The sequence below is a fragment of the Streptosporangium sp. NPDC005286 genome (assembly GCF_040607515.1).
In the GTDB taxonomy this organism is placed as follows: Bacteria; Actinomycetota; Actinomycetes; order Streptosporangiales; family Streptosporangiaceae; genus Streptosporangium.
In genome coordinates, this window is record NZ_JBEXGU010000022.1 from 1 (window position 1) to 55862 (window position 55862).

General features: G+C 70.3%; 52 protein-coding genes and 1 pseudogene (1 of these 53 running past the window's edge). 27 read left to right on the top strand and 26 right to left on the bottom strand.

Annotated elements, in window-relative coordinates:
- Positions 1-62 precede the first annotated feature (62 nt).
- Positions 63-416 carry an iron-sulfur cluster assembly accessory protein gene (locus ABZU75_RS11185; RefSeq protein ID WP_030910261.1) on the bottom strand — a complete coding sequence of 118 codons (354 nt, stop codon included), beginning with the start codon at positions 414-416 and terminating at the stop codon, positions 63-65.
- Positions 417-626: 210 nt separating this feature from the next.
- Between ABZU75_RS11185 and nadA the strand changes: the two genes are divergently transcribed.
- A complete protein-coding gene (nadA, locus tag ABZU75_RS11190; RefSeq protein WP_355552065.1) occupies positions 627-1781 on the top strand; it encodes a quinolinate synthase NadA in 1155 nt (384 codons plus the stop codon).
- 104 nt (positions 1782-1885) lie between these two features.
- Here nadA and ABZU75_RS11195 read toward each other — a convergent pair whose 3' ends face one another.
- The 7 genes from ABZU75_RS11195 to ABZU75_RS11225 all read right to left on the bottom strand — a co-directional run bounded on the left by ABZU75_RS11195 (position 1886) and on the right by ABZU75_RS11225 (position 8772).
- Positions 1886-2599, bottom strand: coding sequence for an SIMPL domain-containing protein (locus tag ABZU75_RS11195; RefSeq protein WP_355552068.1), 714 nt, complete (start codon positions 2597-2599; stop codon positions 1886-1888).
- Positions 2600-2699: 100 nt separating this feature from the next.
- Positions 2700-3452, bottom strand: coding sequence for a maleylpyruvate isomerase family mycothiol-dependent enzyme (locus ABZU75_RS11200; RefSeq protein WP_350927836.1), 753 nt, complete (start codon positions 3450-3452; stop codon positions 2700-2702).
- A 1-nt stretch (position 3453) separates the two neighbouring features.
- Positions 3454-5919, bottom strand: coding sequence for a serine/threonine-protein kinase (locus tag ABZU75_RS11205; RefSeq protein ID WP_355552072.1), 2466 nt, complete (start codon positions 5917-5919; stop codon positions 3454-3456).
- A gap of 212 nt (positions 5920-6131) precedes the next feature.
- Positions 6132-6707 (bottom strand): hypothetical protein, encoded by a 576-nt coding sequence (locus ABZU75_RS11210; protein WP_350927840.1) that lies wholly within the window; start codon positions 6705-6707, stop codon positions 6132-6134.
- A 62-nt stretch (positions 6708-6769) separates the two neighbouring features.
- Positions 6770-7672, bottom strand: a complete 903-nt coding sequence (gene htpX, locus ABZU75_RS11215) for a zinc metalloprotease HtpX (protein WP_350955256.1) — start codon at positions 7670-7672, stop codon at positions 6770-6772.
- Between the two features lie 9 nt (positions 7673-7681).
- A complete protein-coding gene (locus tag ABZU75_RS11220; protein WP_343982922.1) occupies positions 7682-7960 on the bottom strand; it encodes a hypothetical protein in 279 nt (92 codons plus the stop codon).
- The gene (locus ABZU75_RS11225) at positions 7957-8772 is read right to left on the bottom strand and encodes a PspA/IM30 family protein (RefSeq protein ID WP_355552077.1); all 816 of its coding nucleotides are present in this window, start codon (positions 8770-8772) and stop codon (positions 7957-7959) included. The genes ABZU75_RS11220 and ABZU75_RS11225 overlap by 4 nt, the downstream gene beginning before the upstream one ends.
- Positions 8773-8919: 147 nt before the next feature.
- Between ABZU75_RS11225 and ABZU75_RS11230 the strand changes: the two genes are divergently transcribed.
- Positions 8920-9528 carry a DUF3043 domain-containing protein gene (locus tag ABZU75_RS11230; RefSeq protein WP_350955260.1) on the top strand — a complete coding sequence of 203 codons (609 nt, stop codon included), beginning with the start codon at positions 8920-8922 and terminating at the stop codon, positions 9526-9528.
- A 162-nt stretch (positions 9529-9690) separates the two neighbouring features.
- Here ABZU75_RS11230 and ABZU75_RS11235 read toward each other — a convergent pair whose 3' ends face one another.
- Positions 9691-10974 (bottom strand): SMI1/KNR4 family protein, encoded by a 1284-nt coding sequence (locus ABZU75_RS11235; RefSeq protein ID WP_355552082.1) that lies wholly within the window; start codon positions 10972-10974, stop codon positions 9691-9693.
- 44 nt (positions 10975-11018) lie between these two features.
- Here ABZU75_RS11235 and ABZU75_RS11240 point away from each other — a divergent pair, with 44 nt between their 5' ends.
- Positions 11019-12017 carry an aldo/keto reductase family protein gene (locus ABZU75_RS11240; protein ID WP_355552085.1) on the top strand — a complete coding sequence of 333 codons (999 nt, stop codon included), beginning with the start codon at positions 11019-11021 and terminating at the stop codon, positions 12015-12017.
- A 165-nt stretch (positions 12018-12182) separates the two neighbouring features.
- On the opposite strand, the gene ABZU75_RS11245 is transcribed toward ABZU75_RS11240, so the two are convergent.
- Positions 12183-12389, bottom strand: a complete 207-nt coding sequence (locus ABZU75_RS11245; RefSeq protein ID WP_030910294.1) for a hypothetical protein — start codon at positions 12387-12389, stop codon at positions 12183-12185.
- 209 nt (positions 12390-12598) lie between these two features.
- Between ABZU75_RS11245 and ABZU75_RS11250 the strand changes: the two genes are divergently transcribed.
- The gene (locus tag ABZU75_RS11250; protein WP_355552089.1) at positions 12599-13630 is read left to right on the top strand and encodes a bifunctional adenosylcobinamide kinase/adenosylcobinamide-phosphate guanylyltransferase; all 1032 of its coding nucleotides are present in this window, start codon (positions 12599-12601) and stop codon (positions 13628-13630) included.
- Positions 13631-13879: 249 nt separating this feature from the next.
- Positions 13880-14833, top strand: a complete 954-nt coding sequence (locus ABZU75_RS11255) for an adenosylcobinamide-GDP ribazoletransferase (protein WP_355552092.1) — start codon at positions 13880-13882, stop codon at positions 14831-14833.
- A 156-nt stretch (positions 14834-14989) separates the two neighbouring features.
- On the opposite strand, the gene ABZU75_RS11260 is transcribed toward ABZU75_RS11255, so the two are convergent.
- The 3 genes from ABZU75_RS11260 to ABZU75_RS11270 all read right to left on the bottom strand — a co-directional run bounded on the left by ABZU75_RS11260 (position 14990) and on the right by ABZU75_RS11270 (position 17339).
- The gene (locus tag ABZU75_RS11260) at positions 14990-15886 is read right to left on the bottom strand and encodes a CPBP family intramembrane glutamic endopeptidase (RefSeq protein WP_355552095.1); all 897 of its coding nucleotides are present in this window, start codon (positions 15884-15886) and stop codon (positions 14990-14992) included.
- An 89-nt stretch (positions 15887-15975) separates the two neighbouring features.
- A complete protein-coding gene (locus ABZU75_RS11265) occupies positions 15976-17013 on the bottom strand; it encodes a DUF1648 domain-containing protein (protein ID WP_355552098.1) in 1038 nt (345 codons plus the stop codon).
- The gene (locus tag ABZU75_RS11270) at positions 17010-17339 is read right to left on the bottom strand and encodes a GntR family transcriptional regulator (protein WP_355552101.1); all 330 of its coding nucleotides are present in this window, start codon (positions 17337-17339) and stop codon (positions 17010-17012) included. Before ABZU75_RS11270 ends, ABZU75_RS11265 begins: the two co-directional genes overlap by 4 nt.
- Positions 17340-17447: 108 nt before the next feature.
- On the opposite strand from ABZU75_RS11270, the gene ABZU75_RS11275 reads away from it, so the two are divergent.
- The 9 genes from ABZU75_RS11275 to ABZU75_RS11315 all read left to right on the top strand — a co-directional run bounded on the left by ABZU75_RS11275 (position 17448) and on the right by ABZU75_RS11315 (position 27584).
- Positions 17448-18992, top strand: a complete 1545-nt coding sequence (locus tag ABZU75_RS11275; protein WP_355552104.1) for a leucyl aminopeptidase — start codon at positions 17448-17450, stop codon at positions 18990-18992.
- A 197-nt stretch (positions 18993-19189) separates the two neighbouring features.
- A complete protein-coding gene (lpdA, locus tag ABZU75_RS11280; RefSeq protein WP_355552107.1) occupies positions 19190-20569 on the top strand; it encodes a dihydrolipoyl dehydrogenase in 1380 nt (459 codons plus the stop codon).
- A gap of 36 nt (positions 20570-20605) precedes the next feature.
- Positions 20606-22054 (top strand): 2-oxoglutarate dehydrogenase, E2 component, dihydrolipoamide succinyltransferase, encoded by a 1449-nt coding sequence (gene sucB / locus ABZU75_RS11285; protein WP_355552110.1) that lies wholly within the window; start codon positions 20606-20608, stop codon positions 22052-22054.
- Between the two features lie 410 nt (positions 22055-22464).
- The gene (locus ABZU75_RS11290; RefSeq protein ID WP_355552113.1) at positions 22465-23361 is read left to right on the top strand and encodes a TIGR01777 family oxidoreductase; all 897 of its coding nucleotides are present in this window, start codon (positions 22465-22467) and stop codon (positions 23359-23361) included.
- A gap of 38 nt (positions 23362-23399) precedes the next feature.
- Positions 23400-24137 carry a peptidase E gene (locus ABZU75_RS11295; protein ID WP_355552116.1) on the top strand — a complete coding sequence of 246 codons (738 nt, stop codon included), beginning with the start codon at positions 23400-23402 and terminating at the stop codon, positions 24135-24137.
- A gap of 28 nt (positions 24138-24165) precedes the next feature.
- A complete protein-coding gene (lipB, locus tag ABZU75_RS11300; RefSeq protein WP_350927876.1) occupies positions 24166-24843 on the top strand; it encodes a lipoyl(octanoyl) transferase LipB in 678 nt (225 codons plus the stop codon).
- 118 nt (positions 24844-24961) lie between these two features.
- A complete protein-coding gene (gene lipA, locus ABZU75_RS11305; protein WP_355552120.1) occupies positions 24962-25891 on the top strand; it encodes a lipoyl synthase in 930 nt (309 codons plus the stop codon).
- 218 nt (positions 25892-26109) lie between these two features.
- The gene (locus ABZU75_RS11310; RefSeq protein ID WP_355552123.1) at positions 26110-26790 is read left to right on the top strand and encodes a DUF4191 domain-containing protein; all 681 of its coding nucleotides are present in this window, start codon (positions 26110-26112) and stop codon (positions 26788-26790) included.
- Entirely contained in the window at positions 26790-27584 is a 795-nt protein-coding gene (locus ABZU75_RS11315; RefSeq protein ID WP_350927882.1) for a class I SAM-dependent methyltransferase, read from the top strand. Before ABZU75_RS11310 ends, ABZU75_RS11315 begins: the two co-directional genes overlap by 1 nt.
- A 153-nt stretch (positions 27585-27737) precedes the next feature.
- Here ABZU75_RS11315 and ABZU75_RS11320 read toward each other — a convergent pair whose 3' ends face one another.
- The 4 genes from ABZU75_RS11320 to ABZU75_RS11335 all read right to left on the bottom strand — a co-directional run bounded on the left by ABZU75_RS11320 (position 27738) and on the right by ABZU75_RS11335 (position 30858).
- Positions 27738-28859, bottom strand: a complete 1122-nt coding sequence (locus tag ABZU75_RS11320) for a serine hydrolase domain-containing protein (protein WP_355552126.1) — start codon at positions 28857-28859, stop codon at positions 27738-27740.
- Positions 28860-28960: 101 nt separating this feature from the next.
- Positions 28961-29263: a hypothetical protein gene (locus ABZU75_RS11325; protein ID WP_355552128.1), complete on the bottom strand. Its 303-nt coding sequence runs from the start codon at positions 29261-29263 to the stop codon at positions 28961-28963.
- Positions 29260-30297, bottom strand: coding sequence for an RNA polymerase subunit sigma-70 (locus ABZU75_RS11330; protein WP_355552130.1), 1038 nt, complete (start codon positions 30295-30297; stop codon positions 29260-29262). Before ABZU75_RS11330 ends, ABZU75_RS11325 begins: the two co-directional genes overlap by 4 nt.
- Before the next feature lie 99 nt (positions 30298-30396).
- Positions 30397-30858, bottom strand: a complete 462-nt coding sequence (locus ABZU75_RS11335) for an RDD family protein (protein WP_355552133.1) — start codon at positions 30856-30858, stop codon at positions 30397-30399.
- A gap of 123 nt (positions 30859-30981) precedes the next feature.
- On the opposite strand from ABZU75_RS11335, the gene ABZU75_RS11340 reads away from it, so the two are divergent.
- The 3 genes from ABZU75_RS11340 (at position 30982) to ABZU75_RS11350 (ending at position 33931) form a co-directional block, all read left to right on the top strand.
- Positions 30982-31998, top strand: coding sequence for a hypothetical protein (locus ABZU75_RS11340; RefSeq protein WP_355552136.1), 1017 nt, complete (start codon positions 30982-30984; stop codon positions 31996-31998).
- 170 nt (positions 31999-32168) lie between these two features.
- Positions 32169-33593: a type I glutamate--ammonia ligase gene (gene glnA / locus ABZU75_RS11345; RefSeq protein ID WP_350927894.1), complete on the top strand. Its 1425-nt coding sequence runs from the start codon at positions 32169-32171 to the stop codon at positions 33591-33593.
- A gap of 194 nt (positions 33594-33787) precedes the next feature.
- Positions 33788-33931 carry a hypothetical protein gene (locus tag ABZU75_RS11350; RefSeq protein WP_355552140.1) on the top strand — a complete coding sequence of 48 codons (144 nt, stop codon included), beginning with the start codon at positions 33788-33790 and terminating at the stop codon, positions 33929-33931.
- An 18-nt stretch (positions 33932-33949) separates the two neighbouring features.
- Here the strand turns inward: ABZU75_RS11350 and ABZU75_RS11355 are convergent, their stop codons facing one another.
- Together ABZU75_RS11355 and ABZU75_RS11360 are read right to left on the bottom strand one after the other, a co-directional pair.
- Entirely contained in the window at positions 33950-34504 is a 555-nt protein-coding gene (locus ABZU75_RS11355) for a peroxidase-related enzyme (RefSeq protein ID WP_355552143.1), read from the bottom strand.
- Between the two features lie 90 nt (positions 34505-34594).
- On the bottom strand, positions 34595-34789 hold the full coding sequence (locus ABZU75_RS11360; RefSeq protein ID WP_355552146.1) for a hypothetical protein: 195 nt from the start codon (positions 34787-34789) through the stop codon (positions 34595-34597).
- Positions 34790-35011: 222 nt separating this feature from the next.
- On the opposite strand from ABZU75_RS11360, the gene ABZU75_RS11365 reads away from it, so the two are divergent.
- On the top strand, positions 35012-35911 hold the full coding sequence (locus tag ABZU75_RS11365) for a maleylpyruvate isomerase N-terminal domain-containing protein (protein WP_355552149.1): 900 nt from the start codon (positions 35012-35014) through the stop codon (positions 35909-35911).
- Between the two features lie 99 nt (positions 35912-36010).
- Here ABZU75_RS11365 and ABZU75_RS11370 read toward each other — a convergent pair.
- Positions 36011-36139: pseudogene (locus tag ABZU75_RS11370) on the bottom strand (DUF397 domain-containing protein); the annotation flags it as partial.
- Between the two features lie 245 nt (positions 36140-36384).
- Positions 36385-36603, bottom strand: a complete 219-nt coding sequence (locus ABZU75_RS11375) for a hypothetical protein (protein ID WP_355552152.1) — start codon at positions 36601-36603, stop codon at positions 36385-36387.
- Positions 36604-37189: 586 nt separating this feature from the next.
- Between ABZU75_RS11375 and ABZU75_RS11380 the strand changes: the two genes are divergently transcribed.
- The 7 genes from ABZU75_RS11380 (at position 37190) to ABZU75_RS11410 (ending at position 46766) form a co-directional block, all read left to right on the top strand.
- Positions 37190-38476, top strand: coding sequence for a cellulose binding domain-containing protein (locus ABZU75_RS11380; RefSeq protein WP_355552155.1), 1287 nt, complete (start codon positions 37190-37192; stop codon positions 38474-38476).
- Positions 38477-38879: 403 nt separating this feature from the next.
- Positions 38880-39890, top strand: a complete 1011-nt coding sequence (locus ABZU75_RS11385) for a ketoacyl-ACP synthase III family protein (protein WP_355552158.1) — start codon at positions 38880-38882, stop codon at positions 39888-39890.
- Positions 39887-40138: an acyl carrier protein gene (locus ABZU75_RS11390; protein ID WP_355552161.1), complete on the top strand. Its 252-nt coding sequence runs from the start codon at positions 39887-39889 to the stop codon at positions 40136-40138. Before ABZU75_RS11385 ends, ABZU75_RS11390 begins: the two co-directional genes overlap by 4 nt.
- A 19-nt stretch (positions 40139-40157) precedes the next feature.
- Complete coding sequence (locus ABZU75_RS11395) at positions 40158-41201, top strand: ketoacyl-ACP synthase III family protein (protein ID WP_355552164.1); 1044 nt, start codon at positions 40158-40160, stop codon at positions 41199-41201.
- Positions 41202-41249: 48 nt separating this feature from the next.
- Entirely contained in the window at positions 41250-45029 is a 3780-nt protein-coding gene (locus ABZU75_RS11400; protein WP_355552167.1) for a beta-ketoacyl synthase N-terminal-like domain-containing protein, read from the top strand.
- Positions 45030-45211: 182 nt separating this feature from the next.
- A complete protein-coding gene (locus ABZU75_RS11405; protein ID WP_355552170.1) occupies positions 45212-45823 on the top strand; it encodes an NlpC/P60 family protein in 612 nt (203 codons plus the stop codon).
- A gap of 106 nt (positions 45824-45929) precedes the next feature.
- The gene (locus ABZU75_RS11410) at positions 45930-46766 is read left to right on the top strand and encodes an LLM class flavin-dependent oxidoreductase (RefSeq protein ID WP_355552173.1); all 837 of its coding nucleotides are present in this window, start codon (positions 45930-45932) and stop codon (positions 46764-46766) included.
- Positions 46767-46806: 40 nt separating this feature from the next.
- On the opposite strand, the gene ABZU75_RS11415 is transcribed toward ABZU75_RS11410, so the two are convergent.
- The 3 genes from ABZU75_RS11415 to ABZU75_RS11425 form a co-directional block, all read right to left on the bottom strand.
- Positions 46807-48033, bottom strand: coding sequence for a hypothetical protein (locus tag ABZU75_RS11415; RefSeq protein WP_355552176.1), 1227 nt, complete (start codon positions 48031-48033; stop codon positions 46807-46809).
- 173 nt (positions 48034-48206) lie between these two features.
- The gene (locus ABZU75_RS11420; protein WP_355552247.1) at positions 48207-51188 is read right to left on the bottom strand and encodes a bifunctional [glutamine synthetase] adenylyltransferase/[glutamine synthetase]-adenylyl-L-tyrosine phosphorylase; all 2982 of its coding nucleotides are present in this window, start codon (positions 51186-51188) and stop codon (positions 48207-48209) included.
- Positions 51189-51395: 207 nt separating this feature from the next.
- Positions 51396-52097, bottom strand: coding sequence for a type 1 glutamine amidotransferase (locus ABZU75_RS11425; protein ID WP_355552179.1), 702 nt, complete (start codon positions 52095-52097; stop codon positions 51396-51398).
- Between the two features lie 185 nt (positions 52098-52282).
- Here ABZU75_RS11425 and ABZU75_RS11430 point away from each other — a divergent pair, with 185 nt between their 5' ends.
- The gene (locus ABZU75_RS11430) at positions 52283-53146 is read left to right on the top strand and encodes an alpha/beta hydrolase (RefSeq protein WP_355552182.1); all 864 of its coding nucleotides are present in this window, start codon (positions 52283-52285) and stop codon (positions 53144-53146) included.
- A gap of 118 nt (positions 53147-53264) precedes the next feature.
- Here the strand turns inward: ABZU75_RS11430 and ABZU75_RS11435 are convergent, their stop codons facing one another.
- Entirely contained in the window at positions 53265-53990 is a 726-nt protein-coding gene (locus ABZU75_RS11435; RefSeq protein WP_355552185.1) for a hypothetical protein, read from the bottom strand.
- 282 nt (positions 53991-54272) lie between these two features.
- Positions 54273-55634: a glutamine synthetase family protein gene (locus tag ABZU75_RS11440; RefSeq protein ID WP_355552188.1), complete on the bottom strand. Its 1362-nt coding sequence runs from the start codon at positions 55632-55634 to the stop codon at positions 54273-54275.
- 183 nt (positions 55635-55817) lie between these two features.
- Here ABZU75_RS11440 and ABZU75_RS11445 point away from each other — a divergent pair, with 183 nt between their 5' ends.
- Positions 55818-55862 carry the 5' portion of a terpene synthase family protein gene (locus tag ABZU75_RS11445; protein ID WP_355552191.1) on the top strand. Its footprint extends 801 nt past the window's final position, so the window shows 45 of its 846 coding nt (coding positions 1-45); its start codon is at positions 55818-55820; its stop codon lies beyond the right edge, outside the window.

Genomic DNA, 55862 nt, shown 5'->3' on the forward strand with positions numbered 1-55862 from the left:
CGAACGCCACGGGTTCGTGCGCCTTCGGTGTCTCGTCCGGTCTCGTCCGGTCGAGCGAGTTCCTAGTTGAACGAGTCTCCGCAGGCGCACGAACCCGTGGCGTTCGGGTTGTCGATCGTGAAGCCCTGCTTCTCGATCGTGTCGACGAAGTCGACGGTGGCACCCACGAGGTAGGGCGCGCTCATCCGGTCGGTGACCACGCTCACACCGTCGAAGTCGGAGACGACGTCACCGTCCATCGAACGGTCGTCGAAGAAGAGCTGGTAGCGCAGGCCGGAACAGCCACCGGGCTGCACGGCCACGCGCAGCTGGAGGCCCTCCTCGCCCTGCTGCTCCAGCAGGCTCTTGACCTTCGCGGCGGCCGCGGAACTGAGGATCAGGCCCTGCGCCGTGGTCTCGCTGCTCTCAACCGACATGTGGTGACTCCCGCGTCTGCGTCGGCCGCTCCCCGGGAACGGCTGTCTGTTTCTGACGTCCTTCTTAGACGCTACCAACACCCGTCCCCCCTTACACATTCCTGGGACGACGCACACCTCCTCCTTCGGACAAAACTCCCTCCCACGGAATAAAGCCCCAACAGCGTGTGTCATCATTAGTCGTCACTTCGACGATAAGGGGGTGTGGCCATGACGACCACCGAGATCGGGCTTCCGCTCTTCGTCCTGGGCAGGGGCGTGGACCCGCACAGCGAGCGCGGTGTCGACTGTCCCGGCGAGTTGCCGGCCGCGTCCGACCCGGCGCTGGTGGAACGCGCCAGGAAGGCGAAGGCGGCGCTCGGCGACAGGGTCTTCGTACTGGGCCACCACTACCAGCGTGACGAGGTCATCCAGTTCGCCGACGTGACCGGCGACTCGTTCAAGCTCGCCAAGGAGGCCGCGGCCCGGCCCGACGCCGAGTACATCGTCTTCTGCGGCGTGCACTTCATGGCCGAGTCCGCCGACATCCTCACCTCCGACTCCCAGAAGGTGGTGCTGCCCGACCTCGCCGCCGGGTGCTCGATGGCCGACATGGCCACCTTCGACCAGGTCGAGGAGTGCTGGGAGGTGCTGGAGGACGCCGGGATCGCCGGTCGCACCGTGCCCGTCACCTACATGAACTCCAGCGCCGACATCAAGGCCTTCTGCGGACGCAACGGCGGCACCGTCTGCACCTCCTCCAACGCCAGGCGCGCCCTGGAGTGGGCCTTCTCCCGCGGGGAGAAGGTGCTCTTCCTTCCCGACCAGCACCTGGGCCGCAACACCGCGGTGCTGGAGATGGGCCTGTCGCCGGGCGACTGCGTCGTCTACAACCCGCACCGGCCGAACGGCGGCCTGACCGCCGAGCAGCTCGCGGGCGCCAAGATGATCCTGTGGAAGGGGCACTGCTCGGTACACGGCCGTTTCAGCGCCGAGTGCGTGGACGACGTCCGCGCGCGCATCCCCGGCGTCAACGTGCTGGTCCACCCCGAGTGCAGGCACGAGGTCGTCACCAAGGCCGATCATGTCGGTTCGACCGAGTACATCATCAAGAAGCTCGAGGCGGCTCCCGCCGGGTCCTCCTGGGCGGTGGGCACCGAGCTGAACCTGGTCAAGCGGCTCGGCGCCATGTTCCCCGACAAGGACGTGACGTTCCTGGACCGGACCGTCTGCTACTGCTCGACGATGAACCGGATCGACCTGCCGCACCTGGTGTGGGCGCTGGAGTCGCTCGCCGCCGGCCAGGTCGTCAACCAGATCACCGTGGACGACGACACCGCCCACTGGGCTCGGGTCGCCCTGGACAGGATGCTGGCGCTGCCCTGACCACGAGGTGGACGGGCCCCGGTGGGTGGTGACCCGCCGGGGCCCGTCGCGTGCCGGGAACCTGTCGCGTACCCGGGATCGGGGGAGCACCGCGTGAGCGGGGCCTAATCCAGCTCGTAGACCACCCTGACGCTGACCGACACGTCCTGGCGGCCGGGGCTGATCGACGCCTTGTCCGCGATCGCGCCGGCGGCGAAGAACGGCCGCGGCGGGGTGACGTTCTCCTCGCTGATCTCCAGCGCACGGCCGAGCCTGCGTCCCGCGAGCCTGGCGTACTGCGCGGCGCGGGTCTTGGCGTCCCTGAAGGCGGCCTCGCGCGCCAGCCTGAGCGGCGCGCGGTTGTCGGAGACCTCGAAGGAGACGCTGTCCAGCCGGACCGCCTCGCCGACCGCGACCGCCGCGTCGATCACGTCGTCCGCGGTTTCCAGGTCCCGCACCACCGCCTCGACCCCCTGCGCGGCCCGGTAGCCGGAGATCGTGGGGTAGTCCTTGTACTGGGGGCCCAGGGACAGCTCGTTGGTCCGCAGGTCCTTGGCCGCGATACCGGCCGCCAGCAACGCCTTCGTCAGCGCGGCGGCGGCGACGCGGGCGGCGGTGAACGCCTCTCCCGCGGTGGAACGGACCACCTCGACACCGGCGTCCAGCTTCATGACGTCGGGGGTGACCGACAGACGTCCCTCGCCCACGATCGTGATCTGTGGCCGATCGTCCTCCCGCACCGTCGCCGTGGAGGGTGCGGAGTCCGCGAGCGCCGTGCCACCGAACAGGCCCACGGAGACGAGTGTGACCGAGACCACTGCCTGAGACATCTTGATCATAGGGGCATGGCACCACGGGGCGGCGGCCTCGGTGGCGAGCCCTCCTGGGGATCTGCCGTGTCTTGGCCCAATCCCGGGACGGGTATTTATCTTCCGCCGGTCAGATCCGGGCGAGCTCCCGCCACCAGCCCAGCAGCCCCGCGTCGCCCTCGACGGCGTAGTCGTCGACGCTGCGCCGCCCCCATACGACCTGGAGCAGGTCCGCCGACGTGGCCGCGCGCACGGTCACGCTCCCCGGCTGCAGGGACCGCCGGTGGTGGAAGCGGTCGGGGTCGAGGGTGATCACCCACCCGGCTCCGGTGTCGGCCTGCAGGGAGATCGTCTCGCCCCCGCCCCTCAGCTCGGCCACCCCCGGATTCCACAGCGCGTACGGCAGGACATCGAGGAACTCCTCGACCCCGTCGGCCGCCACGTCCTCGTCGACCGAGACCGGAACGCCCAGCGCGAGCTCGGCGTCCATCCGGTGCACCAGGGTCTCGTGGAGCATGCGCCTGGACCAGAACCGCACCCGCTGCTCCCCGCCCCAGGCCCACATCGGCGCCTGCGGATCCTGCGACAGCAGCGCCTCGGACAGCAAGGTGGCCCCCGCACCGAGCCAGGCGGGGTAACCACTCGCGTCGGCCGGCAGGCCCATGTCCATCCCGCGGCGGTCGTAGCGCCGCTCGGCCAGGTCGGCGACCATGGTGGCCACCCACCGGTGTATGCCACCGGTGTGGGTGACGAGCCTGGCCAGGTCCCAGCCAGGACAGGTCAGCACGGGAACGGACATGTCGCGCTTCCTCAGGACATCGGCCATCCGGGCGACCTCCGCGGTGGCCGCCGAGACATGCTCGGCGTGGGTCCATTCCCTCATATCAGCCCTCCCGGGTGAAACGCATGAACTGCTTCTCGTACTCCTTGGCATTGGTGGTGGTGGCCAGCACCCGCTGCGACCGCCCCTCGAAGTCGAACACCACGGCCTCGTAGCCGGAACCCTTGCGCCGCCAGCCCGCGATGTGCTCGTCGTCGTACCAGCCGATGAGCCGCTCGGTCTCGAACGGGATCCGGACCTTCGCCGGGGCGTCGGAGTCGGTGGACCAGATGCAGATCTCCTTCTCGCTCTCCTTGCAGTACGTGAGCAGTGACGATCCCGACGGGGAGATGTCGTCGCCCTCGACGGTGATCGGGGTGCCCACGTCCAGCAGGGTCTGCAGCACGGTGCCCTGCAGGTCGTAGAAGCGGATGCGCTGGGTCTTGCCGGTGAGCGCCCAGGTGCCGACGGCGCGGCCGTCACCCCGCCAGAAGTAGCTCCACTTGCCCGCGTCCTTCTCCTTCACCCGGACGATCCTGGCCTTCTTCGTGGCGACATCGATGATCGCGAAGCCGTACTCCTTGCTGGTGTTGTCCACGGCCTCGTACAGCGTCACCAGGCCACGTTTGCCGTCCGGCGACCACTGCGGCAGCGTCGGGTAGACCGGCGCCTTGGTGATCCTGATCTTGCTCGCCGCGCCGGTGCGCTGGTCGATGACCGACACGATCGAGTAGTTCTGCGCGTCGTAGATCCGGTCGGTACCCAGCGCCTGGGTGCCCGCGGCGTTGAGCGTGTAATGGAAGTACTTGTCGTTCTTGGCGAACCGGTTGGTCCCGTACTTCCTGACGTAGAGGGTCTTCTCCCAGTCGAGGCTGTAGGAACTCAGCTTGATCGGGTCCTCGGGGCTCTCATGGAGCGTGATCGAACTACCGGGCAGCTTGATCCTGCTGGTCGCCTGCGGCACCGTCGACGCGTTGGGGGGCGGGGTCGCGTCGGAGGTGGGGGGGCTCGTCTCCTTCGTACCGCCGGTCTGCGGGCTGCCGCTCTGGGTGACGCCCGCCTGGGGGTCGCCCGGCGTCTCGGTGCTGCCGCCGCGCACCGCCAGCACGACGCCCCCGGCCACGAGGGCGGTGGCCAGCAGGCCGCCCACGACCGCGAACCACACCCCGCGCCCGCTCCTGGCGGGAGCGGGCTGTCCCGGATATCCAGGTGATCCGGGGTTCTGGTGCGGGGCGCCGTCATGGGAGGGATGGGGCACGGGACCGCCGTAGGGCTGTGGACCCGGAGGCCCCTGATATCCCTGCTGCGGGTATCCCGGCCCCTGCTGCGGATACTGGGCGTAGCCGTGGGGCTCGGACGGCTGCGTGTAGCCGTGGGACTCGAACGGCTGCGTGTAGCCGTGGGACGCGGACGGCTGGGTGTGGCCACGGGGTTCGGAGTGCTGGAGGTAGCCCCCCGGGCCACCCTGCGGGCCCTGCGCGGGGTATCCCCCTCCGGGACCCCCGTGCTGGGGATACGGCTGCGGCTCCGGGTGATGGGGATAGCCCTGCTGCGCGCGGTCGTCGCCTCCCGGATGCCGCTGCACGTACGCGGTGGGGGCGGGCTCGCTCCCGGCGGGGTAGCCGCCGGGGCCGGGGCCGGTCCGCTGCGCCGCGGCCGCCGAGCCCTCGGCGAGGATGCCGCGGGGCGCGGTGGGCGGTGCGGCGCCGGTCGGCCCGCCCGCGTGGCCGAGCAGCCGCAGCAGCGCCTCGCCCGCCGTGGGCCGCTGGGTGGCGTCCTTGGACAGGCACTGCCCGACCAGGTCGCGCAGCGCCGGATCGGTGATCGCCCCCAGATCGGGTTCCAGGTTCATGATCCGGTTGAAGATCGCAGGCAGGCTGTCCGTACCGAACGGCGGCTGCCCGGTGGCCGCGAAGACCATCGTGCAGCCCCAGGCGAACATGTCGGCGGGTGAGCCCGCGTTCTCCCCCGCCAGCTGCTCGGGGGTCATGTAGGAGGGGGTGCCGATCGCCATCGCGGTCAGCGTGGAGGTGCGGTCGAGCGCCTTGGCGATACCGAAGTCGATCACTCGGGGGCCGTCGGGGGCCAGCAGCACGTTGGAGGGCTTGAAATCGCGATGGACGATTCCCGCCTGGTGGATCGCGACGAGCGCGGTGACCGTGCCGATCGCCAGGCGGTGCAGGGCCGCGCCGTGCCGGGGGCCCTCGGTGGCCAGGACCGCGTCGAGCGTCGGGCCGTCGATGTACTCGCTGACGATGTACGGGCGATGCTGGTCGACCCCGGTGTCGATCACTGCGGCGGTGCAGAAGGGAGCGACCCGCTGGGTCGTGCTGACCTCACGGACGAAACGCTCCATCGCCTCCTCGTCCTGCGCGAGGTCGGCACGGAGCAGCTTGACCGCGACACGGGCACCGGTCGGGGAGACTCCCAGGTAGACCGTTCCCTGGCCACCCTCGCCGAGCCGGGCGGTAAGCCGGTACTCCCGCACGTGCTCGGGATCCCCGGGCCGCAAGGACGCGAGGTCCGCCATGGTCACCCCCTTCTTCCGTGATGAACTTCCGGACCCATTGTGGGGGCAAAGGGTCACAGGACGTGCATCAAACCGCAAGTCGGACGGACCCCAATAGCGCGTTCCAGACGGCCTTCGGAATCCCCGGAAAGGGCGGAATGCCTTGCCGAGAGCCGGAGACGATCTTGGGGAGGAACGGGCCGGACAGGGCCCCGCCCGGCCGGCAGAACGGCTCAGAGGCCGGGCGCGCCCCAGAGGGGGAACCAGCGGCCGAGATCCGGCTCGATCTCCAGCTCACCGCCGATCGCACCGCGTACCTGTAGCTCCAGCGCGTTGTCCCGGCGCCCCGCCTGTCCGGGCAGCGGGGCGAACGGGTAGAAGGTGCCCTGCTTGTAGAGGTAGACCATGGCGAGCCCGCGGCCGTCGGGGGTGGCGAAGGAGACCAGTGAGCAGAGCAGTGAGGGGCCGAAACCCGCCGCCTCAAGGGAGGAGTTGACCGCGTGCAGGTCGGTGACCAGATCGCCGAGCAGGTCGGGCGTGCGGCGGACCAGCAGCCATGTGTAGCCGTAGGAGTCCTTCGACACCTCCACCGGAGGGCCGCCTCCGGCGTCCAGCAGCTGGGTGATGTCACGCTCGAGCGCGGCGAACGCCCCGCCCTCGGCCGAGCGGAAGCAGACCGCCCCCAGCCCGGTCGGCGCCAGATCGGTGGCCGCCTGCAGGGTCACCGCGGCCGAGGGCAGCGCGAACAGCGCGTCCAGGTCGGCCTTGGCCGGTTTACCTCGGCCCAGCAGAGCATCCCACCAGCGCATCCGGTCTCTTCCCCTTCACCGCTTCCACGGAGCGGCGCTCCCGCCGCCCACCGGTAGTCCTGTCACCCGCCCTGCCCGAGCTGGGCGGAGATCCTGCCGAGCTGGTCAAGGCGCTGCTCCAGCGGCGGGTGGGTCGCCAGCAGCGCGCTCAGGCTCGCCTTGCCGGACAGAGCCGGCGCGAAGAAGAAGGCGTTGAACGGCTCAGCCTCGCGCAGGTCCCTCGTCGGGATGCGCGCCATCTCGCCACTGATCTTGACGAGGGCGCTGGACAGGGCCGACGGGCGCTGGGTGAGCAGCGCTCCCGCGCGGTCGGCGGCCAGCTCCCGGTAGCGCGACAGGGCCCGGGTGAGCAGGAAACTGACCGCGTACACCAGGACCGAGACGAGCATGATGATCAGGCCGATCGGCAGTCCGCCCCGGTCGTCGCGCCCGCGTCCCAGGCCGCTGTAGAGCGCGACCCTGGTCATGAGCCCGGCGACTATGCCGAGGAAGGACGCGATCGTCATGACCGCGACGTCCCGGTGCGCCACGTGGGACATCTCATGGGCCAGCACGCCCTCCAGCTCACCGGCGTCGAGCCGGCGCAGCAACCCCGTGGTCACGCAGACCACGGAGTTCTTCTGGTTGCGGCCGGTGGCGAACGCGTTCGGAACATCCGAATCGGCGATCGCCACCCGCGGCTTGGGCATGTCGGCCAGAGCGCACAACCGGTCGATCATGCCGTGCAGCTCCGGCGCCTCCTGCGGGGACACGACACGTCCGTGCATCGCGAACAGCGCGATGCGGTCGGACATGAAGTACTGCACGAGGAGCATGACGCCGGCGATGAGCAGTACCGCGACCGCACGAACGCCCAAAGCGATCAGTACGGCCACGAAGACGACATAGAGCAATCCGAGCAGGAACATGGTGATCACCATGCGCCTGGTCAGGCCCCGGTCCGGGGCGAACCGGGTTTGTACCATATGCCCAGGCTATCCGGGAATCAGGCCCTCGTTGCCGAGCATCTCCCGAACTTCTTCCATGGAAGCGTCAGCCGGGGGCAAAATCAGCTCCGAGGACTCCAGGCTGTCGTCGGGCAGCGCCTTGCCGACATGGCGGACCTTGTCCAGCAGGGCGTGCAACCGGGTACGGAAGACCTCTTCCTCGCCCGCCTCGATGGCGGCCTCCAGCTCGGCGTCCAGGGTGTTGAGCACGTCGAGATCGGCGGGGGCGATGTCGATCTGCCCCTCCCCCATGATGCGGACGATCACAGGCCCTCCCCAGGCTGGCGCAGCTGCTGCGTCTGGTTGGACTGCGGGTGTTGCTGCGGCTGCTGCTGCTGCTGGGCGGGACCGGGCGTGATCGCGCCCTGTGGCCCGGTGCCCTGGCCGAGCTCGGCCTTCATCCGGGCGATCTCCAGCTCCACGTCGTGGCCGCCGCCCATGCGGTCGAGCTCGGCCTGGATGTCGTCGCCACGCTGCCCGCTGAAGTCGTCGAGCGCGCCGCTGGCCAGCAGCTCGTCGATGGCACCCGCGCGGGCCTGCATGGAGGCCGTCTTGTCCTCGGCACGCTGGATCGCCAGGCCGACGTCGCCCATCTCCTCGGAGATGCCGGAGAAGGCCTCGTTGATCCGCGTCTGCGCCTCGGCCGCGGTGTAGGTCGCCTTGATCGTCTCCTTCCTGGTGCGGAAGGAGTCGACCTTGGCCTGCAGCCGGTGGGAGGCCGTGGTGAGCTTCTCCTCCTCGGCCTGCAGGTTGTCGTGCTGCACGCGAAGGTCCGCGATCTGGGTCTGCAGGCTGCCGCGGCGGGTCAGCGCCTCGCGGGCCAGGTCCTCGCGACCGACCCCGAGCGCCTTGCGGCCCTGCTCCTCAAGCTTGCGCGCCTGCGCCTCGATCTGGTTGATCTGAAGCTCCACGCGCTTGCGCGAGGTGGCGACATCCGCCACGCCCCGGCGTACCTTCTGCAACAACTCCAGCTGGCGCTGATATGAGTAGTCCAGGGTTTCGCGAGGATCTTCCATCTTGTCCAACGCGTTGTTCGCCTTGGACCTGAAGATCAGCGAAAGTCTCTTCATCACGCTCATGCGCGTCGGCCGTCCCCTTCTTCAAGTGCGCTTCGGGTCACCCCAAGTGATTCCAGCCCCCCGAAAAGCACCGGAGCCACCATAGGGTTCACCCTACGCATAACGCGCGGGGGCGTCACTAAGTTGCACTCCCGGTAGGCTGACGTTGTGTTCCGACGTACCCAGACCACCGCGGACGACTCCCCCGCCTCCGCTAACGATCCTAAGCCTGCGGGCAAGGGGCGTCCCACACCCAAGCGACGGGACGCCGAAGGCCGTCGCCGGCAGCCGGTGAACGCCCCCAACAACCGTAAAGAGGCCTACAAGCAGCTCCGCGAGCGCCAGGCGAACGACCGCGCCAAGGCGCGCGAGGGGATGCTACGCGGCGACGAACGCTACTACCCCGCCCGCGACAAGGGGCCTGTCAGGAAGTTCGCGCGCGACTGGGTCGACTCCCGCCGCGTCGTGAGCCAGTACTTCCTGCCGTTCTCCCTGCTGATCCTGCTGCTCACCTGGATCCCCTTCCCGACCGACGTCCGCGGTTACGTCTACGTCGCGGTGATCACGATCGGCTGGCCGATCATGATGGTCGGCGTGCTGCTCACCTCGATCTGGGTGTCCTGGAAGGTGAAGAAGCTCGCCGCCGAGAAGTTCCCCGGCGAGAGCCTCAAGGGTGTCGGCTTCTACGCCGCCATGCGCGCGCTGCAGATCCGCAAGCTGCGCTTCCCCCCGCCCACCGTCCTGCCCGGCGGCAGGCCGGTCCCGCCGAAGAAGTAGTTCGCGGCACACCGGCTTTCGAACCCCGTTCCTCCCCCGGAGGGACGGGGTTCTTCGTGTCCCGCCCCGGCGGCAAGAAGTCCCTGCCCGGCTCGCGGGCGAGAGCGACACTCATGCCTTCCCTCCCGAAGCCGGGATCGGCGACGCCCCGGCCTGCCGTGATCACGACTCGACGACGTCCCAGTCCAGCTCGCCGTCGGTCACCGCCGGCTTCCAGTGGCCGACGGATCCGCCGGTCTCCAGGGCGTTCGCGGTCGCCTTCAGCAGACCGTAGTACGAGCGGATCCGGATGCCGCCGGGGGTGAAGCTCATCTGGCCCTCGTGATCGGTACGCCCGACGTCGCGCGCCACGGAGTCGATCACCAGGTGGTCGCCGCTTCCGTTGGCGCCGAACGGGATCATCCGCCCGTCCCACCATTCCGCCCGCGAGCCGATGCCGGTCGCGCCGATGTCCTCCCCGTCCGTCCCGCAGAGCCGTCGCCAGGTGTCGCGGATCCCGCGAACCCCCTGGTTGCGGTTACCGATGAAGCCGAACGGCCAGGTGTCGCCCACGACGCGGGCCCCGTCGTGCCGTAGCAGGGAGGCACGCAGGTCGTCGGGGAAACGCAGGCCCATCTGCGCCTCGGCGACGGCGATCGTACGGGCCCTGGCGGGCCTGCCCAGCGTGCGAAGGCTCTCGGGGGCGTTGGCCGCCAGCCACCTCTCGATGCGGCGCCACTGGTGGTTCACCGCCCTGGTCACCCCGGGGTCGATCGCCCGCACCCTCGGGACCCTCACCTGCGGCCGGCAGTCCGCGTCGGGAACCGCCGCGGGGGACTCGGCCGGCGGCGGGGCGGGGTCGGCCGCGACGGAGTCCGGAACGACCACGACGTCGACCAGGCACGGACCGGTGGCCCGGATCATCGGCCCCTCCTCCGCCGAGTAGCGGATCTCCGGCTCCAGCGCCTGCCCCGTCCTCGGCCCGCATCCGTCCTTCGCATCCGGCGGGCTCCACAGGGCGATTCCCTCGACGGTCCGCGTCCCCTCCGAGAAGACCGCGTTCTCCAGGACCTGGGTGCCGAAGGCGAGCAGGCACAGCCCGACCCCGACGGCGCCCCAGCGGACCAGGCGGCTCCGGACGGCCCCGTCCAGTGGCTCGCGCGGCGGCCGGGGCGCGAACGTCTGCTCAACAGCGGACCGGAAGGCGGAAGGGGGGCCGGGGGCGTACCGCCTGAGGTCCTCCTCGGTGGGGACGCCGAGGAGCGGCGCGGGAGGCCAGCGCGGCGCGTGCCCGGTTCCGGAGGCCGTCTCCTTTGCCGGTGAGCCGATCGCCCCCTTGACCGGGGAGTCGCCCCGGGGGCCGTCCTCCGGTCTCCGCCCCCGGCGGACGACCACCACGACGACCGCCGCCAGCGCCCCGGCGGCCAGCGCCAGCCATACCCTCCGCGAAGTGATCAACCGCAACACGCCCGGCAGGGTATCCCGAATCGGGCACCTACTAATGTCAGAGCATGGAATTCCGCCACCTTGGCCGGAGCGGTCTCATGGTCAGTGAGATCAGCTACGGCAACTGGATCACCCACGGTTCCCAGGTAGAGGAGGACGCCGCCAAGCAGTGCGTACGGGCGGCGCTCGACGAGGGGATCACCACCTTCGACACCGCCGACGTGTACGCGGGCACCAAGGCGGAGGAGGTTCTCGGCCGCGCCCTCGCGGGCGTCCGCCGCGAGTCTCTGGAGATCTTCACCAAGGTCTACTGGCCGACCGGTCAGGGCCCCAACGACCGCGGCCTGTCGCGCAAGCACATCACCGAGTCCCTGCACGGCTCGCTACGCCGTCTGCAGACCGACTACGTCGACCTTTACCAGGCACACCGCTTCGACTACGAGACGCCGCTTGAGGAGACCCTCAAGACCTTCGACGACCTCGTACGCCAGGGCAAGGTCCTCTACATCGGCGTCAGCGAGTGGACCGCCGAGCAGATCGGCCGGGCCCTGAAGATCGCCGACGAGATGGGCTTCGACCGCCTGGTCTCCAACCAGCCCCAGTACTCCATGCTGTGGCGGGTCATCGAGGCAGAGGTCGTGCCGCTGAGCGAGAAGGAGGGCGTCGGCCAGATCGTCTTCTCTCCCATCGCCCAGGGCGTGCTCACCGGCAAGTACCTGCCGGGGCAGCCGCCCCCCGCCGGCTCCCGGGCCACCGACCCCACCGGGGGCAACTTCATCTCCCGGATGCTCAACGACGACGTGCTCACCCGCGTCCAGCGACTGGAGCCGATCGCCGCCGATCTCGGGCTGAGCATGGCCCAGCTCGCGGTGGCCTGGGTGTTGCAGAACCCGAACGTGTCCTCGGCCATCGTCGGCGCCAGCAGGCCCGAGCAGGTCCGCGACAACGTCAGGGCCTCCGGGGTGAGGCTGGACGCCGAGGTGCTCAAGAAGATCGACGACGTCCTCGGCCCGGTCGTCGAGCGCGACCCCGCCAAGACCGTCAGCCCCGAGCGGCGCCCCTAGAGCCTGATCCCGGTCACCACCGGACGGGGAGATCCCCTCGCCCCTTTTCACCGAGGGGCGAGGGACCGGTGCACCACTCGCCGTTCCTCAGTGATCGCCGGTTCACGCCCACCCCTCCGCCGGACGGCCCGCTCGGTGATCCAGCGGGCCCGACGGGCTCTTCCCTCACTCCGGGCGCAGGGACATTCCCTCATACTCGATCTTCTCGTCCTCAAGCAGGGTGACCTTCTCGACCCCCGCCTCCAGCAGCTCACGCCAGTTCTCACCGAGCCACGACTCGGCATCGGCCTGGCTCGGGAACGTGTCGGACGGCGCGACACCCTCGACTACCTCGCCGCCATTCGCGTTTTCATAACGCCAGCGCCACGTCATGCCATAGCTCCTTCTCACGGATCCTGCCAGTGCCGTTCGGCGGCTCAGCGAACCCTACCTCTCCAGGACGCCCCCGAGCGTGGAGGCAGGATCATGGTCTCGCGCCCCGTCGCCCGGCTGTTCCCGGGCTCCCCGTACGCTGCGGAGGTCATCCGCTTCCGCCGGAAGGTGGAGGCTCGCAACTCCTTGAACCCGATGGGAGGCCGGGTGTGAAGGTCCTGATCTCCGGTACCGCGGCTGCGGCGGGCTGGCCGGCCTCGGGCTGCGGGTGCGCCTCCTGCACCCGGGTCGCCCCCGGCCGCCGCCCCACGTCCGTGCTGCTCGGCGACTCCGTGCGGCTGCCGCCCACCGGCCCGCTCCCGCCCGGCTACCGCGCCTCGCCCGGTCCGGACGGCCTCACCGTCACCACCCCCGGCGGCCGGCGCGTCCTTTACGCCCCCACCTCTCCCCCGTACGAGGAGCGAGAGCCCGCCGGTCCGGGAGAGGCGCTGGACCTGGTGCTGCTGGACGTGCTCGACCGGCCGGAACGGCTGGGGGACCTGCGCCGGCGGGGCCTGGTCGGCGAGCGAACGCACGTGCTGGCCGTCGACCTCGACCACCGGGTACCGACGGAGGCGGAGTTGGCCCGGCGGGCAGACCTGTGGGGGGTGCGCGCCGTACCGGATGGCACGGTCCTCGACATCGGCGAGCCCCCGCCACCTCCGGCTTCCCCGCCCCGAAGGACCCTGTTGCTCGGCGGGAGCCGGTCGGGCAAGTCCGTGGAGGCCGAACTGCGGCTGGCGGCCGAACCCGAGGTCCGCTATGTCGCGACCGGGCCGTCCGGCGACGGCGATCCCGAGTGGCTGCGCCGGGTCCGGGCACACCGTGACCGCAGGCCCGCCCACTGGGAGACCACCGAGACCACGGACCTGGCCGGACTGCTGCGGTCCACCGGGACCCCGCTGCTGATCGACGGACTCGGCACCTGGGTCGCCTCCGTCTTCGACGAGTGCGACGCCTGGTCGGGCGGGGACGACCTGGACGCGGTCACGGCCCGGTGCGACGAGCTGGTGGCGGCCTGGCGGCAGACCCGGGCCCGGGTCGTGGCGGTCTCCGACGAGGTCGGCCTCGGCGTGGTGCCCGCCACCGCCAGCGGCCGGATGTTCCGTGACGTCCTCGGCCGCCTGAACCAGCGCCTCGCCGCGGAGTCCGAGGACGTCACCCTCGTCGTCGCCGGCCGTCTCCTTCCCCTTCCCTCCTGAGCCTCCGTTCGACGAGGGAATCCGGGGCCGGCTTCGGCCCCGCTTCTCCCCCTGAGCCCGCGTTCCATGAAAGAACCCCGAGAATCCGGATCGAGGAACACCACCGCCGCTTCTCCCCCTGAGCCCGCGTTCCATGAAAGAACCCCAAGGGTCCGGATCGAGGAACACCACCGACTCCCACTCCGCCTGGCCCTCACCATCTGGGAGTGCCCCGGGCATCCGGGCGGAGGAGGGCTATGATCTGCGGTCATGCCCGCGCCCCCGCCTCCCGACAGGTCGTCGACGTTCGCCGACGGGGTGCGTCTCGCGATCGGCACGCTGAGTGTGTTCCCGGTCCGGCCCGGGGTGGTCGACCGCCGGGCGGGGGGTGTCGCGATGGCGATGGCCCCGCTGGTGGGGGCGGCGCTCGGGGCCGTCGCGGGGCTGGTGCTGGCGCTGGCGCTCTGGCTGGGTATGACGCCGCTTCCGGCATCGGTGCTGGCCGTGGCGGTCCTCGCACTGCTCACCCGAGGGCTGCACCTGGACGGGCTTGCCGATCTCGCCGACGGGCTGGGCAGCGGGAAGCCCGCCGAACGGGCACTGGAGATCATGAAACGGTCCGACATCGGCCCGTTCGGGGTGGTGACCCTGGTCTGCACCCTGCTACTCCAGGTGGCGGCCCTGTCGGAACTCACCTACACGGGGCTGGGCCCGATCGTCCTGGTCACCGCCTGCGCGGCCGGGCGGCTGGCCCTCACCTGGGCCTGCCGAGCGGGTGTCCCCCCGGCCCGCCCCGACGGGCTCGGCGCGATGGTCGCGGGCACCGTGCGACGGAGCGTCGCGGTGGGCATGACCGTGCTGGTGCTCGCGGGGTCGGCCGCGCTGCTCTTCCTGCGTGACGCCGGCGCCCTCGATGCCCGGTCGCCCTCTTCTCCGCTCCTCGGCCCCTATCAGGACAACCACGGGCTCACCTCGGGAATCGACTCGCTCTCCGGCTCCGGGGGAACCGCACTGGCCGGCCTCAGCGACCTTGTTCCCGGACTGGGGAGCCCCTCCACCTCCTGGGGGCTCCCGGCGGCCGTACTCCTCGGGTTGCTGGCGGCCTGGGTGGTGCGGCGCAGAGCGGTGCGCCGGCTCGGCGGCATCACCGGGGATGTGCTGGGAGCCCTGGTCGAGATCACCACCGTCACGGCACTGCTGGTGAGCACGGTACTCGTGAGCTGACCTTCCGGCCTCGTCCGGCCGTGCCAGATCCTGCTGACCTGCCTGATCCGGCGGACCCGACGGGTTTGACCAGAGCAGCCGGATTCGGTGAATCGGGCGGACCTGACAGCGGAGACTCATCGGTGAGGGCACCAGGAGCATTCCTCTCCTCAGATCTCAGCCGGTGGTCTGGGGCTGTGGCTCGATCGGCCAGCGTTTGATCACCAGCGCGAAGACCGCGGCCAGCAGCGCCGAGCCGACCAGCCCGGTGATCCCCGCGACGGCCAGGTTGGGCGGATCGGCCGCGTTACCGACGAGCAGGGTCAGACCTGCGGAGGCGTTCAGGGAGCCGTGCCCGACGACCGCGGGCCAGACGCTCCCTGAGTAGAGACGGAGCCAGCCGAGCAGCGCCCCGAAGACCACGCAGAACACGATGAACATCGGTGCCGCCCACGCACCCAGCTCGGGGTAGTTGTATCCGCGCAGGGTGAGCGGGAAATGCCAGACTCCCCAGATCAGCCCGGAGACCAGGAGCGCCCGCCAGGTGCCGAGCGTCATCAGACGGGGCAGCAGCCAGCCCCGCCACCCCCACTCCTCTCCGAATGCCGCGATCGAGTTGATCAGCGGAGCGACCAGGAGGATCAACACGACCTGTACGGCCGCCAGGACCCCTGGCTCCACCGGGAGCGATCGGCCCGAAGAGGCCGCCGCCAGGCTCTCGCGGAACAGGCTGAGCCCCCACAGGTCGACGGAGAGCAGGCCGAGGGCGGCGCTGAGCGCGATCGCGACGACTACCAGCAGAGGGGTCCCGAACCAGGCCAGCGCGACGAACGCGAGCGTGCGCCCGCGACGCTCCCCCGTCCACAGGCCGGTCCGCCCGGCCCACTCACGCCAGGTGGTGGCGGGTTCTCCAAGCCGCCTGCCCCAAAGCCGGACGGCGAGGACGCCCAGCGTCGGGGTGAACATCATCGCCACCCCGATCGCCGTGAACATGGGCGCACCGATCTGCGCGCCCGTCAGCCAGAGGGGAAGGGCGAACAGCCAGGACAGGCCGAACGTGACGAGCAGAAACAACCACAGATCAGTGGATCGGCGGGGCATGAGACCAACTTCCAATGCTCGGTTTCGGGGGATTCGAGGGATAAGGTCCGCGAAGGTGGAGATCAACGGACTCCGGGACCGGTGGACGCCCTGGCCACGAGGGTGTTCAGCAAGGCGGCGCCATTCTCGGCGTCGTCGATCGAGACGGCGAAGCGACCGCCGGAGACGTAGCCCACCACAAGGCACTCCCCACCGCGGAGCATGACCGTCACAGCCCCCGGCACGCCCCGAATGCCCCACCCTCCGACATTGGACGGGAACAGTTCCTCCGACCAGGCCCGCTCCACTTTCGCGATCGGGATGCGCTTGCGGGGCAGGCGGAGCGGTCCGTAGAAGAGCACGACGCCCTCCTCGGTGACCTGCACCCGCACCGAGCTGAAGGTCACGCCCACCAGGCCCACCAGGCCCGTGATCGTCGCGGGGGTCCAGAGCGTGCCGTCGCCGCCGAGCAGGGCGAACACCGCGAGCCCCATCCCCGCGGCCAGGAAGGAGCCGCCGAGCGCGACGAGCAGGCCGTTACGTAGAGAGGAGACCCATACCGCGCGCCGGCCGGGGCCGAGCGGGACCCGGCGCGGAGGAGTCGCTTTCGGCTCCGGGATATCGTCGGGCCCCGGACGGGCCGCCAGCACACCGAGCCAGCCGCCCAGCAGCAGCGCCGCGACCACGAGCGGCGCGCTCCACCCCAGGTGACCTGCCTGTCCCCAGTCGGGGGCGTCGAGGTTGGCCGACAGCGTGATCGCCTGCAACGCCAGGAAGAACGGGCCGATGCCGCCCAGCACGGCACCGAGCGCCATGCGGCTCGCCCTGCGCCTGAGCATCCCGGCGTTGGCGAGCGCGAAGGCACAGCAGACCCCCGAGATCAGCACCCACAGGCCGGCCTGGAACAGCACCGAGGCGGTGAACGGCATCGAGCCGTCGGGGACGCCGGACGGGCCCCAGTGCGTGGCGATCGGATCGGGCAGCCGGTCTCGCAGCGTCAGCGGCGCGGCGATCAGGACGGCGGCCACCAGCACGGACCAGCCGGCCGCCGCGGAAAGGAATCGAGCTCGCAGGCCCACGTCGGTCGCTCCTTCGAAGAACCGGGCTCCAGACCCGGTCATGACAGTTCCCTGATGAGCTCGATGACGTCGTCATGGCGGTAGCCGTACTGGACCGCCTCGGCGAGCAGGGAGCGCAGCTTCTCCTCGATGACACTGCGCGGGTTGGGGCGGCTGAGCACGCTCACGCCGCGGCCTCGACGGAACTCCAGCACCCCCTCGTCACGCAGATCCCGCAGGGCACGCAGCACCGTGTTGGCGTTGATGCCCAGCGCGGCGGCCAGATCGCGCGCCGGCGGGAGCCGGTCTCCCCGGGCGTAGGACCCCTCGGCGACGGCACGCCTGATCGCCTCGGCGACCTGCTCGTGCAGTGGCCGAGGATCGTTCATATCCAGGGTGAGCAACATAGTGCTAGCGACATTAGCACCATCCCTCTCGATGGTGCCACTCCCGATAGCACCATCGGACGACGCGATTCGTAGGACGAACCCTCGTTTATGAGTACTGCGCAAGCCCGACTAGCATCGGCTTGTGTGACCACTGTGCGGCTGACCCCAACTGACAATGCTGTCTCGTTCGATACCGACGCACTGGTCGTCGGCGTCCATACCGGACCGGACGGCCTGCTCCCCGCTCCCGGGACCGACGGCCTCGATCAGGCTCTCGGCGGCAGGCTCACCGCCACGCTCGGCAGTGTGGGCGCCAAGGGGAAGCCCGGCGAGATCTCCAAGATCCCCACTTTCGGCGCGCTGACCGCACCCCTGCTGGTCGTCGTCGGCCTGGGCGACGTCCCCGAGAACGGCTACGACGCCGAGGCCCTGCGCCGTGCCGCGGGCACCGCGGTCCGCGCCCTGGCCGGCACCGGCCGGGTGGCGCTGGCCCTGCCCACCGCGAGCGCCGAGCACGCCGGCGCCGTCGCCCTGGGCGGCCTGCTCGGCGCGTACTCCTTCACCAGGTACCGGACCGCCGACGAGCCGAGCGCCCCGGTGGCCGAGCTGGCCGTGCTGACCGACGCCGAGGGCGCCGAGGCCGCGGTCGGGCGCGCCGGCACGCTGGCCGAGTCGGTCTCGCTCGTCCGTGACCTGGTCAACACCCCGCCTTCCGACCTGTGGCCCGCGCGCTTCGCCGAGATCGCCGAGCAGGTGGGCGGCGAGGCCGGCCTGTCGGTCGAGGTCCTGGACGAGAAGGCGCTCAAGGAGGGCGGCTACGGCGGCATCGTCGCCGTCGGCCAGGGATCGGCGAACCCGCCCCGCCTGGTACGCCTCGCCTACAGCCACCCCGAGGCCGAAAAGAAGCTCGCCTACGTCGGCAAGGGCATCACCTTCGACTCGGGCGGCCTGTCGCTCAAGCCGTCGGCCGCGATGGAATGGATGAAGTCAGACATGGGCGGCGCGGGCGCCGTCCTCGGCGCGATGCTCGCGATCGCGAGGCTGGGCCTGAAGGTCAACGCGGTCGGCTACCTCTGCCTGGCCGAGAACATGCCGAGCGGCACCGCGCAGCGCCCCTCCGACGTGTTCACCAGCTTCGCGGGCAAGACGGTCGAGGTGCTCGACACCGACGCCGAAGGCCGCCTGGTCCTGATCGACGGCATCGCCCGCGCCGGTCAGGACGACCCCGACGTGATCGTCGACGTCGCCACGCTCACCGGCGCGCAGATCGTCGCGCTGGGCTGGCGGACGGCGGGCGTCATGGCCAACGACGACGACCTCCGGGCCGAGATCGTCGCGACGGCGGGCGCGCAGGGCGAGGCCGCGTGGCCCATGCCCCTGCCCGACGAGCTCCGCAAGGGGCTCGACTCGCCCGTGGCCGACATCGCCAACCTGCACCCCGAGCGTTTCGGCGGGATGCTCACGGCGGCGATCTTCCTGCGGGAATTCGTGCCGGACGGTGTCCGTTGGGCACACATTGACATGGCCGGTCCCGCCTTCAACAAGGGAGAGCCGCACGGCTACACGCCGAAGGGCGGTACCGGGGCGGTCACCCGGACGCTCGTCGGCCTGGCCGAGCGCTACGCGACCGGGTCCGCCCAGGCGTCGGCGTAGCCGCGCATGCGGGTCACAAGCAACACAGACAGATGAAAAGATGCGGTTGTCGGTGCCGGGCCAAGGGCGGGCACCGACTGGGCGCCGAGCCGGGTCAGGCGGCGGCGTGGATGCGATCGAGGATCCGCGCGGCCGGCCAGGGCACGGAAGGGGCGCGACCGTGAACACGGTATTCCAATCCGACAAGGAGCTTTCCTGTGGCTGATGGCAGCGGCCCCTACGACATCGTCGTCCTGGGTGGCGGTAGCGGCGGGTATGCCTGCGCTCTGCGGGCGGCCGAGCTGGGCAAGACGGTCGCGCTGATCGAGAGAGACAAGATCGGCGGCACCTGCCTGCACCGGGGGTGCATTCCCACCAAGGCGCTTCTGCACTCCGCGGAGGTCGCCGACGAGACGCGGGAAAGCGCGACCTACGGCGTCAAGGCCCGTTTCGAGGGCATCGACGTGCCCGCGGTCCACGCGTTCAAGGACAAGATCGTCAATCGCGCCTGGAAGGGCGTGCAGGGCCTTCTCAAGAGCAAGGGCATCACGATCATCGAGGGTGAGGGCCGTCTCGCGGGCCCGAACCGGGTGTCCGTGGGCTCCGAGATCTACGAGGGCCGCAACATCGTGCTGGCGACCGGCTCCGCGCCCAGGTCCCTTCCCGGCCTGGAGATCGACGGCGAGCGTGTCATCACCAGCGAGCACGCGCTCAAGCTCGACCGGGTGCCCACCTCCGTGGTCGTCCTGGGCGGCGGCGTCATCGGCGTGGAGTTCGCCAGCGTCTGGCGCTCCTTCGGCGCCGAGGTGACGATCGTCGAGGCCCTGCCGCACCTGCTGCCGCTGGAGGAGGAGTCGAGCTCCAAGCTGCTCGAGCGCTCCTTCCGCCGCCGCGGCATCAAGCAGGAGCTGGGCGTCTTCTTCGAGGGCGTCAAGACCACCGACACCGGCGTGGTCGTCAGCCTGGCCAACGGCAAGACCCTGGACGCCGAGCTGCTGCTCGTCGCGGTCGGCCGCGGCGCGGTCTCCGCGGGCATGGGCTTCGAGGAGGCGGGTGTCGCCATCGAGCGCGGCACCGTCACCGTGAACGAGTTCTGCCAGACCAGCGTGCCCGGCGTGTACGCGGTCGGCGACCTCATCCCGACCCTGCAGCTCGCCCACGCGGGCTTCGCCGAGGGCATCCTGGTGGCCGAGCACATCGCGGGGCTGAACCCCGTGCCGATCGACTACGACGGCGTGCCGCGGATCACCTACTCCGATCCCGAGGTCGCCTCGGTGGGCATCACCTCCGCCCAGGCCAGGGAGCGCGGTCACGAGATCGTCGAGTTCACCTACGACCTCGCGGGCAACCCCAAGAGCCAGATCCTGCAGACGCAGGGCGCTGTCAAGATCATCTCGGCGAAGGACGGCCCGGTGCTCGGCGTGCACATGGTCGGCCGTCGCATCGGCGAGCTCGTGACCGAGGGGCAGCTGATCTACAACTGGGAGGCCCTGCCCTCCGAGGTCGCCCAGCTCATCCACGCCCACCCGACCCAGTCCGAGGCCGTCGGCGAGGCGATGCTGGCGCTGGCCGGCAAGCCGCTCCACGTCCACAACTAACGTAAGCCCTCACTCGGAACGCGAGAGAAGACACCAATGCCGAAGTCCGTACAGATGCCCCAGCTCGGTGAGAGCGTCACGGAGGGCACCGTCACCCGTTGGCTGAAGAAGGAGGGCGAGCGCGTCGAGGCCGACGAGCCGCTTCTCGAAGTCTCCACCGACAAGGTCGACACCGAGATCCCGTCTCCGGCCGCGGGCATCCTCACGAAGATCGTGGTGGCCGAGGACGAGACAGTCGAGGTCGGCGCCGAGCTCGCCGTCATCGACGAGAACGGCACCGAGGGCGCCGCCCCGGCGCAGGAGGCGGCCCCCGAGCCGGAGCCCGAGCCCGAGCCGGTCCCCCAGCAGCAGGCACAGCCGGTCTCCTCGATCCCGCAGCCCGCCCCGCAGGCCCCCGCCCCGGCGCAGGCCCCCGTTCCCGCCCCGGCCCCGGCACCGGCACCGGCCCTCCAGGTCGTCCAGACCTCCCCGGCCGCGCCGCCGTCCCCGATCGCGACGGCACCGGCCGCCGAGCCCGCCGGTGAGAGCCCGTACGTCACCCCGCTGGTGCGCAAGCTCGCCAGCGAGCACGGCGTCGACCTCGACTCGCTGAACGGCACCGGCGTCGGCGGTCGCATCCGCAAGCAGGACGTGCTGGAAGCGGCCCGCGACCAGCGCGAGCGGGCCGCGGCGGCCCAGGCCCCGGCCCCGCAGGCCGCCGCCCAGGCTCCGGCGGCCGCCCCCGCGCAGGCTCCCGAGCCGGTCGCGGTGGACACCACGCTGCGCGGGCGCACCGAGAAGATGTCGCGGCTGCGCCAGACCATCGCCAAGCGCATGGTCGAGTCGCTGCAGGTCTCGGCCCAGCTCACCACCGTGGTCGAGGTCGACGTCACCAAGATCGCGCAGCTGCGCGACCGCGCGAAGGCCGAGTTCCAGCGGCGTGAGGGCGTCAAGCTCTCGTTCATGCCGTTCTTCGCCCTCGCCACGATCGAGGCGCTCAAGCAGCACCCGAAGCTGAACGCCACGATCAACAGCGAGACCAACGAGGTCACCTACTTCGACGCCGAGCACCTGGCCTTCGCGACGGACACCGAGCGCGGCCTGATCGTCCCGGTGATCAAGGACGCGGGCGACCTCAACATCGCCGGGCTGGCCCGTAAGATCGCCGATCTGGCCGAGCGCACCCGCACCAACAAGGTGAGCCCGGACGAGCTCGGCGGCGGCACGTTCACGCTGACCAACACCGGCAGCCGGGGCGCGCTGTTCGACACGCCGATACTCAACCAGCCGCAGGTCGGCATGCTGGGCACCGGCGCGGTCGTCAAGCGCCCGGTCGTCCTGGACACCGCCGAGGGCGAGGTCATCGCCGTCCGCTCGATGGTCTACCTCGCGCTCAGCTACGACCACCGCCTGGTCGACGGCGCCGACGCCGCCCGCTTCCTGACGACGATCAAGCGTCGCCTGGAGGAGGGCCGTTTCGAGAACCAGCTGGGCCTCAACGCCTAGTCACCGTTCCGCCTCCCCGGGCCGGTCCGCTCTCCGCGGACCGGCCCGGTCCGTTCTCGTCATCTTCACGGGTGTCTTTCGGGTATGAGCGGGATACGCCGGAGATCCGGCGTCCGGCCGGCGGCGGACAGGCTGTTGACGGCCGTTTCCAGCCGCCGCTACCGAGCAGCGGGAGAGAGCCTCATGGCGAGGACGGCGGCGACGAGCGAGAGCGCCCCGGTCGGCTCCATCACCTGGGACAGGGCTAGGGAGGTGCCCCCCGAAGTTTCCCTTGCCGCCGCGCAGTGCCCAGTCCACGTGCTCCTCTCTGTGCTTCTTTCTCTCTCCGGCACGCCGGACGGCACATCCCGACGCATCCGGTGACCCCGGCCTCCCGAAGATCGCAGGGGAGGTCGACTAGATTGGACAACATGGCGATCATCGTGACCGGGTCCTCTGGCCTGCTTGGATCGGCTCTGGTCAAGGCTCTGCGGGCCGACGACACCCGGGTGGTCAGGTTGGTACGGCGGGCGCCGCAGGGCGTCGACGAGGCGTTCTGGAACCCGGGCAAAGGGCTCATCGACCCGGCGGCCCTGCAGGGCGCGCGGGCCGTGGTCCATCTCGCCGGGGCGGGGATCGGCGACCGGCGCTGGAGCGACGACGTCAAGCGCGAACTGGTCCGCAGCCGGGTCGAGGGGACCAGGACGCTGGTGAAAGCGCTGATGGAGCTGCCGGACAGGCCCCCGACGCTGCTGTCGGCGTCCGCGATCGGCTACTACGGGGACACCGGGGACCGCGAGGTGGACGAGACGGCCCCACCGGGCGAGGGATTCCTCTCGCGGGAGGTGGTGGTGCCCTGGGAGGCCGAGACGGTACCCGCAGAGGAGGCGGGCATCCGGGTGGCCCGGCTCCGTACCGGCCTGGTGCTGAGCGGCGCGGGCGGCATGCTGGCGAAGATCCTGCCGATCTTCAAGCTGGGGCTGGGAGCGCCCCTGGGCTCGGGAGAGCAGTACTGGTCATGGATATCGATCGACGACTGGGTGCACGCCGTACTGCACATCCTGGGCGACCCGGAGATCTCGGGCCCGGTCAACCTCACCGCGCCGCAGCCGGTCACCAACGCGGAGTTCACCAGGACGCTCGGGAAGGCCCTGCACCGGCCCACCATGCCGCTCGCCGTACCCGGATTCGCGCTGCGCACGGCCATCGGGGGGTTCGCGGAGGAGGGGGTGCTGACCGGGCAGCGGGTGCTGCCCCGGCGCCTTCTGGAGTCTGGTTACACGTTCCGGCATACGCGCCTCAGTGAGGCGCTGGCCGCCGTACTCTAGGGTCCCTGTTTCCGCCAAAGCCGTCGAAGAGGTCATGTATGCGTAGTTCTGGGCAGTCTCACATCCTTGCCATCGGAGGCGGTTCGTTCCGCCCGTCCGAGCGCTACGGGTTCATAGAGGCGAGCGCGCTGCTGCGGTACGCCCTCGACCTGACCGGCCAGGACCGGCCGAAGCTGGGCCTGCTCGCCACCGCCACCGGCGACGACGCCGACTGGCTGCTGAAGATGTACGGCGCCTTCCGCGAGTGGGACGTCGAGGTCAGCCACCTGACCATGTTCCCGATGCCCAACGTCGAGGATCCGCGCGAGTGGGTGCTCAGCCAGGACGTCATCTACGTCAGCGGCGGCAGCGTGGCCAACCTGGCGGCCCTGTGGCGGCTGCACGGCCTGGACGAGATCTTCGAGGAGGCGTGGCGGGCCGGCGTGGTGCTGAGCGGCCAGAGCGCCGGGGCGCTCTGCTGGCACGTGGGCGGCAATACCGACTCCTTCGGCCCGGCCCTGCGGGTGTGGTCCGACGGCCTGGGCCTGCTGCCCCACTCGTGCGGCGTCCACTACGACTCCGACCCGCAGCGCCGCGCGCTGCTGCACGAGGCGGTGGCCTCGGGCGAGCTGCCGGGGGGCTACGCGGCGGACGAGGGCGTGGCGCTGCACTACGTGGGCACCGAGTTCATCCAGGCCGTCAGCGTGCAGCCGGGCGCCTACGCCTACAAGGTCGAGCACGACGGGGCGGGCGGGGCCAAGGAGTTCCGCATCGAGCCTCGGCTTCTCACGTCGTGACCACGAACGGGTCAACTACTCTTGAGACGTGAGTGACCTGGCAATCGTCCGTCTTGGCGTTGACTTCCCCTATGAGCAGGCCTGGGATCTTCAGCGGCGCATCCACGCACGCCGCGTGGCCGAGGAGATTCCCGACACCTGCCTGATGCTCGAGCACGCGCCGGTCTACACGGCGGGAAAACGAACCGCGCCGCACGAGCGGCCCTCCGACGGCACTCCCGTCGTCGAGGTCGACCGGGGCGGCCGGATCACCTGGCACGGTCCCGGCCAGCTGGTCGGCTACCCGATCGTCAGGCTCGGCGGCCCGCTCGACGTGAACGCCTACGTGAGGCTCCTGGAGGAGACCCTGGTGGCCGTCTGCGCCGACTTCGGGGTGCAGGCGGGCCGAGTCCAGGGGCGTGGCGGCGTCTGGGTGGCCGGAGACCCCTCGCACGGCCTGCCGGACAGGAAGGTCGGGGCCATCGGCATCCGGGTCTCGAGCGGCGTCACGATGCACGGGTTCGCGCTCAACTGCTCCAACGACCCGAGCTGGTACAACCGGATCGTCCCGTGCGGCATCAGCGACGCCGGGGTCTCCTCGCTGTCCGCCGAGACCGGCCGGCGGATCGTGGTCGACGAGGTCCTGCCGTACGCCGAGAAGCACCTGGCGGAGGCGCTCGGCGCGCGGGCCTTCGAGTTGCCCGAGGAAGACCTGTTCCGGCGCTGAACCCCCGGGGCCTCGCGGCTCGCGGTGGGACATAAGCTGGACAGGTGAGCGAGCGTGATGACATTTACCCCACCTCGACGTGTAACACCTCGGTCCCTCGACCGACGAAGGAGCTCGCATGACCGTCGCACCCGAAGGGCGCAAGCTCCTCCGTCTGGAGGTCCGCAACGCCGAGACCCCCATCGAGAAGAAGCCCGAATGGATCAAGACCAGGTTCAGGACGGGCCCGAACCACACCGAGCTGCGGGCGCTGGTCAAACGCGAAGGGCTGCACACGGTCTGTCAGGAGGCCGGATGCCCCAACATCTCCGAGTGCTGGGAGGACCGCGAGGCCACCTTCCTCATCGGCGGCGACCAGTGCACCCGGCGGTGTGACTTCTGCCAGATCGACACCGGCAAGCCCAAGGCGTACGACACCGACGAGCCGCGCCGCGTGGCCGACTCGGTGCGGCAGATGGGCCTCAACTACGCGACCGTGACCGGTGTCGCCCGCGACGACCTGCCCGACGGCGGCGCGTGGCTGTACGCGGAGACCGCGCGGCAGATCCACACGCTGCTGCCCGGCTGCGGCGTCGAGCTGCTGGTGCCCGACTTCAACGGCGACCAGGCCCAGCTGGAGGAGGTCTTCTCCGCCAGGCCCGAGGTGTTCGCGCACAACGTCGAGACCGTGCCGCGGATCTTCAAGCGCATCCGGCCCGCCTTCCGTTACGAGCGCTCCCTGGAAGTGATCACCAAGGCCCGCCAGGCCGGCCTGGTGACCAAGTCCAACCTGATCCTCGGCATGGGCGAGGATCGCGAGGAGGTCGTCCAGGCCATGCGCGACCTGCACGAGGCCGGGTGCGACCTGCTCACCGTGACCCAGTACCTGCGGCCCACCCCGCGCCACCACCCCGTCGACCGCTGGGTGAAGCCGGAGGAGTTCGTGGAGCTGGGCAAGGAGGCGGAGGCCATCGGTTTCGCCGGGGTCCTGTCGGGGCCGCTGGTTCGCTCCTCCTACCGGGCGGGCCGCCTGTACAAGCAGGCGGTCGAGGCCCGCCAGCACGCCTGAGCGGCCCGGCCTCACAGGCTGTGGAAACCGGAGGGACCCCGCTCGCGAGCGGGGTCCCTCCGGCGTGACCGGGTAATCCAGGTAAAAGTCGGCAGGATCGTTTCTCCCAGCGGTACCGGCCTTTCCGGCACTCCGCGGCCTTGGGCCCCGGTGCCGGAACCGGCACCGGGCAGGTCACGTTTTCACTTCTTGAGCCATGGATTTGTATCCTTCAGAACATGGCCAAGAAGCCCGAAGACTCAGAGCGCCCGGGGCGCATCAAGCAACTCCGTATGATCGCGAAGATCATCAAGGAGGCCAACCCCAAGGGGATGCCGATCGTCTACGCCTCGGCGCTGGGCACGCTCGCGCTGTTCGTGGTGATCGGCCTGGTCACGGGCTGGTTCTGGTACCTGCTCTTCATCGGGATCCTGCTGGCCCTGACCGTCGGGCTGGTGGTGTTCGGCCAGCTCGCCCAGAAGGCGCAGTACTCCATGCTGCACGGGCAGGTCGGCGCCGCCGCCGCGATCCTGCAGGGCATGCGCGGCAACTGGGAGGTCACCCCGGCCGTCGCGGTCACCCGCGACCAGGACATCGTGCACCGCGTGGTCGGCTACCCAGGCATCATCCTGGTCTCGGAGGGGCCGGGCAGCCGGGTGCAGAAGATGCTGGTCGCCGAGAAGAAGCGCGTCCAGCGAGTCGCGCTGGACGTGCCCGTCTACGACATCCAGTCCGGTGACGGCGAGGGGCAGATCCCGCTGGCCAAGCTGCAGCGGCACCTGATGAAGCTGCCCCGCAACCTCAAGAAGCCCGCCCTGTACGAGATCAACAACCGGCTGAAGGCCCTGCCGCAGACGCTGCCGATGCCCAAGGGCCCGCTGCCGCGCGGCGCGAAGATGCCCCGCCCGAAGATGCGCTGATGGGCTCCGCCGGGGTGGGCCGCCACCGGGTGGACGCCGCGGCCACCTCCCGGGCCAACCGCGGCTGGTGGGACGGCGCCGCCGACGAGTACCAGGCCGAGCACGGGGAGTTCCTGCGCGACTCCGGGTTCGTCTGGTGTCCCGAGGGGCTGGACGAGGCCGACGCCCGTCTACTGGGCGATGTCGCGGGCAAGGACGTGCTGGAGATCGGCTGCGGTGCCGGGCAGTGCGGACGCTGGCTGGCCGGCCAGGGCGCCAGGGTCGCCGCCTTCGACCTGTCCTTCCGCCAGCTTCAGCATTCGCGCCGGATCGACCTGGACGCGGGCGCCGCGCTCCCCGTGGTCCAGGCGGACGCCGAGGTCCTGCCCTTCGCCGACGGGGCGTTCGACCTGGCCTGCTCGGCCTACGGCGCGCTGCCGTTCGTGGCCGACGCCGGAGCCGTCCTCGCCGAGGTCCGCCGGGTGCTGCGCCCCGGGGGCCGCCTGGTCTTCTCGGTGAGCCACCCCGTCCGCTGGGCCTTCCCCGACGACCCCGGTCCCGCCGGGCTGACCTCCGACCGCTCCTACTTCGACCGCTCCGCGTATGTGGAGATCGGCGAGGACGGGCGTCCGTCCTACGTCGAGCACCATCGCACGATGGCCGACTGGGTCCACCTCATCACCGCCTCCGGGCTGGTGCTGCGGCACCTGACCGAGCCCGAGTGGCCGCCGGGCCACGACCGCGAGTGGGGCGGCTGGAGCCCGCTGCGCGGCCGCCACCTGCCCGGCACCGCGATCTTCACCTGCGCCCGGTAGACGCGCACCCGGCGGCCGGGGCGGCACCCGTGTGCCCGCGACACGGATGGCACCCCGGCCTCCTTTCCCGCACGCCGGAGATCGTCACAGGTCGGCTGCCAGGTGAGAGCCAATGCTGCGGGCGGTCGTCCCGGACCGGCCGGGAACGCGGGCCTAGCGGCCGGCGTTCATGACGATCCGGCCGATCTCGTCGAAGGTGCCGAAGTCACCGCCGGAGACCAGGTTCTTGGTCATGGCGATCGCGATCCCGGTGGCCGTGTCGGCGTAGGCGGCCGAGCCACCGCTGCCCGCCATCCCGAACAGGGTGGGGGCGTCGAGCAGTTCGGTGGCGCCGATGGCGTACCCGAGGGATCTGGTGACCGGAGTGCCGGTGACCTCGTCCACCCCGGTGATCGCCACCTCGGTGATCTCTCGCAGCCGTTCCGGCGAGACGAGCCTGACGCCGTCCACCTCGCCCAGCAGGGCGGCGTACATGCGGGCCACGGCACGGGCGGACATGGTGCCGCCCGCCGGGATGTCGGAGGTCAGCACGTCGGCGCGGTTGCCGAAACCGGCATCCGGCATCGCCGCCATCGGCGCCGCCGTGTAGCCGTCCACCACCCTGAAGAACGGTATGTCGGCGAACATCTCCGCGGACATCTCGAAGTCGCTCGGCGCGTCCTCCAGCCGGGCCAGCCTGCCCAGCTCGGATTCCGGGACGCCGAAGAACAGCTCACCGGCCACCCCGAGCGGCCCGGCGACCTCCTCCCGCAGGACCTGCGAGATCGGCCTGCCGGTGCTCCGGCGGACGATCTCCCCGATGAGGTAACCGAACGACTGGGGGTGGTAGCCGGTCCTGGTGCCCGGCTCCCACCAGGGCTTGGCATCGGCGATCGCCGCGCACATCCCGTCCCAGTCGCACAGGTCCTCGGGCGTGGTCCCGGCGGGCACGCCGGGCACGCCCGTCGAGTGGGTCAGGGCGTGCCGCACCGTCGCACGTTCCTTGCCATGGGCGCCGAACTCAGGCCACAGCTCGGCGATCGGCGTGTCGTAGCCGAGAACGCCCCGCTCCACGAGCACGTGCACCACGGTCGAGGTGACGCCCTTGCCGGTCGAGGCGCTGTAGAACGGCGTGTCCGGCGTGACGGGACGCCCGGTGGCCGGGTCGGCGACACCCGCGACGACGTCGACCACCAGTTCGCCGTGCCGGTACACGGCGACCTGCAGGCCCCGCTCGGTCCCGGACTCCACGAGCCTGTCGGCCGCCTCCTGGACCCGCTTCTGCATATCGTTCATGATCTTCCCTTCCGTGATCCAGCGTGTGACCGTTACGACGGCCGGAGGCGGCAAAAGGAATCGCTCCGGGAAGTTGGTTCTCGGAAGTCCGAGCCCGGGACTCAGCGGCGCCCGGGCCTCCGGGAGATCGCGAGCAGGACGGCGGGTTCCCGCCCCGGATTGTGCAGGGCTCGCACCGGCAGCCCGTCCAGCCACAGCACGTCGCCGCACCGGAAGGCCAGGCGATCACCGTCGGAGCAGACGAGCTCGATCCGTCCGCGCTCAAGCAGGACGATCGCGTCCCGCCATTCGGCTCCGGCCCGGTCCAGCGAGCCGCCGGGCTCGACGACGACCGTCCGTACCCGGAACGACGGTCCGAACCGCCCGGCCAAGGAGGGGGGCGGGTCCTCGCCGGTGCCCGTCACAGCGTCGAGGGGAGGCCGAACGCCGGGAAGACCTCGGCGCCGAAGGTGGTGATCTGGGTCACCAGCCCGCCCTCGACCCGCAGGACGCCGAGCCACGAACCCTGGTACTCGGACTCGCCCGGACGCCTGAGGTAGGCCGCCGCGGCGGGTTGCCGGTTGGCGCGGGTGGGCAGGACGCGCCAGTCACCCCACGCCTCGGGGCCGATCATCGCCGGGCGCCACGCCTCGACGATCGCCTCCCCGCCCAGGATCCAGATCGGGGCCGGCGGCATCGCCTGCCAGGCGTCCGCGCGCAGCACCCCGGCCAGGACCTCGGGATCCGCCTGCTCGACGGCGTCCATGTAGCGTCGCAGCGCCGCGCGTTCCTCCTCGGTCGGATCCGAGGAGGGCGCCCACTCCAGGCGCTGTGCGGGCAGGTGCTCCCGCATCGTCGACCGGGCCCGCTGCAGGGCGCTCTTCACCGCCGCGACGCTCACCTCCAGCAGCGCGGCGGCCTCCTGCGCCGGCCAGCCGAGCACATCGCGCAGGATCAGCACCACCCGCTGCCGGGGAGGCAGGTGCTGGATGGCGACCAGGAACGCCAGCTCGATCGTCTCCTTGGCGACCACCTCGGCGTCCGGCTCGGCGCCGACGGGGGCGGGCGGCTCCAGGAGCCGGTCCGGGTACGGGCCCAACCAGAAGACCTCGGTCGGCGACGGTGCGGACACGCCTGGAGTGGCCAGCACCGGCGCTTCACGCGGGCGTGGGCGGCGCGGGTGGCGGTCGAGGAAGTCCAGGCAGGCGTTGGTCGCGATCCGGTAGAGCCAGGCCCTGAAGGTCGAGCGCCCCTGGAAGCTCTCCCGCTTGCGCCAGGCGCGCAGGAACGTCTCCTGCACCAGGTCCTCCGACTCCTCGAAGGAGCCGAGCATCCGGTAGCAGTGCACCCGCAGCTCCCGCCGGTACCTCTCGACGAGCGTGCCGAACGCCGGCTCGTCACCCGCCAGCGCGGCGGCCAGGACCGCGCTCTCCTCCGGATCCGCCTCTTCCTTGATCACAACGACATCTCTCCCATACCGCGGCCCGCCCGGCGCGGGCGCCCACCGTTATGACGGCCGCCGGAGGGAAAAGGAATCGGCTGCGGGCGTGGGGACGCCTCAGAGGCGTACGGCCACGGTGTTCGCCGCGCGGTCGTGCAGGCCCCGCTGGTCGCGGTCCCAGATGAGGGCGGGCAGGGCCAGGCAGAGCAGAACGGTCCGTACCAGCACGGAGACGAACCCGGGGCGGCCGCCGCCGAGCGCGGCGACCCTGATGCCGAACAGGCGCATCCCGAAGGTCATCCCCATGGTGCCCACCAGCAGGAGGTATTCGGCGGCCAGGACCAGGATCGGGACCCAGGCCGAATGAGTGGGGTCGATCCGCAGGAGCCCCTGGGTGATGGCCCAGGTGCAGATCAGCCAGTCGACCACGATGGCGCCGAGCCTGCGGCCGAATCCGGCCACCGAGCCGCTGCCCTCCGCGGGCAGCCCGAGCCGCTCCCCCGGATAACCGAGGTCGACTCCGGCCGACCTGACGCCACCGAGCCAGGTCTGGGTCCAACGCGGCTGCTTGCTGCTCATGCCCCAACGGTAGCCGCCCCGGGTACCGCCCCCGTACTCGCCCGGACCGGCTGGCGAGACAGGGCGAAAGCCATAGATCATATGTGTCGGCATCTCAACAAGCACATTCCCCCCGGAGCCCCCGTGCCTGACAACGACGACATCGACGAGCGGTTCAAGACGCTCACGGCTCAGATCAGCGTGCGGGAACGCAAGCGGATGACCAAGATCGCCGAACAGGAGTGGGCACGGCAGCCCCGCCTCAGGCGTCGCCGCAGGCGGCGGTGGGCCGCGGTCGCGGTGGCCGTCCTGGTGGCGGCGGCCGGGGGATTCGTCGTCTACCGGCCCGAAGCCGTCGAGCAGGTCCGCGCCGCTGTCCTCGCGGACTTCGGCATCGACCCGTCCGCCGATCCGACGGCTGGGCGGAGCGCCGAGCCGGCCCCGGTGGAGTCGGTGAAGGTCTCCCCCTTCGACGGCTCACCGGCCCAGAAGTACGCCAACGGTGTAAAGGGACTGGTCATGCCGGAGCCCAGGGCGATCGGCGGGCTGAGCCGCAAGGAGGTTGCCGCGGCCGTGCGGCACGCGAAAGAGCTCCTGGTGGCCTCGCACCTGGACCGGAAAGTGCTGCTGGGCGGCAGACCGAACAAGCTGATCCGGCTGCTGGACCCCGAGCAGCGCGCACCGTTCGTCAAGGGACTCAAGCACCCCTACAGGAAGAACGCGTACGAGAGCCGGACCTGGGTGGCCAGCCTGGCCCCGAAGAGCGCCGAACTCGTCAGCGAGACCTTCAAGGTCCACGGCAGGACCCGGCTGACGACCTTCAAGGAGAACGGTCTCAGGGGCGTCCAGGTCAAGGTCAACTATCTGTTCGTGTACGCGATCCAGCGGCCGGGCCGGCCGGACACCCTGACCAGGCTCGTCGTGCACAACATCGGTAAGCTGGACGTGTGGCGCCAGGACGGCCGGCTGCGCTTCTGGGTCGAGAACTGGAACACCGGTGGGTCCGCCCCGGCCCGGTGCGACGTCGAAGACACCTACATCCACCCGTCCTATCCGGACTCGCCCCCCGACGAAGTGAAAACCAGCGGCCCGCCCGTGGACCCCTACTCGCTTGAGGACGAGTCCTCGGATGGGTGCAGGGTGCTGAAGTCGAACACGTGAAAATCCGGCAAAACCGGGCAAAGGAAGGCTCGGTATACCCGCCCAGGCGGGGTCCGAGAACTAGCGTGAAGGCGACTTTCGCTTAACACGAGTGAAACAAACGAGACACGGGGCGGTAACGGCGCAGGCATACTTTCGGTCTGATAGCCCGTGCCCCATGGGAGGTTCGCGTGTTCAACTCCGCCGACGACGTCCTGAAGTTCATCAAGGACGAAGGGGTGCAGTTCGTTGATGTCAGGTTCACCGACCTGCCGGGGACGACGCACCACTTCACGTTCCCTTCGGAGAACTTCGGAGCCGGCGTCTTCACCGACGGTCTCATGTTCGACGGCTCGTCGATCCGCGGTTTCCAGGCCATCCACGAGTCGGACATGCTGCTGCTGCCCGACCCGTCCACGGCCGTGCTCGACCCGTTCCGGCAGCACAAGACGCTCAACATCAACTTCTTCGTGCACGACCCGCTGACGGGCGAGGCCTACAGCCGCGACCCGCGCAACGTCGCCCGCAAGGCGGAGGAGTACCTGAAGGGCACCGGCATCGCCGACACCGTCTACTTCGGCCCCGAGGCCGAGTTCTACATCTTCGACGACGTGCGGTTCGAGACCAACGCGCACGCGAGTTACTACTACATCGACTCGATCGAGGGCGCCTGGAACAGCGGCAAGGCCCAGGACGGCGGCAACCTCGGTTACAAGCCGCGCTTCAAGGGCGGCTACTTCCCGGTCCCGCCGATGGACCACTTCACCGACCTGCGCTCGGAGATGGTGCGCCGCCTCATCGACGCGGGCATCGATGTCGAGATGCAGCACCACGAGGTGGGCACGGCCGGCCAGGCGGAGATCGACTTCCGGTTCAACACGCTGCTCAAGGCCGCCGACACCCTGATGCTGTACAAGTACATCGTCAAGAGCACGGCCCTGGAGCACGGCCACACGGTCACCTTCATGCCCAAGCCGATCTTCGGTGACAACGGCTCCGGCATGCACTGCCACCAGTCGCTCTGGAAGGACGGCGCGCCGCTCTTCTACGACGAGGTCGGCTACGCGGGCCTGTCCGACACCGCCCGCTACTACATCGGCGGCCTGCTCAAGCACGCCCCGTCGCTGCTGGCCTTCACCAACCCGACGGTGAACTCCTACCACCGCCTGGTGCCCGGCTACGAGGCCCCGGTCAACCTGGTCTACTCCCAGCGCAACCGCTCGGCGTGCATCCGCATCCCGATCACGGGCTCCAACCCGAAGGCCAAGCGCATCGAGTTCCGCGTCCCGGACCCGTCGTGCAACCCGTACTTCGCCTTCGCCGCCCAGCTCATGGCCGGCATCGACGGCATCCGCAACAAGATCGAGCCGGTCGAGCCGGTCGACAAGGACCTCTACGAGCTTCCCCCCGAGGAGGCCCGTAACATCCCGCAGGTCCCCGGCTCGCTGACGGACGTGCTCGCGGCCCTGGAGGCCGACCACGAGTACCTGCTGGAGGGCGGCGTGTTCACGCCGGACCTGATCGAGACCTGGATCTCCTACAAGCGGGAGAACGAGATCGACCCGATCCGCCTGCGCCCCCACCCGCACGAGTTCGAGCTCTACTACGACGTCTGAGCCACTGGCTTCTGACCTGAGTAAACGCCGGTCAGGACACCCAGGCGTCTCGCGAAAGGCCGTCGACCGTCTCTCCCCGGAGGGCACGCTCGATGGCCTTTCGCATGTGCTTCTCCTCCGGCGGCATGGGGTGCGTGTAAATCCGCAACGTGGCCCCGGGGTCCTCGTGTCCCGGAAGTCCAGTACCCACGGCCATGGTGAAGACGGTGAAGACCAACCCGTCCGGCAACCTGAAGGCGACGGTCACGGCTTCTCGTGACGGTTACCGGCGTTTCGGCTTCGCGGGCGACTCCTCGCCCGGGACGGTCACCGGCACCGCCGACCACGTCGGCATCTGACCGTCTCGGAGCCTTCGGTCAGCTTCGCGGGTCGGGTAGCGCGCGCAGATAGCCGGCCTCGACGATGCGGTCGGCCATGACCTTGTAGTCGGCAGGGTCGTCCGGGGTGAACGCGGCCAGGCCGTCCACATACCGGTTGAACATGCAGAAGGCGGCCGCGATCAGGATCGCGTCGTGGATCTCCATGTCGGAGGCTCCCACAGCCCTGGCCGCGGCCACCTGCTGGTCGGTGACCATCTTTCCGCCCTGCCGTACGGCTCCCGCGATGTCCAGCAGCGCCTTCATCTTGTCGGAGATGGAGGCGGCCGCCGGATTGGCGCAGATGTCCTCGACCGGGGCCGTGCCCTCCGGCAGTTGCGCCTCGGCGAACGCGGCGTGCGAGGAGAAGCAGAACCGGCAGTCGTTCTGCGCGGACACGTAGGCCGCGATCAGCTCCCGCTCACCTCGGGACAGCGAGTTGTCGCCGCGTAAGAGCACCTCGGCCAGCTCGCTCATCGGTCGCGCGGTCTGCGGCCGGTAGTGGAACAGGCCGGAGATGCCCGGGTGATCGTTGCCCAGTGTGATGTGCGCCATGAACGCTCCTTGGAGAATGCGGATCGGTATGCTTCAGGCGCAGCGTGAGCGATCACCGCCACTCCGGTCAACTCCTTGGTTGCGGTGGCGTTAGGCGGCGGTGTTCGCCGGCTCGGCGGCCTGCGGCTCGGCCACCGCCGCGGGCCTGCGCAGGATTACGACGGCCGGCACGATCGCAGTGGCGACGAGCCCGGCGCCGACGACGAAGGCCAGCCGGAAGCCGCCGGTCAGCGCCGACGCCGCGGAGTGGCCCGCCACCGTCAGAGCGTCCGTGCGGGAGGCCACCAGGACAGGCCGTACGTGCTTTCACGCCCAGGGTGAAGGCGCCGCTCTCGCCGTAGTCGGCCGCGTCGTGGTTCGTCCCCGCGCGAGGTGGCCTGGCCGGGGGTGGATTCACCTGCGGTGACGCAGGCCCTGCCGGACAAAGCGAGGAACGCACGGGGGAAGAACCATGCCGCGGAGCCCGGTGCTAGCGTGATCGTGATCCGGATGAGGGGGACAAAAGCCGTGTCCAGACCGAACCATCAGTGGCGAACCGTTCGTGCGACGCTGGAGCAGGCCTGCGACCGATTCGCCCGCCTGCTGACCTCCGTCCCGCCTCAGACGATGGCGACGCGCGACTGGACCGTCGCCGAGACCGGCGCGCACGTCGCGTCCATCGCCTACCTCTACACCGCCATCGTGCGCCAGGACGGCGCCCCACACCCGATGCCCGAGCTCGCCGCGCCGATCGCGTCCACCAACGTGGACACCGTGGCCGACATCAACGACCTCGCGCTGAGGTCCTACTCCGAGCGCGACCCGGCCGAGCTGGACCGGCGGCTACGTGCCGACATCGGCGAGATCCTGCGCGTGACCGAGCATCTGGACCCGGCGACGCTCATCCCCTGGCTCGGCGAGGCCCACGTTCCGCTCGCTGGGGTGTTGGCCCATCTGGTCAACGAGATGCACCTGCACGGCTGGGACATCGCCCGGAGCGGACGCGTGTCGTGGACAATACCGCCGCGCGAGGCCGCGCTGTTCTTCGACCTGTTCCTCATCGGGATGATCCGCGAGGATCACGGGCGGCTGATGGACACGGCCGGGCCCAAACGGTCCGGGCGCATCGCGGTCCGGTTCCACTCCCGGTACACCACCCCGGCGACGCTGGTACTGCAGGACGGCCGGGTGTCGGTGGAGGAGTCCTCGCCTCGCGCCGACGTCCACGTCGCCTTCGACCCACCGACGCTGAACCTGATGCTCTTCGGCCGCGTCAGCCGCCCGAAGGCCGTGCTCACCGGCAAGATCACTGCCTGGGGGCGACGTCCCTGGCTGCTTCCGCCGTTCCTGCGCGAAGTCCATCTGCCGACCAACCGGCGTCCGCGCCGTCACTACGCGACGCCCACCGGTGAATCGGCCGGGGCTTGACGACCGTCTCGTCCACGCGCTCGGCAGAGGTGGCGTCGCCACTGACAGACCAGGACGGCCGGCGCACGGTCGTGAACGCCCGCCGGAGGCCGTGCCCTTTTACCTGGGGGAGAAGTCGAATTCGCCATTCTTGACGCCGTCGACGAATGCCTGCCACTCGGCGCGGGTGTAGACGATCACCTCGGCGCCGGGGCGACGGCTGTGCCGTACGGCGACGCGCCCGCTGCCGGCGCCCGAGCCGCCGCCCGGCCGGTGCTGAAGGCGGTGCGGGCGACCAACCGGAAGATCGGCAAGGCTCGGGCAGGGGCGTGACTCACATGTGGCTTACCGTGACTCACGATCAGCTACAGGTCCGCGTAAAGCCGCAGGTCGGCGTGGTAGGGCGGGCGGGACTCGAACCCATAACCCACGGATCATGGGCACGCGCCCCCGGTTCGACCTCTCAGAGCCGGGGGTGCGTGCGTTTCACCGGGTCACGCGTAGAGGAAGTAATAGCGGTACCGGCCCTCCCACTCGCATGAATAGCCGTCCCACCAGCCCTGGGTGATGCCCTGGGTTCCGATCCGCTCGCACTCCGAGTAGTCCCTGAAGACGCCGGCCAGCCTCTCGGCGTGCGCCGGGGTGGCACCGATCGTCAGCGACACTCCGAAGACCATGACGGCCGAGACGAGAACAGCGCGTACCTTTCGCATTCGTCCTCCTGTGACTGGGGAGATCATGACGGTGGACATTATCACTAACCACGCGCCAGGAAGATCGTCACGTCCAAATCAGTCGCGGGAAGGAGCTGAAACTTTCACAGCGTTGTCGTGGGGTGGCGCATGTTTCACGGGTGTTTACCGTCGGTAAAGCCGGCATCGCTTCCCGAGTCGCCTGTTCTCGGAGGGTTCCAGCTGCTGTCCAATTCCAGACGTGGCGCCCTCGAAAGACCTCGCAGGTGCGTATCCGACTGCCTGTGCATGCCATGGATGATCTGGACTGTCTTCGCACTATGTGATCTATAAAGTACGATTTACGCCGCCCTTCCTGTTCGATTGGAACGATGTACCGAAAACTTTGACCATCGTCACTTGCGTGTCATATCGTCTCCCCGCCCATATCGATGTAAGCCGCGACACTCGAGCAGGACGTTGTTCTCGCAGGCGCTACGGTCGGCGTGCTGATCGCGGCTGCCCCGGCACAGGAGAAGACACGGACGGTCACCGGGGAAGCGGCGATCATCCGACCAACCGGAGTCGCACCATGCAAGCTCGAATCCGCACGGCCATGATTGTCGGCATGGCGATGACCGTGCTGGCCGCCGTCGGTGTGTCAGCAGCCTTCGCGCCGCCGGCTCACGCCACGCAGGTGATCACTGACGTCGCTTACGCGCCCGCACAACCGGCCGGGAGCAGGGGGCATCTGCTGGACCTCTACCTGCCGTCCACCGGCATCACGCCCCGGCCGCTGCTGATCTGGCACAGTGGCTCGGCGTGGACGAGCGACGACGGCAAGACCGGCGCGGACGCGATCGCGGCCATCTTCAACCCTCTGGGCTTCGCCGTGGCCGGCGTCAGCGTCCGGTCCAGCGCTCAAGCGATTTTCCCGGCCCAGGTGCACGACATCAAGGCGGCCGTCCGCTGGCTGCGTGCGAACGCCGCCACGTACCAGCTCGACCCCAATCGCTTCGCGATCATGGGCGACTCCTCGGGCGGCTGGCTGACGGAGATGGCCACCCTGTCCGGCGGCGTGGCGGCGCTGGAGGGCACCGTCGGCACGACCGGCGTCTCCAGCGCCGTGCAGGCAGGACTCGCCTTCTACAGCCCGACCGACTTCCTGCAGATGAACGCACAGAACCTGCCGACCGGCGGGCTTGACCACAACTCTCCCGCCTCCCCGGAATCCCTCCTGGTCGGCTGCCCGATCCAGACCTGCCCGGCCCAAGTGGCCCAGGCCAATCCGATGACCTACGTCGACAGCAACGACCCCCCGCTGATGTTCCTGCACGGCCAGGCCGACTTCCTGGTACCGCACGGGCAGAGCGTCCTGCTCTACAACAGGATCAAGGCTCAGTGCGGCAACGCCACGTTCGTCTCGGTACCCGGAGCGGATCACATGATGCCCCAGATCATGGACCCCGCCCAGTACGGCATGCAGACCGTCCGTACCACCACCGGCTGCGCCGAGACCGTCGGCACCGGCACGTTGAACCCCACCTGGGCCAACTTCGCGACCTTCCTGCGCGGCGGGCTCAAGATGGGCACCTCCTGCGAGGTCGCCTACGCCACCGGCGTCTGGAACGGCGCTTTCAACGGCAGCGTGACCATCAGGAACACCGGCACGACCTCCATCGACGGCTGGACCGTGACGTGGACCTGGTCGGGCAACCAGCAGATCACGACCGCCTGGAACGCCACGGTGACCCAGGCCGGCGCCCAGGTGACCGCCCGCGACGCCGGCCACAACTCCCACATCGGCCCCGGCTCCAGTCAGAGCCTCGGCTTCTCGGCGACCGCCACCGGGACGAACGATATTCCAGCCCAGTTCAAACTCAACAACATCGTCTGCACGAGAGTGCCCGCCTGATACGACGCGCCGGGCCTGAGCCGAATGGCGACGGCCCGGCACCGTTCTCTCGTCGTCCGGATTCCAAACCATTACATTCGGAGAAATCGCGGCCTGGAACGGAAAGGCGCATTTCCAAAATTCAACACGTTCCGTTGGATCTTGATCACGGAATGTCGCCGACCTGGCCGCTTGCGTTCATATTGCTTTATCCGATGGTCCGCCCCTATTCTTGCCCCGGACGGCTCGCCGGCCTATTTCCCGTTGTTTTCATTGACCCGCCGGGGGTCGCTTGATATCCCGGGACCCGAAATAAATCGGATAAACCGCCTTCCGCTGCCTGAAGGCCGTTGTCCGGGATCATCTATGAGTTAGGGGACGTGTGCGTACATCCAACATGTTTGTCAGGAGCCTCGGCGTCTATGTGCCTGACAGTGTGAGCGTCGAGCAGGCGGTTCGTGAGGGCTGGTACCCGGACGAGGAGGTCGAGAGGTTCCAGCAGATCGGCGCGGCGGTGGCCGGCGACATGCCCGCGCCCGAGATGGCGCGGCTCGCGGTCCTGGACGCGTACGACCGCTGGGGTGAGTCCTCCCCGCGCGATCTCGACCTTCTGCTCTACCCGTCGGTCTGGCACCAGGGCCCGAACGGCTGGCAGCCCCAGCACTACCTGCAGACGCACCTCCTCGGCGGGAACGTGCCGGCGTTCGAGATCCGGAGCGGCTGCGTGGGGATGATCAGCTCGCTCGAACTGGCGGCGAGCTATCTGCAGGCCGACGCGGGCCGGGAGACGGCCATGGTCGTCTCCTCGGACAACCACGGCACCCCGCTGGTGGACCGCTGGCGGATGACCCCCGGGGCGCTGATCGGCGACGCCGCGGCCGCGCTCATCCTCGGCAAGGGGTACGGCATGGCCGAGCTCCTGTCGGTGAACGTGACGGTGATCCCGGAGGCCGACGCGGTCAACGACGGCGCCTACCCCCTGTTTCCCCCGGACGCCACCATCGGCAGAGGGCTGAGCTTCGGAGACCGGCACGAGGAATTCCGCCAGCGGCTGCTCAAAGCGCAGGGAACCGGGATCCACCTGACGATCCAGAAAACGATGATGCAGCAGGTCGAACAGACCCTGGATGAGGCCGGGATCGGACTTGCCGACATCACGCGGGTGGCGTTGCCGCACGGCCGCCGCGAGGACCTGGACGGGCAGATGTCCTGGCTGGGCATCGACGAAGATCAGACGACCTGGGACTACGGGAGGCGCGTGGGCCACTGCGGCGCGGTGGACCAGTTCATCGCCTTCGAGCATCTGATCGCGACCGGCGGGCTGGTGGCCGGCGATCACCTGCTCATGGTCGGGTTCGGCTCCGGAACGTCCGTCGCCGCGGCGGCGTTCAGGGTCCTCTCCACCTCTCCCGTCACGGGAGGGGCACGCGCATGACCGAGCTCACGCGAAGGCTGGTCGACTTCATCCAGGAGAACCTCGTCCTGGACGGCGACGACATCAAGGTCGACGAGACGACCCCGCTCCTCGTGTCGGGTCTCCTGGACTCCCTGCGGACGGCGCGGTTGCTGAACTTCCTCCGGAGGGACGTCGGCGTCCCGATCCCCGCCGCGAAGCTCGACCCCGAGAACTTCCGGGACGTCGTGACCATCGTGGCGATGGTCAGAGAACTCGAATCCGTTTAGCCGGGGCAAGGGCAGAGTCATGCAGTGGGCGGACACGTACATCAGCGGAGTGGGAGCCTTCCTCCCCCGGACCGTCGTCAGCGTCGAGAAAGCCGTCGCCAAAGGCTGGTACCCGGCCGAAGAGGCCGAGCTGCACAACCTGGCCGGGGCGGCGGTGGCCGGTGACGTACCGGCTCCGGAGATGGCCCTGCACGCGGCGCGGAGCGCGCTCAAGCGCAGCGGGCGGGCGCCGGCCGACCTGGATCTCCTCCTGTACGCCTCGACGTGGCACCAGGGACCGGACGGCTGGCCCCCGCACTCCTACCTGCAGCGTCATCTCGTCGGCGGGGACGCCCTGGCCACCGAGATCCGGCAGGGCTGCAACGGGATGTTCATCGCCCTGGAACTCGCGGCCGGCTACCTGGACGCCGCTCCCGGCCGGCAGGCCGCCTTGCTGGTCGCCGCCGACAATTACGGCACCCCGCTGATGGACCGGTGGCGGATGGGCCCCGGCTACATCGGCGGGGACGCCGCCAGCGCGCTCGTGCTCACCAAGGAGACAGGTTTCGCGCGCCTGATGTCGGTCTGCACGACGACGGTGACCGAGGCCGAGGAACTGCACCGGGGCAGCGAACCCCTGTTCCCCCCGGGCGTCACGGTCGGGCGCCGGATGAGCTTCGCGGCCAGGAACGAGCAGTTCCGGCAGCAGGTCATGCCCAAGGGCGAGGCCACCGCGGCGCTGTTCAAGATCCAGCGGGCGTTGATGGAGGTCGTCGAGCGCGCGCTGGCCGAGAGCGGGATCGAGGCCCGCGCTCTCGCCCGGGTGGCGTTCATGAACTACTCCGAAGAGATCGTCGAACAGCGGTGCATGGCCATGCTCGACCTGCCCATGTCCCGCTCGACCTGGGACTACGGCCGCACCATCGGCCACTGCGGGGCCAGCGACCAGGTCCTTTCCCTCGACCGCCTGCTCATGACCGGGCAGCTGGGCCCCGGCGACCACATGCTGATGCTCGGCACCGGGCCGGGAGTGACCGTCTCCAGCGCCGTGATCAAGATCATCGAAAATCCTCAATGGGCCTGAATCGAAGGGAAACGAACGCAGATGGTCGACAGTCCGCGCGGAGTCCGGGTGGAACCAGTGGCGGTGGTCGGGATCGGATGCCGCCTTCCCGGCGACGTCCGCTCACCGGACGAGTTCTGGGACCTGCTGCGCGCCGGCCGGAACACGACCCGGCCACTGCCCGCCGAACGCTGGCGCCGGTATGAGAACCGGAGCCCCGAATACGCCGCCGCGCTGCGCGACGCCGTGCGTCACGGCAGCTTCCTGAGCGACATCGAGGGCTTCGACGCTGAGTTCTTCGGCCTGTCGCCCCGCGAGGCCGAGCTGATGGACCCGCAGCAGCGGATCCTGATGGAGACCGCGTGGGAGGCCCTGGAGAACGCCGGCCTGCCGCCGCACGAGCTGGCCGGCGGCGACGCCGGGGTGTTCGTCGGGGTCTGCACCAACGACTACGGAAGCCGCCTCCTGGAGGACCTGCCCCAGATCGAGGCGTGGACCGGGATCGGCGCCGCGACCTGCGCCGTCGCCAATCGCATCTCCTACTCCCTGGACCTGCGCGGACCCAGCATGGCGATCGACACCGCCTGCTCGGCGTCGCTGGTCGCGCTGCACCTGGCCGCGCAGAGCCTGCGGCTCGGCGAGAGCGACATCGCCCTCGCCGGCGGCGTCAACCTGCTGGTCACCCCGGGCCAGACCGTCACGCTCGGCACAGCCGGGGCCCTGGCCCCTGACGGGCGGTCCAAGTCGTTCGACGCGTCGGCCGACGGCTACGGACGCGGCGAGGGCTGCGGCGTGGTCGTGCTCAAGCGGCTGTCCGACGCGCAGCGCGACGGTGACCGGATCCTCGCGCTCGTCATCGGCAGCGCCGTGAACCAGGACGGGCACACCAACGGCATCATGGCGCCGTGCGGGGAGGCTCAGGAACACGTGATGATCCGGGCCTGCCGGCAGGCGGGCGTCGCGCCGTCCACCGTCGACTACATCGAGGCGCACGGCACCGGGACCCGGCTTGGCGACCCGCTCGAGGCGGGGGCGCTCTCCTCCGTGTACGGCACGCGGCGGTCCCCCGGCGACCCGTGCCTCATCGGCTCGGTCAAGTCCAACATCGGTCACCTCGAAGGCGCCGCCGGCATCGCCGGCGTCATCAAGGCGGTGCTCGCCCTCGACCGCGGTGAGATCCCCCCGAGCGTGCTGACCACCCTGAACCCGGCCATCCCGTGGGAGGCCTCGGGTCTCCGCGTGGTGACCGAACGATCAGCCTGGCCGGAGCGCGACCACCCCCGCCGGGCGGGCGTCTCCAGCTTCGGGTACGGCGGCACGGTCGCGCACATCGTGCTCGAGCAGGCTCCTCCGGCCCAGGAGGCGCCCCGGGGCGAGGGAACCGGGGAGCGGCTGTTCCCGCTGTCGGCCGCGTCGGAGCAGGCTCTGCGGCAGTACGCGGGCAAGCTCGCCGATCACCTCGGGAAGGGGCTCGACCTGGCGTCGGCGGGGCACACGCTGGCGCTCCGGCGCACCCATCTGGCCCGTCGCGCCGTCGTGATCGGGGCGGACGGGGACGAACTGGCGGCCAACCTGCGCAGGCTCGCGGAGGACGTGCCGGCCGAGGCCGTCCTCACCGGTGACGTGCTGCCCGAGCTCGGTCCCGGGCCGGTCTGGGTCTTCTCCGGGCAGGGCTGCCAGTGGCGCGGGATGGGGCGGGAGCTGCTCGCCGTGCCGGAGTTCGCGTCCCTGGTCGACGAGGTGGAGCCGATCTTCGTCGAGGAGATCGGCTTCTCTCCCCGGCAGGTCCTGGCCGACGGCGATCTCGACACCATCGACCGCGTGCAAACCATGATCTTCGTGATGCAGCTGGGCCTCGCCAGGCTCTGGAACGCGTACGGGGTCGCTCCGAAGGCCGTCATCGGCCACTCCGTCGGCGAGATCGCGGCGGCGGTGACGGCCGGCGCGATGACCGTCGCCGACGGTGCCCGCCTGATCTGCCGCCGCTCCCGGCTGCTGCGCCAGGCCGAGGGCAAGGGGGCCATGGTGATGGTCGACTTGTCCTTCGAGGAGGCGGCGGAGAGGCTGGCCGGCCGTACCGACCTGGTGGCCGCGATCTCGTCGGCACCCGGCTCCACCGTGCTGTCCGGCGACGTCGCCGCGGTCGAGGCGGTGGTGAACGAGTGGCCGGCCGAGGGCATCGTGGTGCGGCGGGTGGCGTCGGATGTCGCCTTCCACAGCCCGCACATGGAGCCGCTGGCCGTCGAACTGGCCGCCGCCACCGCCGATCTCTCGTTCGGGGCGCCTCGCATCCCCATGTACACGACCGCGCTGGCGGACCCCCGGTCGACGCCCGTCCTGGACAGCGCGTACTGGGCGGCGAACCTCCGGGACCCCGTGCGGCTGGCCGCGGCGACGACGGCCGCGGCGCAGGACGGCTACCGCGTGTTCCTGGAGATCTCCCCCCACCCCGTGGTCGCGCACTCAGTGACCGAGACGCTCTCGGAGAACGGGTTCGAGGACGTGTTCGTCGGCACGTCACTGCGCCGGAACCAGCCGGAGTCGCCGACCTTCCTCATCGCGCTGGGCACGGCGCACTGTCACGGCGTCGATGTGGACTGGAGCCGGCTGCAGCCGTCCGGCGGCCTGGCCGATCTGCCGCCGTACGCCTGGCAGCACCGCCGCCACTGGCGCGAAGCGTACACCGAGGACGACAACCGAGGGCACGACGTGCACTCCCACGCCCTGCTCGGAGCCGGGACCAGCCTCGCGGGCAGCCGGACCCGGGTGTGGCGGACCAGCTTGGAGGACGCCAACCGGCCCTACCCGGGCAGCCACGCCCTCAACGGAGTCGAGATCGTGCCCGCCGCCGTGCTGGTCAACACGTTCCTGCACGCGGTCGAGGACGAGGACGTCACGCTCACCGACGTGGAGATGATGCATCCGCTGATGACCGCGGAACGCAGGCAGATCCAGGTCGTGCACGAGCCTCCAGTGGTGCGGCTCGCGGCCCGTACACCGGCCGGCCCCGACGAGCCCGAACCCGCCTGGCTGGTGCACGTCACCGCGGACGTGGCTGCTCCGGGCCAGGTGAAACCCGACGTGCTGCCGGACGCCGGCGCTCTCACCCCGATCGATCCCGGGTTCGTGCACAAGCGGCTGGCCACCGTCGGCGTGCCCTCGACGGGCTTCGACTGGACGATTGAGACGCTGCTGAGCGGAGACGGCGTGCTGCGGGCCACGGTCCGCACCGAGGAACCGGGGAGCTGGGCGCCGGCGCTGGACGCGGCGATGTCCGTGGCGCCCTGCGTGTTCCCCGGCGATCCGGTGCTGCGCATGGTCGTGCACATCGACGAGATGGTGCTGACCGGCACGCCACCCTCGACGGTGATCATCAACGCGGCCGTGGACCCGGCCGCCGACGACACCGTTCGGGCGCTCCTGGCCGATGTGGACGGCCGGGTGGTGGGACACCTTACGGGACTCCGCTATCCGGTGATCGACGCGCCCGCCTCGGCCGAGGAGGATCTCCGGGGGCCCGCGGAGGCGTTCTCCGGCCTGGCGCCCGAGGACCTGCGCGAGCGCGTCCTGCCCGAGATCCGCGCGGAGATCGCGGCCGTGATGAGGCTGGCCCCCGAGGACCTGGCGACCCGGCGTCCCCTTGTCGAGCAGGGGCTGGACTCGGTGATGACCGTCATGGTCCGGCGGCGCCTGGAGAAGCGCTTCGGCTGCCGTCTCCCCGCGACCCTGCTGTGGCAGCAGCCCACCATCTCCGCGATCGCGGACCACCTGGTGGGGCTTCTCACGACTCCGAGACCGGACGCGGCGGCGGAGACCGTTCCCGAGAGCATGCCCGCGATCGGGGGCTGAGGCCGCCGGAGGAAGGCCGAGCGAGCATGGTCAGGGTCACGTACCACCACCAGGCCGGATAGAGCCGGACCTGGCAACGCCACTCCTTCGGCGCCGTTGCCGCAGGAGTGGCGCCCCCAGCACGGGGCCGGATTGTTGGGCAGACTTGTCATGACCTATATCGACAAGTCTGGCGAGGTGACGTGACAGAGGCCGGCCCTCACCGACTTCGCGATCTTCTCGGACACCGGCGGCAGGCCGCGGCGGCCGCGCTGCTGGGAATGCTCCTGCTGCTGAGCGCCTCGGTGCCGACCCTTCCGGTCGCCCTCAACCGGATCACCGCCATCGCGTACGCGATCGAGGCCGGATGGCACCAACCCGGCTGGAAGGGCGGCGGGATCCCGTACTCCTGGGGCGGCGGTCACGGCGAGAGGCCTGGCCCCTCCCTCGGCACCTGCCAGGGCTACACGGGGGCGATCCGGCCCTGCCCGGCCACCCGGACCCTCGGCCTGGACTGCTCCGGTCTCACCCGCTGGGTCTACCATCTCACCTACGGGCGCGACGTGCTGGGGCCCGGCAACACCGACGACCACGTGAAGCGGCTCAAGAGGGTCCCCGCCGCCGTGGCCAGGCCGGGAGACCTCGTCTTCTACGGCAAGATCGGCAAGCGTAAGGTCAGCACCCATCATGTCGGCGTCTACGTCGGCCAGGGCAAGATGATCAATGCACGGAGGACCGGGACCGAGGTGCGGATCGATCGCGTCGCGGCCCTCGACGACCTCGCCGGCTACTTCCGCTACGCGGGAGCCCTCTGAGGTGCCTCGAAAGCGGGATGCCGCGAAGATGAGGTGCCGCGGAAACCGCGTGGCAGGAACACCCGGGATCCCGCACCGGGAAAGACATATCAACCGTAGGAGAGACATGCGTCTGGGCGTCATGTTCGATCGCGACCTTCCCCCCGAGTCGCTCATCCCCTTCTGCCGCCATCTGGACGCGGCCGAGGTGGACGACGTCTGGGTGGTGGAGGATCTCGGCTGGACCGGGGCGATCTCGTCGGCGGCCACCGCGCTCGCCGTCACCGAGCACCTGCGGGTGGGCATCGGGATCACCCCGGCGCCGCTGCGCAACCCCGCCCTGCTGGCCATGGAGCTGGGCAACCTGGCCCGCCTGCACCCGGGCCGGCTCGCGGCCGGCATCGGGCACGGCGTCCAGGACTGGATGCGCCAGGTGGGCGCACTCGCGCCCTCCCCGCTGGCACTGCTGGAGGAGACGATCACGGCGGTACGCGAGCTGCTGCGCGGTGAGACGGTCACCCTGGAGGGCAAGGCCGTACGGCTCGACGGGGTGCGCCTGGTGCATCCCCCCACCGTCGTGCCGCCGCTGCTGGCCGGGGTGCTGCGGCCTCGCTCGCTGGAACTGTCGGGACGGGTGGCGCAGGGCACGATCCTGCCCGAGGGGGTCGGTTCCGGGAAGATCGAGGAGGCCCTCACGCTGACCGGCGGGGGCGATCACGAGCTGGTGGTCTTCGTCAACCTCTACATCGGCGACGACGCCGCGACGGTCACCGCGCTGGCCGAGGGTTCCGCCGAGTTCCTGAAGGTCGCCCCGGACGAGGTGGTGATGGCGGCGGGTTCCGCCGAGGAGGCCGCCGACCAGGTCAGATCACTGTGGGAGGCGGGTGCCCGCACCGTCGTGGTCCGCCCGTTCGGACCCGACCCGCTCCCCCAGGTCGACCTGCTGCTGGCCGAGCTCCGCTAGGTGCGGTCGCCCCGGGCACCGGACAGCGGCACGGCCAGGGCTAGGAACGGTTGCCCCGGACGCCGGTCAGGCGGCGCAGCACGTCCCACCAGAACGAGGCGCCGAACAGCAGCGCCACCATGGTGAGCAGGTAACCCGGCCAGTGGCCGGGGGTGACGAGCCGATCCCACCAGGCTCCGCCGTTCCAGTGAAATGAAGGATCGTCGGAGCCGTCGGGCGGGATCGTGATGCTCACGATCGCGTGGTCGAAGATCTTGACCAGCGCCGGGGAGCTGAGGGACTCGGTCACGCACTGGTACGGCTCGGCGAGACCGCTCCCTGCTCCCGCGCACTTGTCCTTCAGCGCGGCGTACCCCTCCCCGCCGCCGCCCGCGATGGCGGCCACCCCGGCGCGGTAGGCGTTGTCGCGCAGCAGGGTCTTGCCGTACTCCAGCGCGTCCATGCTGAACAGCAGGGTCAGCACCAGACCCAGCGCGAACACCACCCACCTGACGTAGCGGGCGTAGAGGGTGGACAGGCGCTGCATCTCCCCGTTGAACCAGTCCTCGACGCCCTGCCGGAACTTCTGCGCGTCCCGCTGGGCACCCTGCCAGACGCCCTTGAGATGGCCCGCGAGCGGGCTGCGGATGGCCTCCAGCTTGGCGAGCAGGCCGTCGACCCCACCCTCCTCCGCGGCGACCAGCTCCATGACGGCACCGGAGAACCGCTCGGGCGGGATGTTCGCGATGCTGGTGCGGGTGCCCTTGGGGTGGTCGATCTCCTGGAGCCGTTCGTACAGCCGCGCGGTCATGTCGACCGCCGGCGTGGGCGGCTCCGCGCGCTCCTCGGCTGCGGGCCCACCGACGCCCGTCTCGTCGGATCCGATCTCCTCGGCGGTCTTTCCCGCGATGCCCTCCGGGGCGATCCCTTCGGCGATCTCCTCCGAGACCTTCTCCTCGGCGTTCTCGGTGGCCAGGACCGTGGCGGAGTCGACCCGCATCGGCTCGACCACGGCGGGCGCCGGATCGGGACTGTGCGCCGGGCGCGGATCGTTACCGGAGAAGGGCAGCTTCGCGAAGACGTCGGCCACCTTCGACGGGATCCACGATCTGCCGTCCTCTGATGAGCCGTCCAGGGTGTCCCTGAGATAGGCCCAGAGGAACTTGCTGCGGATCCCGAGCAGCCGGACGATGGCCTCGTTGATCCCGCTCACCAGGAGCGACAGGAGCAGGAAGGCCAGGATCAGGCCGATGGCCAGATCAATGTAAACCGATATCAAAAGGATCACCCGGACCGTTGATACACGCCCGCCCCCGGCGGCGCAACGAGATCACCAAAACGGGTCGGTTTTCGTGACGATCCAGGTCGGGTGACAGGCATCCACTCCACCCCGGGGGGTGGGTCGCCGCCTCCTCGCGCGTGGCCGGAACAGCTGCCGGTCCCATCCGGCCGCGAGAACGGTCAGCCCTCGTAGAAGACGCGATCCACGACCCGGCGGGCCCGGCGGGTGGCTCGGCGGTAGTCGTCCACGAAGTCCTCCGTACCGTCGGGCGGGTAGCCGAGGGCGCGGGCGATGAGCATGCGCTCGCGGACGTCCACCGGGATCGTGTCCGAGGCCCGGCCCCGGACCACGACGATGGCGTCGCGGATGCGGGAGGCGAACCGCCATGCCTCGGCGAGCATCGCCTCGTCGGCCTCCGCGAGCAGGCCCTCGGCGACCGCCGCGCCCAGGGCCTCCAGGGTGCGGGTGGTCCGCAGCGCCGGGAGGCGCCCGGCGTGGCGGAGCTGGATGAGCTGGGCCACCCACTCCACGTCGGACAGCCCGCCGGGGCCGAGCTTGGTGTGCAGGGCGGGATCGGTGCCGCGTGGGAGCCGTTCGGCCTCCATCCGGGCCTTGAGCCTGCGGATCTCCAGCACGGCCGCCTCGGAGATGCCCTCGGGCGGATAGCGCAGCGGGTCGGCCAGGTGCAGCAGGCCGACCCCGAGCTCGGTGTCCCCGGCGGAGAAGCGGGCGCGCAGCAGCGCCTGCGACTCCCACGGCGAGGACCACCGCTCGTAGTAGGCCGCGTACGAGGCCAGGGTGCGGACCAGCGGCCCGGCCTTGCCCTCGGGGCGCAGGCCGGGGTCGATGAGCAGCGGCGGGTCGGGGGCGGGCAGGGCCAGCAGCCGGCGCAGCTCGTTGGCCACCTCGAACGCCATCTCGGTGGCCTCGCGCTCGGCCATCCCCGCCAGCGGAGAGTGCACGAACATCACGTCGGCGTCACTGCCGTAGGAGGACTCGATCCCGCCCAGGCGACCCATAGCGATCACCGCGAACCTGGTGCCCAGCGGGGTGCGGCGTTCCATCTCGACCTTGTCGATCGCGGCGTCGAGCGCGGCCTGGATCGTCACGTCGTTGAGCCCGGACAGCGTCTGGCCGACCTCCTCGATGTCGATGAGCCCGGCGAGGTCGGCGACGGCGGTGCGGAGCAGTTCCCTGCGGCGCAGCCCCCGGACCGCGGCCACCGCGCCCTCGGCGTCCCCCGGATGGCGGGCGACCACGGTCCGCGCCTCCGACAGCAGCGCCTCGGCGGGCCTGGGGGCCAGCTCGGTGTCCGAGCCGAGCATCGCGACCGACTCCGGTGCGTTCATCAGCAGTCCCGTCACGTAGCGACTGGTACCGAGCATCCGGGCCAGCTGCGAGGCCACCGCGGTCTCGTCGCGCAGCAGTCGCAGGTACCACGGGGTGGAGCCGAGCTTGTCGGAGACCTGACGGAAGCCGAGCAGGCCGGCGTCGGGGTCGGGGGCGTCGGCGAACCAGCCGAGCATGACCGGAAGGAGAGTGCGCTGGATCGCGGCACGGCGGGAGACACCCGTGGTCAGCGCGCTGATGTGGCGTAGCGCCCCGGCCGGGTCGGTGTAGCCGAGCGCCTCCAGGCGGGCCTTGGCCGCGGCGGTGGAGAGCCGGTCCTCGGACTCGGGCAGCCGGGCCACCGCCTGCAACAGCGGCCGGTAGAACAGCTTCTCGTGCAGGCGCCGTGCCTCCATGGCGTGCCGCCGCCACCTGGTGGTGAACTCTCCCACCGGGTCGGCGGTCATGCCCAGGCTCCTGCCGAGACGGCGCAGGTCGGCGTTGCCATCGGGCACCACATGCGTGCGGCGGAGCCGGTGCAGCTGGATGAGGTGCTCGACCTGGCGCAGGAAGGTGTACGCCTCGGCGAGGGCCTTGGCATCGTCCCTGCCCACGTAGCCGCCGCGGGAGAGGGCGGCGAGCGCGGGAAGCGTGGCACGGCGGCGCAGCAGCGGGTCGAGACGGCCGTGGACGAGCTGGAGCAGCTGCACCGCGAACTCGATGTCGCGCAGCCCGCCCGGCCCGAGCTTGAGCTGGCGCTCGGCCTCGCCGCCGCGGACGTGCTCCTCCACCCGGCGGCGCATGGCCTGCACGTCCTCGACGAACTTGTCCCGGGTGGCGGCCTGCCAGACCATCTCGTTCACCGCGGCGACGTACTGCTCTCCGAGTTCGGTGTCACCCGCGACCGGCCGTGCCTTCAGCAGTGCCTGGAACTCCCACGTCTTGGCCCAGCGCCGGTAGTAGGCCAGGTGGCTGGCGAGGGTGCGGACCAGCGGCCCGGCCTTGCCCTCGGGGCGCAGCGCCGCGTCGACCTCCCACAGCGCCCCCTCCGGGGTACTGGTCGAACAGGCGCGCATCATGCCCTGGGCCAGCCGGGTGGCGAGCTTGATGGCCCCGTGCTCGTCGAGGGAGTCGTCGGCCCCCTCTCTCGGCTCGGCCACGAAGACGACGTCGACGTCGCTGATGTAGTTGAGCTCGCGTGCCCCGCACTTGCCCATGCCGATGACGGCCAACCGCACCGCCCCCGCCTCCGGGTGCTCCGACCTGGCGACGGCGAGCCCCGCCTCCAGCGCGGCCCCGGCCAGGTCGGACAGCTCGGCGGTCACCTCCGACAGCGAGACGGCCCCGGCGACGTCGCGCGCGGCGAGGTGGAGCAGGCGGCCCCGGTAGGCGACGCGCAGCGCCGAGAGGGTAGCGGTGGAGGCGTCGGCGGCCCTCGGCTCGGGGTCGTCGGGGTCGGCGCCGACCGCGAGCAGCAGCTCCGCGCGGAGCTCCCCCTCACCCGGGCGCTCCATCGCCGACACCCCGCAGAGCAGGCGCCAGTGCTCCGGGTGCCTGACGACATGGTCGCCGAGCGCGGCGCTGACGCCGAAGACGCCGAGCAACCGGGCACGCAGCCCGGAATCCGATCGGAGCGCTCCAAGAACGCTGGGGTCCTGCTCGGCCAGCCGGTTCAGCGAGGTGAGCGCCAGGTCGGGATCGGCCGTGGCGACCAGCGAGGTCAACAGGTCGATGTCTCCGAAGGCCTCCGGCCCCAATTCGTCGAGCAGCCGCTCGGCCCTGGCCCCGTCGGCGAAGCCGAGCCTGGCCAGACGCCCGGCAGTCGTCTGCATCCGGGGCACGGTCTCCACCGACCCTCCATGGTCCTCGATCACAGGCACGGGTGCCCTTCCTCAATCCTTACCCCGAGCGATCAAAGGTGCACGCCCCTCGCGGTCGCGTCGGCCTCGGCGCGCACCTCGGGCATTCGGAGCGTCGCCGCACAGGCTAATCCTGAAACTGTGCGGCGTCGTTAGCGGATTCGGAACGTAATCGCTCAGTCACGCGGTTTGGACGGCGGTGGCGAATCGCTCGGCGAGCGGCCTCCAGGCGGCGACGAGCCGCTCTCTGGCCTCCTTCACCTGCGTGTTGAGCTCCTCGACCGGGTGGCCCAGGTCGGTCAGGCGGTCGGCCGAGCCGGCCGTCCAGCCGGCGAAGATCTCCGGGGTGGCCTCGGGGTGGAACTGCACCGCCCAGGCGTTCTCCCCCAGCCGGTAGGCCTGGTTGGGGTAGGGGTCGCCGGTGGCCAGCGGCACCGCGCCCGCGGGGAGCCGCGTGATCGCGTCGCGGTGGTACTGGATGGCGGGAGCGGGGGCGAGGCCGGTGAACAGCGGGTCCGCCCCGGCGGCCGGCAGCGGGACGACCTCGGTCGCGCCCACCTCCAGCCCGTGCTCTCCGCGCTCGACGGCGCCACCGCAGGCGAGCGTCATGAGCTGGGCTCCCAGGCAGATCCCCAGGGTGGGCACGCCCGCCTCGACACAGCCGCGGATCAGGTCTCGGGTGGCGGGCAGCCAGGGGTACTGCTCGTCCTCCCAGGCCGCCGCCTCGCCGCCGAGGACGATCAGCCCGCCGGCGGCCCGCTCGGGCACGGCCTCGCCCAGGTAGGGCCGGACGACCTCGCAGGCGACCCCGGCTCCGGACAGCCATTCGGCGAGGAACCCGAGGCCCGCATCCGCCTCGTGCTCGATGACGGTAATTCTCATACGGCAATTATGGGCTCAAACATGCACAAGAGCGGACGTAAGAAACCGGAGAACCGCCGCCCCTGAGCGGAGCACCCGCCGCCGTCACGCTCTCGGTGACCTGACCGGATCCAGATACATTGCCGAAGGGCCGCGTTCCCCCCTTCGCCGGAAGCAGGCGGAGGTCTCCAGTTCCAAGGAGTGCCATGAATCCCGTCCTGAGTGATGTCGAGGTCCCCGGCGGCGCGCTGCGCGTCGCCAGGTTCGGAACCGGGCCGCGCGTGATCGTGGCCGTGCACGGCATCACCGCCTCGCTCATGTCCTGGACCGGCGTCGCCCGCAGACTGCCCGCCGAATGGTCGCTGGTCGCGATGGACCTGCGCGGCCGTGGCCACAGCGCCGGGCTCCCCGGCCCGTACGGCCTGGCCGGGCACGCCGAGGACGTGAACCTCGTCGCCCGGTCCGTGGGCGCGGAGTCCGACATCGTGCTCACCGGCCACTCGATGGGCGCCTACGTCACCGCGCTCGCCGCGGCGGGCCACGACTACGCCAAGGTGGTGCTGGTCGACGGCGGGCTCCCGCTGCCGATGCCTCCCGGCGCGGACCCCGACGCGGTCATCGAGGCCACGCTCGGGCCCGCCATCGCCCGGCTGGCCCAGACCTTCCCGAGCGTCGACGCGTACGTGGACTTCTTCAAGGCCCACCCGGCCTTCGTCGGCGCGTGGACCGAGGAGGCGGAGGAGTACGTCCGCTACGACGCCTCGGGGCCGGAAGGCGCGGTGCGCTCGCGGGCGCGGCAGGAGCCGGTCCGCGAGGACGGCCGGTGGATGCTCACCGAGGGTGAGGCGATCGGTGCCGCGCTGCGGGCGATCACCTCGCCCCTGTCACTGCTGCGCGCCCCGAGGGGGCTGCTGAACCAGCCGGTCGGCATGTTGCCCGACGAGCTCGCCGCCGAGTGGACCGCGCGGGTGCCCTCGCTGAAGGACGAGGTGGTCGAGGACTGCAACCACTACACGATCCTCTTCGACGACCGCTGCGCCTCGCTGATCGCCGATCATCTCACCCGTTGACCGCAGGGAACGACGGGCACCCGTACCAGGCACTGCCCGGCCGATCCCGCCGTGGCGAGGATCGGTCGAGCGGGGCCTGGTAAGGCGGCCGCGGGCAAAGGGACCCAGGGGGCAGGACCTAGGCGGGAGCGATCCAAACGGCCTTGGCGGCAGCGACCAGGGTGCCGTCGACCTCGTAGATGGCGCTCTCCCCGAAGAGCTTGCGCCCCTCGCGGCCGCTGGCGCGGGCGACGACGGAGTAGGTGCCGCCGGGATAGATCCGGCGGTGCAGCCGCGCGGTCAGCCGGCCGAGCAGGGCGAACTCGCCCGGCTGGAAGTGCGCCCAGCCGGTGGGGCAGTCGAGGGCGGCCCAGACGATCGCGTCGGGGACGGCGCCGTCCTCGTCGGTGACGGTCATCGGGACCCGCCAGCCGGCGGCGATCAGGCCGGTGCCGGACACCGGGCCGGGGAAGATCCGCAGGCCGTCGCCGGGATCGCGCAGACCACACGCGAAGCAGCCGGGGAAGGCGTGTTCGACGAGGCCGGCGAAGCCGCCCTCGGCCCGCGCCGCCTCGTTGAAGGGCACGAAGGCCGGTACGTCGAACTCCTCGGTGACCGTGATGGCCTCGACGAGGAGCCTCTCACCGTCGGTGAGGGTCGTGGTGTTGGCGAGGTGGCGCAGGGACAGCTCGGTATCCAGTGGCGTGGGCGCGTGCAGCGTGACCTCGACAGCCGAGTCGTGCCGGGCGCCGTGCAACGCCTCGGAGACCGTGCCCGCGATCCATCCGCCGTTCGCGGAGCCCTCGGGGCCGCGGAAACGCGCCGGAACGGTCAGCACGGTCTGCAGCTCGGCAGCCGTCGTCATGCCGCACCTCCTGTCGCCTTTATGGCGATTAATCCTCAAAAATAACGGTATTCGGACTAGCCGATTTTACCGGACTGCTTGTACATACAGCCAACTCGGGGTCGATGACGCCTCGATTAGCAGCGGGTAACACCGGTATGACGTTCAGCGGGCGGCGTCGGATTACCCGCCTCCGCGGCGTGTCGGCACGCCGCCGGCAACGACCGTGCGGCACGGTCCGCGCGGTCGTTCCAGGCACGACGGGAGCCCACGACGCCCGCCGTGCCGGCAACGCGGAAGCGGCTAGAGAACCGGCAGGTAGCGGCCGAGCTCGAATTCGGTGACCTGGCGGCGGTATTCGTTCCACTCGGCGCGCTTGTTGCGCAGGAAGTAGTCGAAGACGTGCTCGCCGAGGGTCTCGGCGACGAGCTCGCTGCGCTCCATGACCGCGATGGCCTCGTCCAGCGACTGGGGCAGCGGCTGGATGCCCAGCGCCCTGCGCTCGACCGAGGTCAGCGCCCAGACATCGTCCTCGGCTCCGGGGGGCATCTCGTACCCCTCCTCGATTCCCTTCAGACCGGCCGCCAGGATCACGGCGAAGGCCAGGTAGGGGTTACAGGCGGAGTCGAGCGAGCGGAACTCGATGCGGGTCGAGCCGCCCTTGTGCGGCTTGTACATCGGCACCCGGACCAGGGCCGAGCGGTTGTTGTGGCCCCAGGAGATGTAGCTCGGGGCCTCGCCTCCGGCTCCGGCGATCGCCTCGGCGCCGCCCCAGAGCCGCTTGTAGGAGTTGACCCACTGGTTGCAGACCGCGGTGATCTCGGCGGCGTGCGCCAGCAGGCCACCTATGAAGGAGCGGCCGATCTTGGAGAGCTGGTAGTCGGCGCCCGGCTCGTAGAAGGCGTTACGGTCGCCCTCGAAGAGCGACATGTGGGTGTGCATGCCGGAGCCGGGATGCTCGGTGAAGGGCTTGGGCATGAAACTCGCCCAGATGCCCTGCTCCAGCGCGACCTCCTTCATGACCAGGCGGAAGGTCATGATGTTGTCGGCGGTGGTGAGCGCGTCGGCGTAGCGCAGGTCGATCTCCTGCTGGCCCGGACCGCCCTCGTGGTGGCTGTACTCGACGGAGATGCCCATCGACTCCAGCATCATGATCGCGTTACGCCGGAAGTCGTGGCCGGAGCTGTGCGGGGTGTGGTCGAAGTAGCCGCCGCCGTCGATCGGCTCGGGCCGCTCACTGCCCTCCGGCCGGTTCTTCAGCAGGAAGAACTCGATCTCCGGGTGGGTGTAGAAACTGAAGCCCATGTCGGAGGCCTTCGACAGGGTGCGCTTGAGCACCCAGCGCGGGTCCGCGTGCGAAGGCGAGCCGTCCGGCATGAGGATGTCGCAGAACATCCGGGCCGCCCCCGGCGTCTCGCTGCGCCACGGAAGGATCTGGAAGGTCGACGGGTCGGGCTTGGCGAGCATGTCCGACTCGTAGACCCGGGCGAAGCCCTCGATCGCCGAACCGTCGAAGCCGATGCCCTCGGCGAAGGCTCCCTCAAGTTCGGCCGGGGCGATGGCCACCGACTTCAGGAACCCGAGCACATCGGTGAACCACAGCCGGATGAACCGGATGTCGCGCTCCTCAAGGGTGCGGAGAACGAACTCCTGCTGGCGGTCCAAGGCTTCTCCTTCATTGCTGACGTGCTGCGACACGCCTGGTGGTCTATCAGTTTGCCCGCTAAGTGTTTCGCACACGTTACGAGGAAGAACAGTGAGATGCGCGTCGCGCCTCCGCTCGACGGACCCCGTCTCCTCTTACAGTGTGCGACCGGAGCCGCTGGAAGTTCGATCCGGGGGGAAACGATGATGCGCACTGAAGTTCACGAACCACCGTACGCGGTCTCGTCA

What these genes read in the sequence shown, in the direction of transcription:
- ABZU75_RS11430 (WP_355552182.1), top strand. Translation starts at nt 52,283, where the DNA reads ATGAATCCCGTCCTGAGTGATGTCGAGGTCCCCGGCGGCGCGCTGCGC.
- ABZU75_RS11320 (WP_355552126.1), bottom strand. Translation starts at nt 28,859, where the DNA reads ATGAACGATATGCAGAAGCGGGTCCAGGAGGCGGCCGACAGGCTCGTG.
- lipA (WP_355552120.1), top strand. Translation starts at nt 24,962, where the DNA reads ATGACCGTCGCACCCGAAGGGCGCAAGCTCCTCCGTCTGGAGGTCCGC.
- ABZU75_RS11420 (WP_355552247.1), bottom strand. Translation starts at nt 51,188, where the DNA reads ATGCAGACGACTGCCGGGCGTCTGGCCAGGCTCGGCTTCGCCGACGGG.
- ABZU75_RS11265 (WP_355552098.1), bottom strand. Translation starts at nt 17,013, where the DNA reads ATGACCGGGTCTGGAGCCCGGTTCTTCGAAGGAGCGACCGACGTGGGC.
- ABZU75_RS11390 (WP_355552161.1), top strand. Translation starts at nt 39,887, where the DNA reads ATGACCGAGCTCACGCGAAGGCTGGTCGACTTCATCCAGGAGAACCTC.
- ABZU75_RS11355 (WP_355552143.1), bottom strand. Translation starts at nt 34,504, where the DNA reads ATGGCGCACATCACACTGGGCAACGATCACCCGGGCATCTCCGGCCTG.
- ABZU75_RS11290 (WP_355552113.1), top strand. Translation starts at nt 22,465, where the DNA reads ATGGCGATCATCGTGACCGGGTCCTCTGGCCTGCTTGGATCGGCTCTG.
- ABZU75_RS11255 (WP_355552092.1), top strand. Translation starts at nt 13,880, where the DNA reads ATGCCCGCGCCCCCGCCTCCCGACAGGTCGTCGACGTTCGCCGACGGG.
- htpX (WP_350955256.1), bottom strand. Translation starts at nt 7,672, where the DNA reads ATGGTACAAACCCGGTTCGCCCCGGACCGGGGCCTGACCAGGCGCATG.
- ABZU75_RS11375 (WP_355552152.1), bottom strand. Translation starts at nt 36,603, where the DNA reads ATGCGAAAGGTACGCGCTGTTCTCGTCTCGGCCGTCATGGTCTTCGGA.
- ABZU75_RS11395 (WP_355552164.1), top strand. Translation starts at nt 40,158, where the DNA reads ATGCAGTGGGCGGACACGTACATCAGCGGAGTGGGAGCCTTCCTCCCC.
- ABZU75_RS11245 (WP_030910294.1), bottom strand. Translation starts at nt 12,389, where the DNA reads ATGACGTGGCGCTGGCGTTATGAAAACGCGAATGGCGGCGAGGTAGTC.
- ABZU75_RS11410 (WP_355552173.1), top strand. Translation starts at nt 45,930, where the DNA reads ATGCGTCTGGGCGTCATGTTCGATCGCGACCTTCCCCCCGAGTCGCTC.
- ABZU75_RS11210 (WP_350927840.1), bottom strand. Translation starts at nt 6,707, where the DNA reads ATGCGCTGGTGGGATGCTCTGCTGGGCCGAGGTAAACCGGCCAAGGCC.
- ABZU75_RS11310 (WP_355552123.1), top strand. Translation starts at nt 26,110, where the DNA reads ATGGCCAAGAAGCCCGAAGACTCAGAGCGCCCGGGGCGCATCAAGCAA.
- ABZU75_RS11240 (WP_355552085.1), top strand. Translation starts at nt 11,019, where the DNA reads ATGGAATTCCGCCACCTTGGCCGGAGCGGTCTCATGGTCAGTGAGATC.
- ABZU75_RS11195 (WP_355552068.1), bottom strand. Translation starts at nt 2,599, where the DNA reads ATGATCAAGATGTCTCAGGCAGTGGTCTCGGTCACACTCGTCTCCGTG.
- ABZU75_RS11200 (WP_350927836.1), bottom strand. Translation starts at nt 3,452, where the DNA reads ATGAGGGAATGGACCCACGCCGAGCATGTCTCGGCGGCCACCGCGGAG.
- ABZU75_RS11295 (WP_355552116.1), top strand. Translation starts at nt 23,400, where the DNA reads ATGCGTAGTTCTGGGCAGTCTCACATCCTTGCCATCGGAGGCGGTTCG.
- ABZU75_RS11425 (WP_355552179.1), bottom strand. Translation starts at nt 52,097, where the DNA reads ATGAGAATTACCGTCATCGAGCACGAGGCGGATGCGGGCCTCGGGTTC.
- ABZU75_RS11225 (WP_355552077.1), bottom strand. Translation starts at nt 8,772, where the DNA reads ATGAGCGTGATGAAGAGACTTTCGCTGATCTTCAGGTCCAAGGCGAAC.
- ABZU75_RS11435 (WP_355552185.1), bottom strand. Translation starts at nt 53,990, where the DNA reads ATGACGACGGCTGCCGAGCTGCAGACCGTGCTGACCGTTCCGGCGCGT.
- ABZU75_RS11315 (WP_350927882.1), top strand. Translation starts at nt 26,790, where the DNA reads ATGGGCTCCGCCGGGGTGGGCCGCCACCGGGTGGACGCCGCGGCCACC.
- ABZU75_RS11185 (WP_030910261.1), bottom strand. Translation starts at nt 416, where the DNA reads ATGTCGGTTGAGAGCAGCGAGACCACGGCGCAGGGCCTGATCCTCAGT.
- ABZU75_RS11275 (WP_355552104.1), top strand. Translation starts at nt 17,448, where the DNA reads ATGAGTACTGCGCAAGCCCGACTAGCATCGGCTTGTGTGACCACTGTG.
- ABZU75_RS11380 (WP_355552155.1), top strand. Translation starts at nt 37,190, where the DNA reads ATGGCGATGACCGTGCTGGCCGCCGTCGGTGTGTCAGCAGCCTTCGCG.
- ABZU75_RS11205 (WP_355552072.1), bottom strand. Translation starts at nt 5,919, where the DNA reads ATGGCGGACCTCGCGTCCTTGCGGCCCGGGGATCCCGAGCACGTGCGG.
- nadA (WP_355552065.1), top strand. Translation starts at nt 627, where the DNA reads ATGACGACCACCGAGATCGGGCTTCCGCTCTTCGTCCTGGGCAGGGGC.
- ABZU75_RS11350 (WP_355552140.1), top strand. Translation starts at nt 33,788, where the DNA reads ATGGTGAAGACGGTGAAGACCAACCCGTCCGGCAACCTGAAGGCGACG.
- ABZU75_RS11270 (WP_355552101.1), bottom strand. Translation starts at nt 17,339, where the DNA reads ATGAACGATCCTCGGCCACTGCACGAGCAGGTCGCCGAGGCGATCAGG.
- ABZU75_RS11335 (WP_355552133.1), bottom strand. Translation starts at nt 30,858, where the DNA reads ATGAGCAGCAAGCAGCCGCGTTGGACCCAGACCTGGCTCGGTGGCGTC.
- sucB (WP_355552110.1), top strand. Translation starts at nt 20,606, where the DNA reads ATGCCGAAGTCCGTACAGATGCCCCAGCTCGGTGAGAGCGTCACGGAG.